Origin of the sequence: Curtobacterium sp. MCPF17_046, from assembly GCF_003224295.1 — a bacterium.
Taxonomy (GTDB): domain Bacteria; phylum Actinomycetota; class Actinomycetes; order Actinomycetales; family Microbacteriaceae; genus Curtobacterium.
Genome location: NZ_QKLB01000022.1, coordinates 1 through 44,092 on the forward strand (window position 1 = coordinate 1; position 44,092 = coordinate 44,092).

The 44,092-nt window shown below is 68.1% G+C and carries 39 protein-coding genes and 2 tRNA genes; 22 read left to right on the forward strand and 19 right to left on the reverse strand.

Annotation, left to right across the window (positions count from 1 at the left end):
- Window positions 1-454: 454 nt before the first annotated feature.
- The 10 genes from DEJ32_RS14935 to dnaA all read right to left on the reverse strand — a co-directional run bounded on the left by DEJ32_RS14935 (window position 455) and on the right by dnaA (window position 12,048).
- Window positions 455-527: transfer RNA gene (locus DEJ32_RS14935), tRNA-Ala, on the reverse strand.
- 53 nt (window positions 528-580) lie between these two features.
- Window positions 581-657: transfer RNA gene (locus DEJ32_RS14940), tRNA-Ile, on the reverse strand.
- A 73-nt stretch (window positions 658-730) separates the two neighbouring features.
- The gene (locus DEJ32_RS14945) at window positions 731-1,138 is read right to left on the reverse strand and encodes a DUF3566 domain-containing protein (protein WP_110825768.1); all 408 of its coding nucleotides are present in this window, start codon (window positions 1,136-1,138) and stop codon (window positions 731-733) included.
- Entirely contained in the window at window positions 1,131-3,815 is a 2,685-nt protein-coding gene (gene gyrA / locus DEJ32_RS14950) for a DNA gyrase subunit A (RefSeq protein ID WP_181420705.1), read from the reverse strand. Before gyrA ends, DEJ32_RS14945 begins: the two co-directional genes overlap by 8 nt.
- A gap of 112 nt (window positions 3,816-3,927) precedes the next feature.
- A complete protein-coding gene (gene gyrB, locus DEJ32_RS14955; protein WP_110825769.1) occupies window positions 3,928-5,943 on the reverse strand; it encodes a DNA topoisomerase (ATP-hydrolyzing) subunit B in 2,016 nt (671 codons plus the stop codon).
- Between the two features lie 133 nt (window positions 5,944-6,076).
- Window positions 6,077-6,577, reverse strand: coding sequence for a DUF721 domain-containing protein (locus DEJ32_RS14960; RefSeq protein ID WP_110825770.1), 501 nt, complete (start codon window positions 6,575-6,577; stop codon window positions 6,077-6,079).
- Window positions 6,577-7,923: a DNA replication/repair protein RecF gene (gene recF / locus DEJ32_RS14965; protein WP_110901862.1), complete on the reverse strand. Its 1,347-nt coding sequence runs from the start codon at window positions 7,921-7,923 to the stop codon at window positions 6,577-6,579. The genes DEJ32_RS14960 and recF overlap by 1 nt, the downstream gene beginning before the upstream one ends.
- A gap of 37 nt (window positions 7,924-7,960) precedes the next feature.
- Window positions 7,961-8,848: a phosphogluconate dehydrogenase (NAD(+)-dependent, decarboxylating) gene (gene gnd, locus DEJ32_RS14970; RefSeq protein ID WP_110901863.1), complete on the reverse strand. Its 888-nt coding sequence runs from the start codon at window positions 8,846-8,848 to the stop codon at window positions 7,961-7,963.
- A 70-nt stretch (window positions 8,849-8,918) separates the two neighbouring features.
- Complete coding sequence (gene dnaN, locus DEJ32_RS14975; RefSeq protein ID WP_110825773.1) at window positions 8,919-10,079, reverse strand: DNA polymerase III subunit beta; 1,161 nt, start codon at window positions 10,077-10,079, stop codon at window positions 8,919-8,921.
- Between the two features lie 514 nt (window positions 10,080-10,593).
- Window positions 10,594-12,048 carry a chromosomal replication initiator protein DnaA gene (gene dnaA, locus DEJ32_RS14980; protein WP_110889427.1) on the reverse strand — a complete coding sequence of 485 codons (1,455 nt, stop codon included), beginning with the start codon at window positions 12,046-12,048 and terminating at the stop codon, window positions 10,594-10,596.
- Window positions 12,049-12,538: 490 nt separating this feature from the next.
- Here dnaA and rpmH point away from each other — a divergent pair, with 490 nt between their 5' ends.
- The 8 genes from rpmH to DEJ32_RS15020 all read left to right on the forward strand — a co-directional run bounded on the left by rpmH (window position 12,539) and on the right by DEJ32_RS15020 (window position 17,553).
- Window positions 12,539-12,676, forward strand: coding sequence for a 50S ribosomal protein L34 (gene rpmH / locus DEJ32_RS14985; protein ID WP_043595303.1), 138 nt, complete (start codon window positions 12,539-12,541; stop codon window positions 12,674-12,676).
- Between the two features lie 17 nt (window positions 12,677-12,693).
- The gene (gene rnpA, locus DEJ32_RS14990; RefSeq protein ID WP_110889426.1) at window positions 12,694-13,044 is read left to right on the forward strand and encodes a ribonuclease P protein component; all 351 of its coding nucleotides are present in this window, start codon (window positions 12,694-12,696) and stop codon (window positions 13,042-13,044) included.
- Entirely contained in the window at window positions 13,041-13,406 is a 366-nt protein-coding gene (yidD, locus tag DEJ32_RS14995; RefSeq protein WP_110825776.1) for a membrane protein insertion efficiency factor YidD, read from the forward strand. The genes rnpA and yidD overlap by 4 nt, the downstream gene beginning before the upstream one ends.
- Window positions 13,407-13,413: 7 nt before the next feature.
- The gene (gene yidC / locus DEJ32_RS15000) at window positions 13,414-14,388 is read left to right on the forward strand and encodes a membrane protein insertase YidC (protein WP_110825777.1); all 975 of its coding nucleotides are present in this window, start codon (window positions 13,414-13,416) and stop codon (window positions 14,386-14,388) included.
- A 47-nt stretch (window positions 14,389-14,435) separates the two neighbouring features.
- Window positions 14,436-14,918, forward strand: a complete 483-nt coding sequence (locus tag DEJ32_RS15005; protein WP_110825818.1) for a R3H domain-containing nucleic acid-binding protein — start codon at window positions 14,436-14,438, stop codon at window positions 14,916-14,918.
- On the forward strand, window positions 14,915-15,568 hold the full coding sequence (rsmG, locus tag DEJ32_RS15010; RefSeq protein ID WP_110901864.1) for a 16S rRNA (guanine(527)-N(7))-methyltransferase RsmG: 654 nt from the start codon (window positions 14,915-14,917) through the stop codon (window positions 15,566-15,568). Before DEJ32_RS15005 ends, rsmG begins: the two co-directional genes overlap by 4 nt.
- A 66-nt stretch (window positions 15,569-15,634) precedes the next feature.
- On the forward strand, window positions 15,635-16,567 hold the full coding sequence (locus DEJ32_RS15015) for a ParA family protein (RefSeq protein ID WP_110901865.1): 933 nt from the start codon (window positions 15,635-15,637) through the stop codon (window positions 16,565-16,567).
- Window positions 16,567-17,553 carry a ParB/RepB/Spo0J family partition protein gene (locus DEJ32_RS15020; protein WP_110901866.1) on the forward strand — a complete coding sequence of 329 codons (987 nt, stop codon included), beginning with the start codon at window positions 16,567-16,569 and terminating at the stop codon, window positions 17,551-17,553. Before DEJ32_RS15015 ends, DEJ32_RS15020 begins: the two co-directional genes overlap by 1 nt.
- A gap of 2,033 nt (window positions 17,554-19,586) precedes the next feature.
- Here the strand turns inward: DEJ32_RS15020 and DEJ32_RS15025 are convergent.
- From DEJ32_RS15025 to DEJ32_RS16430, 5 genes are all read right to left on the reverse strand, one after another.
- Window positions 19,587-20,549, reverse strand: a complete 963-nt coding sequence (locus tag DEJ32_RS15025) for a D-alanine--D-alanine ligase (protein WP_110889422.1) — start codon at window positions 20,547-20,549, stop codon at window positions 19,587-19,589.
- A 43-nt stretch (window positions 20,550-20,592) separates the two neighbouring features.
- Window positions 20,593-21,894: a PLP-dependent aminotransferase family protein gene (locus DEJ32_RS15030; RefSeq protein ID WP_110901867.1), complete on the reverse strand. Its 1,302-nt coding sequence runs from the start codon at window positions 21,892-21,894 to the stop codon at window positions 20,593-20,595.
- Between the two features lie 248 nt (window positions 21,895-22,142).
- Window positions 22,143-22,469, reverse strand: a complete 327-nt coding sequence (gene trxA, locus DEJ32_RS15035) for a thioredoxin (protein WP_110825783.1) — start codon at window positions 22,467-22,469, stop codon at window positions 22,143-22,145.
- A gap of 82 nt (window positions 22,470-22,551) precedes the next feature.
- Window positions 22,552-23,547, reverse strand: coding sequence for a thioredoxin-disulfide reductase (trxB, locus tag DEJ32_RS15040; protein ID WP_110901868.1), 996 nt, complete (start codon window positions 23,545-23,547; stop codon window positions 22,552-22,554).
- A gap of 106 nt (window positions 23,548-23,653) precedes the next feature.
- Window positions 23,654-27,859 (reverse strand): DUF6049 family protein, encoded by a 4,206-nt coding sequence (locus DEJ32_RS16430; RefSeq protein ID WP_220033041.1) that lies wholly within the window; start codon window positions 27,857-27,859, stop codon window positions 23,654-23,656.
- Window positions 27,860-27,970: 111 nt separating this feature from the next.
- On the opposite strand from DEJ32_RS16430, the gene DEJ32_RS15050 reads away from it, so the two are divergent.
- From DEJ32_RS15050 to DEJ32_RS15080, 7 genes are all read left to right on the forward strand, one after another.
- Window positions 27,971-29,407, forward strand: a complete 1,437-nt coding sequence (locus DEJ32_RS15050; protein ID WP_110901882.1) for a CCA tRNA nucleotidyltransferase — start codon at window positions 27,971-27,973, stop codon at window positions 29,405-29,407.
- A 160-nt stretch (window positions 29,408-29,567) separates the two neighbouring features.
- Window positions 29,568-29,957 carry a 30S ribosomal protein S6 gene (rpsF, locus tag DEJ32_RS15055; RefSeq protein ID WP_110825785.1) on the forward strand — a complete coding sequence of 130 codons (390 nt, stop codon included), beginning with the start codon at window positions 29,568-29,570 and terminating at the stop codon, window positions 29,955-29,957.
- 3 nt (window positions 29,958-29,960) lie between these two features.
- Complete coding sequence (locus DEJ32_RS15060) at window positions 29,961-30,527, forward strand: single-stranded DNA-binding protein (RefSeq protein WP_110825786.1); 567 nt, start codon at window positions 29,961-29,963, stop codon at window positions 30,525-30,527.
- A 55-nt stretch (window positions 30,528-30,582) separates the two neighbouring features.
- Window positions 30,583-30,840 carry a 30S ribosomal protein S18 gene (gene rpsR, locus DEJ32_RS15065; RefSeq protein WP_056121021.1) on the forward strand — a complete coding sequence of 86 codons (258 nt, stop codon included), beginning with the start codon at window positions 30,583-30,585 and terminating at the stop codon, window positions 30,838-30,840.
- Between the two features lie 14 nt (window positions 30,841-30,854).
- The gene (gene rplI / locus DEJ32_RS15070; RefSeq protein ID WP_110825787.1) at window positions 30,855-31,307 is read left to right on the forward strand and encodes a 50S ribosomal protein L9; all 453 of its coding nucleotides are present in this window, start codon (window positions 30,855-30,857) and stop codon (window positions 31,305-31,307) included.
- Window positions 31,308-31,918: 611 nt separating this feature from the next.
- Window positions 31,919-33,283, forward strand: coding sequence for a replicative DNA helicase (gene dnaB / locus DEJ32_RS15075; protein ID WP_110825788.1), 1,365 nt, complete (start codon window positions 31,919-31,921; stop codon window positions 33,281-33,283).
- 120 nt (window positions 33,284-33,403) lie between these two features.
- On the forward strand, window positions 33,404-33,817 hold the full coding sequence (locus DEJ32_RS15080) for a GNAT family N-acetyltransferase (protein WP_110901869.1): 414 nt from the start codon (window positions 33,404-33,406) through the stop codon (window positions 33,815-33,817).
- Window positions 33,818-33,979: 162 nt separating this feature from the next.
- Here the strand turns inward: DEJ32_RS15080 and DEJ32_RS15085 are convergent, their stop codons facing one another.
- Window positions 33,980-34,456 (reverse strand): hypothetical protein, encoded by a 477-nt coding sequence (locus tag DEJ32_RS15085; protein ID WP_146234188.1) that lies wholly within the window; start codon window positions 34,454-34,456, stop codon window positions 33,980-33,982.
- A gap of 158 nt (window positions 34,457-34,614) precedes the next feature.
- Between DEJ32_RS15085 and DEJ32_RS15090 the strand changes: the two genes are divergently transcribed.
- Window positions 34,615-34,959 carry a MerR family transcriptional regulator gene (locus DEJ32_RS15090; RefSeq protein WP_258368165.1) on the forward strand — a complete coding sequence of 115 codons (345 nt, stop codon included), beginning with the start codon at window positions 34,615-34,617 and terminating at the stop codon, window positions 34,957-34,959.
- Window positions 34,960-35,028: 69 nt separating this feature from the next.
- Here DEJ32_RS15090 and DEJ32_RS15095 read toward each other — a convergent pair whose 3' ends face one another.
- Together DEJ32_RS15095 and DEJ32_RS15100 are read right to left on the reverse strand one after the other, a co-directional pair.
- Window positions 35,029-35,688, reverse strand: coding sequence for an SDR family oxidoreductase (locus DEJ32_RS15095; protein WP_110901872.1), 660 nt, complete (start codon window positions 35,686-35,688; stop codon window positions 35,029-35,031).
- 63 nt (window positions 35,689-35,751) lie between these two features.
- Window positions 35,752-36,792, reverse strand: coding sequence for an NAD(P)-dependent alcohol dehydrogenase (locus DEJ32_RS15100; RefSeq protein ID WP_110901873.1), 1,041 nt, complete (start codon window positions 36,790-36,792; stop codon window positions 35,752-35,754).
- A 100-nt stretch (window positions 36,793-36,892) separates the two neighbouring features.
- Here DEJ32_RS15100 and DEJ32_RS15105 point away from each other — a divergent pair, with 100 nt between their 5' ends.
- From DEJ32_RS15105 to DEJ32_RS15125, 5 genes are all read left to right on the forward strand, one after another.
- Window positions 36,893-37,783, forward strand: coding sequence for a helix-turn-helix transcriptional regulator (locus DEJ32_RS15105; RefSeq protein ID WP_110901874.1), 891 nt, complete (start codon window positions 36,893-36,895; stop codon window positions 37,781-37,783).
- A 79-nt stretch (window positions 37,784-37,862) separates the two neighbouring features.
- A complete protein-coding gene (locus tag DEJ32_RS15110; RefSeq protein ID WP_110901875.1) occupies window positions 37,863-38,795 on the forward strand; it encodes a zinc-binding dehydrogenase in 933 nt (310 codons plus the stop codon).
- Window positions 38,796-38,826: 31 nt separating this feature from the next.
- Window positions 38,827-40,170, forward strand: coding sequence for an NtaA/DmoA family FMN-dependent monooxygenase (locus DEJ32_RS15115; protein ID WP_146234189.1), 1,344 nt, complete (start codon window positions 38,827-38,829; stop codon window positions 40,168-40,170).
- 332 nt (window positions 40,171-40,502) lie between these two features.
- A complete protein-coding gene (locus DEJ32_RS15120) occupies window positions 40,503-40,904 on the forward strand; it encodes a GNAT family N-acetyltransferase (RefSeq protein ID WP_110901877.1) in 402 nt (133 codons plus the stop codon).
- A gap of 745 nt (window positions 40,905-41,649) precedes the next feature.
- Window positions 41,650-42,234, forward strand: coding sequence for a hypothetical protein (locus tag DEJ32_RS15125; protein WP_146234190.1), 585 nt, complete (start codon window positions 41,650-41,652; stop codon window positions 42,232-42,234).
- A 199-nt stretch (window positions 42,235-42,433) separates the two neighbouring features.
- Here DEJ32_RS15125 and DEJ32_RS15130 read toward each other — a convergent pair whose 3' ends face one another.
- Window positions 42,434-43,144, reverse strand: coding sequence for an SDR family oxidoreductase (locus DEJ32_RS15130; protein WP_110901879.1), 711 nt, complete (start codon window positions 43,142-43,144; stop codon window positions 42,434-42,436).
- Between the two features lie 54 nt (window positions 43,145-43,198).
- Between DEJ32_RS15130 and DEJ32_RS15135 the strand changes: the two genes are divergently transcribed.
- Window positions 43,199-43,594, forward strand: coding sequence for a MerR family transcriptional regulator (locus DEJ32_RS15135; protein WP_110901880.1), 396 nt, complete (start codon window positions 43,199-43,201; stop codon window positions 43,592-43,594).
- The last annotated feature ends 498 nt before the right edge of the window (window positions 43,595-44,092 follow it).

Sequence of the window (44,092 nt, forward strand, 5' to 3'; positions counted from 1 at the left end):
GAGATGTCTCGTGGGCTCGGAGATGTGTATAAGAGACAGCAGGAGGCCCGGGCGCCCCGCCCCCGCCCCGAGCCGACCCCGAGGTCGCACGACTCGCCGCCGCCCCAACGTCGAGGTTCCACAATTCGCGCACCTCGACTGCCGAGAGCAGCGCATTGCGGAACCTCGACGGACAGCGGGCGGCACGTCGTGCGACCCCGGTGCGACCGCCGAGGTGACCCCGCGCGGACCATGCCCGAGCGAGCACGGCCCCATCAGAGCACCCTGACCCGCGTCATGTCGGAGCTCGAGGTCGCACAACACGCCGTGACCCGATCGCTGAGGTTCCACAATTCGCGCATCCCGAGCGCCGAGAGCAGCACATTGCGGAACCTCGACGGACAGCGCGCGGCGCGTCGTGCGACCGACCGCGCCGGAGCGAGGAACGAGCGGAGCAGAGCTCACGCAGAGGGAGTGGAGCCTAGGAGATTCGAACTCCTGACATCTGCCTTGCAAAGGCAGCGCTCTACCAACTGAGCTAAGGCCCCGGAGCGACCGGACCGGTCGCGACGCCGAGACTTCCGACGCGGGAGTTGAGTTGTGGTGGGGCTACAAGGACTTGAACCTTGGACCTCTTCGTTATCAGCGAAGCGCTCTAACCGCCTGAGCTATAGCCCCTCAGACCGGATGAAAGCCTACCCCACGATCACGCTGGAGCGAAATCGAGGCGTTGGGCGCCACCCGGACCGGGTCAGTTGTTGGTGAAGCCCACGAGCACGCCGCCCGTGATCCGCACGCTGAGGTTGTACAGGACGCTGACGATCGCGCCCAGCACGGTCCCGACCACGACGTTGAGGATGCCGACGACGACCGAGAAGCCGAGGACCTGGCCCAGCGAGAACTGGTCCATGATCGAGTAGCTGTTCTGCCCCGTGACGTCCTTCAGCAGGCTGTCGATCTGCTCGAACACCCCGGTCTGGTTCAGGATGATCCACACCAGCGCCGTGGCCACGACGATCACGATCGAGCCGGCCAGGGCGATGAGGAAGGAGAGCTTCACCATCGACCAGAAGTCGACGTAGACCAGACGGAGTCGCACCTGACGAGTGCCGACGGGCCGCTTCGCCTTCCGCTGGAGCTTCTCGGCGACACTACTCATTGCTTGACTCGTCCTCTCCGGCCTCGGCAGGCTCGGCGTCGGTGGGCAGTGCGTCCGCGGAGACTTCCTCCACGAGCTCTGCGTCGGCGGCGTCGGCGACCGCGTCGTCCGGGCTGACGGTCTCGACCGGGCCGGCGGGCTCGATCTCGGCGTCCTCCTGGTCGTCCAGGTTCCGCTCACTGTTCCGGGCCACGGCGATGATCCGGTCGTTCTCCGCGAACCTCGCGAAGACGACCCCCATCGTGTCGCGTCCCTTGGCGGGGACCTCGGCCACGGCAGACCTTACCACCTTGCCCGATTGCAGCACGACGAGCACCTCGTCGTCCGCACCGACGATGAGCGCACCGACCAGGTCGCCGCGATCGGCGGCCAGACGGGCGACCTTGATGCCGAGTCCGCCGCGTCCCTGGATGCGGTACTGGTCGACGGACGTGCGCTTGGCGTAGCCGCCCTCGGTCATCACCCAGACGAAACCGTCGTCCGAGACGACCGAGGCCGAGAGCAGTGTGTCGTCACCGCGGAAGGACATGCCCTTCACGCCGGACGTCGACCGACCCATCGGCCGGAGTGTGTCGTTCGTGGCGGTGAAGCGGAGCGACATGCCGTGCCGGGACACGAGCAGCAGGTCGTCGTGCTCGTCGACGAGCAGCGCCGAGCGGAGCTTGTCGCCCTCGCGCAGGTTGATCGCGATGATGCCGCCGGTGCGGTTCGTGTCGTACTCGGTGAGCGCGGTCTTCTTCACGAGACCCTGCTCGGTGGCGAGGACGAGGTACTGCGCCGCCTCGTAGTCGCGGATGTCGAGCACCTGCTGGATCTGCTCGTCCGGCTGCATGGCGAGGAGGTTCGCCGAGTGCTGGCCCTTGGCGTCCCGCCCGGCCTCCTGCAGCTCGTACGCCTTCGCCCGGTAGACGCGACCCTGGTCGGTGAGGAACAGCAACCAGTGGTGGGTCGTCGTGACGAAGAAGTGCTCGACGACGTCGTCCGCGCGGAGCTGGGCGCCGCGGACACCACGGCCACCGCGGTGCTGCGAGCGGTACTGGTCGCTCCGCGTGCGCTTGACGTACCCGCCGCGGGTGATGGTGACGACGACCTCTTCCTCGGGGATCAGGTCTTCCATGCTCATGTCGCCGTCGAAGCCGAGCATGATCTCGGTCCGACGGTCGTCACCGAAGCGGTCGACGATCTCGGTGAGTTCGTCGATGATGATCGAGCGCTGGCGCTCCGGGCGGGCGAGGATGTCCTCGAAGTCGGCGATCTTGAGCTCGAGCGCCTCGGCCTCCTCGTGGATCTTCTGACGCTCGAGTGCGGCCAGACGACGCAGCTGGAGTTCGAGGATCGCGCGGGCCTGGATCTCGTCGACGGACAGCAGCTCCATCAGGCCGTTGCGGGCCTCCTCGACGTCGGGCGACCGACGGATGAGGGCGATGACCTCGTCGAGGGCATCGAGCGCCGCGAGGTACCCGCGCAGGATGTGCGCTCGCTTCTCGGCCTCGCGCAGGCGGAACCGGGTCCGCCGGACGATGACCTCGATCTGGTGGTCGACCCAGGCGGAGATGAACCCGTCGAGCGCCAGGGTGCGGGGCACGCCGTCGACGATCGCGAGCATGTTCGCGCCGAAGTTCTCCTGCAGCTGCGTGTGCTTGTACAGGTTGTTGAGCACGACCTTGGCGACCGCGTCACGCTTCAGCACGATGACCAGGCGCTGCCCGGTGCGGCCGGAGGTCTCGTCACGGATGTCGGCGACACCGGCGAGACGGCCGTCCTTGACGAGCTCGGCGATCTTGATCGCAAGGTTGTCGGGGTTGACCTGGTACGGCAGCTCGGTGACGACGAGGCAGGTGCGGCCCTGGATCTCCTCGACGTTGACGACCGCCCGCATCGTGATCGATCCGCGACCGGTCCGGTAGGCGTCGACGATGCCCCGGGTGCCGAGGATCTGCGCGCCGGTCGGGAAGTCGGGACCCTTGATGCGCTGCATGAGCGCCTCGAGGAGTTCCTCGCGCGAGGCGTCCGGGTGCTCGAGCGCCCACACCGCGCCGGCGGCGACCTCGCGCAGGTTGTGCGGCGGGATGTTCGTGGCCATACCGACCGCGATGCCGACCGAGCCGTTGACGAGCAGGTTCGGGAAGCGCGACGGCAGGATAGACGGCTCCTGCGTGCGACCGTCGTAGTTGTCCTGGAAGTCGACGGTCTCTTCCTCGATGTCCCGCACCATCTCGAGCGCGAGCGGGGCCATCTTGGTCTCGGTGTACCGCGGGGCCGCGGCGCCGTCGTTGCCCGGGGACCCGAAGTTGCCCTGACCGAGCGCGAGCGGGTACCGGAGCGACCATGGCTGCACCAGTCGGACGAGTGCGTCGTAGATGGCGCTGTCACCGTGCGGGTGGAACTGGCCCATCACGTCGCCGACCACGCGTGAGCACTTCGAGAAGGCCCGGTCCGGTCGGTAGCCGCCGTCGTACATCGCGTAGATCACGCGGCGGTGCACGGGCTTCAGGCCGTCGCGGACCTCCGGCAGGGCGCGTCCGACGATGACGGACATCGCGTAGTCGAGGTACGAGCGCTGCATCTCGAGCTGCAGGTCGACCTGCGAGATGCGGTCACCGGAGACGACGATGTCCCCGCTCGAGCCGTGCACGATCTCGGGCTCGTCGGCGCCGTTCTCGTTGTCGTCAGCCATGTGCTTGCGTTGCCTTCCTTGACAGCCTGGAGGCTCGTCGTCCGTTGGTCACGCCGGGCGCGACCACGAGGTGTCGGGACGGGTCGACGCGGCGTCCGCCGCGCCTCCCGGCCTAGATGTCCAAGAAGCGGACGTCCTTCGCGTTCTGCTGGATGAACTGGCGACGGGACTCGACGTCCTCGCCCATCAGCGTCGCGAAGACACTGTCCACCGCGGCGGCGTCCTCGAGCGTGACCTGCAGGAGCGTGCGGGTGTCCGGGTTCATCGTGGTGTCCCAGAGCTCCTTGTAGTCCATCTCGCCGAGGCCCTTGTAGCGCTGGATCCCGTTGTCCTTCGGGATGCGCTTGCCGGCGGCGATGCCGGACTGCAGCATCGCGTCGCGCTCCCGGTCGCTGAACACGTACTGGTCCGCGGCGTTCGACCACTTCAGGCGGTACAGCGGCGGCTGCGCGAGGTACACGTAGCCGCGCTCGATGAGCGGACGCATGTAGCGGAAGAGGAGCGTGAGCAGCAGCGTGGTGATGTGCTGGCCGTCGACGTCGGCATCGGCCATCAGCACGATCTTGTGGTACCGGGCCTTGTCGGGGTCGAAGTCCTCGCCGATGCCGGCACCGAACGCCGTGATCATCGACTGGATCTCCTGGTTGGCGAGGGCTCGGTCCAGGCGGGCCTTCTCGACGTTGAGGATCTTGCCGCGCAGCGGCAGGATCGCCTGCGTCATCGGGTTCCGACCCTGCACGGCGGAACCGCCGGCGGAGTCACCCTCGACCATGAAGATCTCCGACAGCGTCGGGTCCTTCGACTGGCAGTCCTTGAGCTTGCCCGGCATGCCGCCGGACTCCAAGAGGCCCTTGCGGCGGGTGGTCTCGCGGGCCTTGCGGGCGGCGAGACGCGCCTGCGAGGCCTGGATCGCCTTGCGGACCACGTCGCGCGCCTGCGACGGGTTGCTCTCGAACCAGTGCACGAGTTCCGTGCCGACCACGCGCTGGACGAAGGACTTCGCCTCGGTGTTGCCGAGCTTGGTCTTCGTCTGGCCCTCGAACTGCGGTTCGCCGAGCTTCACGGAGATGACGGCGGTCAGGCCCTCGCGGATGTCGTCACCCGTCAGGTTGTCGTCCTTCTCCTTGATGATCTTCGTCTCGCGCGCGTAGCGGTTCACGAGGGTCGTCAGCGCAGCGCGGAAGCCCTCCTCGTGCGTGCCGCCCTCGTGCGTGTTGATCGTGTTCGCGAAGGTGTGGACGCTCTCCTGGTACGAGGTGTTCCACTGCATCGCGACCTCGAGCGCGATCTTGCGCTCCGGGTCCTCGGCCTCGAACCCGATGACGTCGGGGTGCACGAGGTCGGCCTTCTTCTGCGCGTTGAGGTACTCGACGTAGTCGGCGAGACCGCGCTCGTAGCGGAAGGAGTCCTTGCGCGCCTCTTCGCCCTCGGCCGGCGTCCGCTCGTCCACGAGGGTGATGCGCAGGCCCTTGTTGAGGAAGGCCATCTGCTGGAACCGGGTACGGAGGGTCTCGTAGTCGAACTCCACCGACTCGAAGATCTCGGCGTTCGGCCAGAACGTGATGGTCGTGCCCGTCACGTCCGAGGCCTCGTCCTGCGAGAGCGGCGCGACCGGCACCCCGTCCGTGTAGCTCTGCCGCCAGACGTGGCCCTGCCGACGGACCTCGACGTCGAGTTCGCTGGACAGGGCGTTGACGACGGAGGACCCGACACCGTGCAGACCACCGGAGACGGCGTACCCGCCACCGCCGAACTTGCCGCCGGCGTGTAGGACGGTCAGGACGAGCTGGACGGTCGAGATGCCCTCGTTGGGGTGGATGTCGACCGGGATGCCACGGCCGTTGTCGACCACGCGGACGCCACCGTCTTCGCGGATGGTGACGTCGATCGTGTCGCAGTACCCGGCCAGGGCTTCGTCGACGGAGTTGTCGACGATCTCCTGCACCAGGTGGTGGAGACCACGCGGACCGGTCGACCCGATGTACATGCCCGGGCGCTTCCGGACGGCCTCGAGCCCCTCGAGCACCTGGATCTGGTCTGCGCCGTACGATGGTTCGCTCTGCGGGGCCTGCGGCTGGGCCTCGTCGTTCTGCGGGTCTCGCTGGTCGTCGTCAGATTCAGATGTCATGTCGGGAGTGCTCCTGCCTGCGCGCGGAACACCCGCACACTGCACGTCCCAGTCTACCGCAGGCAGGGCTCCGTCCGGGGGCCGTACGCCTCGCAGAGCGACGAATCTCAGACGGATGGATGATTTCGTCTGGTCAGCCGTAGGTATCGCGGGGGCCGCGCCCCTGGACCGACCTGAGGCCGCGTTTCCATGTGGGGGCGTCCGGGCCGGAAACCCGGATCGACTCGACGCCCGCCGCGGGGTACCGCTGGGCGATGGTCGTCGTGACGGTCCCGCGCATGAGTCGGAGTTGCGTCGCCCACGCCGTCGAGTCGCACCGGATGACGAGTGCACCGTCCTCGATCGTCACCGGCGTGGAGTGCTTCGCGAGCTCGTCACCGACGACGCTCGGCCAGTCGACGAACAGTTCCGAGCGGGCCAGTGGCTCCGTCCATCCGAGCTCGGCGGTCAGCGCACCCATCACGTCGCCGAGGCCGGTGGGCTCCCGTCCCTTCCCATACGGCACCGAGTCCGGGTCCTGTCCGGCGGCCCGGCGCCGACGCGCGTCGACCCCCCGCTTCGACGGGTCGCCGAACACGGCCTTGAAGTGCTGGTACACCCGCGAGGGCTCGGCCGGTCTCCAGGGCTTCGGCATCAGGGTGCCGTCCGGTCCACGGTGTCGGCCGACCGGGCGGGGTCGGCCGGAGCGGGATCGGCCGGAGCGGCGTCGGCCGGAGCGGCGTCGGCCGGAGCGGCGTCGGTCGGGGTGGGATCGGCCGGAGCGACGTCGGTCGCCTCCGGCACCTCCGGACGGGAGGCCCGACCCGCGTCGTCCGCGTCCCGCACGATCGCGCCCGCTTCGATCCGCACGGTGTGCGCCGCGAGCTGACCGGGCACGTCGCCGTGCACGGCGGCCGTGATGAGCACCTGCTCGTAGTCGGCGACCGCCCCGGCCAGGCGCTCCCGCCGTGACTCGTCGAGCTCCGCGAACACGTCGTCGAGGATGATGATCGGGTCGCCGAGGGATGACTCGGCACGCAGGATCGTCGCCGACGCCAGCTGCACCGCGAGCGCGAACGACCAGGACTCCCCGTGACTGGCGTACCCGCGGGCCGGTAACCCGTTCAGCTCGAAGAGCACGTCGTCCCGATGAGGTCCGGTGAGCGTCAGGCCGCGGTCCAGTTCGTCCCGCCGACGGCGCTCGAGCGCCACGCGGAACGCCTCTGCCGCCGACGCGGTCGTGACCGGTTCCTCGGGCGTCCCGAGGACCGGGTCGGTGGCCGCCGCGTCCTCCGGATCAGCACCCCGCACGCTGAGGACGCCGGCGATCGACGCCTGGTGCCGCTCGCCCGCGACCGTCGCGTACGACTCGGTGACGAACGGGGCGAGCCGGCGGGTGAGGTGGTCGCGGGCGGCGATGATCTCGGCGCCGAACGCCACGAGCCGGTCGTCCCAGACGTCGAGCGTCGAGAGCGCCCCGGCCTTCGCCCCGGTCGCGCGGGCCGACTTCAGCAGGGTGTTCCGCTGGCGGAGCGTGCGGTCGTAGTCGGCGAGCACGCCCTGCATGCGCGGGGCGATCTGGACGAGGAGCTCGTCGATCATCCGCCGGCGCCCCGATGGCTCGCCGCGCACGAGTGCCAGGTCCTCGGGGGCGAAGAGCACGCTGGTGCAGTAGCGCGGGAGCTCGCGGGGCTTGATCGCGGACCGGTTCACCTGCGCCCGGTTCGACCCCGTCCGGTTGATCTGCACCTCGGCGAGGATGCTGCGGTCCTCGTGCGCGAGCCGTGCCCGGACGACCGCCGAGTCACATCCCTGTCGCACGAGCGCCGCGTCGGTGGGGACGCGGTGCGACCCGAGGGTCGAGAGGTACCCGATCGACTCGACCAGGTTCGTCTTGCCCTGGCCGTTCCGACCGACGAACAGGTTCGGCCCGCGTGCGAAGTCGACGTCCGCCTCCCGGTAGTTCCGGAAGTCGGAGAGTTGCAGATGGTCGACGTGCACGCGGGCCGAAACGAGTCGAGGGGGTTACCCCGACCGGCTACGCCTTCTTGACGGCGTGGCCGCCGAACTGGTTGCGGAGTGCCGCGACGGCCTTCATCGTCGGGGACGCGCTGCCCTGACGCGAGACGAAGCGCGCGAAGATGGACGCCGAGATCGCCGGCATCGGCACCGCGTGCTCGATGGCCTCTTCCAGGGTCCACCGGCCCTCGCCGGAGTCCTCCACGTAGCCCTCGATGGCGTCGAGCTTCGGGTCCTCGTTCAGCGCGAGGACCATCAGGTCGAGCAGCCAGGAGCGGACGACGGTGCCGCGCTGCCATCCGGCGAACACGGCGGGGACGTCCTTGATGATGTCCTTCGCCTCGAGGAGCTCGTAGCCCTCGCCGTACGCCTGCATGATCGCGTACTCGATGCCGTTGTGGACCATCTTCGCGTAGTGGCCCGCGCCGATGCCGCCGGCGTGCGAGAAGCCCTCTTCGCGCGGGCCCTCGGGGCGCAGTGCGTCGAAGACGGGCATCGCGAACTCGACGTCCTCGGCAGCACCGCCGACCATGAGGCCGTAGCCGTTGTCCTTGCCCCAGACACCGCCGGAGACGCCGACGTCCATGTAGCGGATGCCCTTGGCAGCCAGCTGCTCGGCGTGGACGGTGTCGTCGAGCCACTTCGAGTTGCCACCGTCGATGACGAGGTCGCCTTCGCTGAGCACGCCGGCCAGGTCGGTGATCACGTCGTCGGTGATCTTGCCGTGCGGGACCATGACCCACACGAGACGCTTGCTGTCGGTGAGGGCTTCTGCCAGGGCGCCGAGGTCGGCGACGTCCGAGACGGCGGGGTTGGCGTCGTACCCGACGACGTCGATCCCTGCGTTGCGCAGACGCGCACGCATGTTGTTGCCCATCTTCCCGAGGCCGACAAGACCGATCTGCATGATTTCCTCTTCTTCGTCGATGTCGCGCTGATGCTGGTGTCCACGCGTCAGCGCTGGATGGCTGTTGCGGCTAGCGCAGCAGCAGGTTGGGCTGCAACAGGTACCGGTACCCGTCCGTGGCAGCTTCCTCTCGCGAGGACTGCCCGGTGATCAGGACCGGTCCGGGCTTGTTCGGGTTCTCCGTCTTCGTGAAGGAGATCCGGACGAACTCGGAGTGCACCGCATTCAACCCGTCCAGGAGGAAGGCCGGTTTCAGGGAGACCACCGTTTCCTCACCGGTCAGCAACGCATCGATCGACTCTGACGCCTGCGCTTGTTCGGAACCGATCGCCTCGAGCGTGAGCCCGTCGACCGAGAAGGAGAAGCGGAGCGCGGCTTCGCGCTCCAGCACGAGGGAGACCCGTCGGACGGCCTCGACCAGTTCCGCGGTGTTGATCACCGCGTGGTCCTGGACCGTGTCGGGGAACAGTCGGCGGACCGGCGGGTAGTTGCCCTTGATGAGCAGCGACGTCACGGTCTTGTCGTCGGCCTGGAAGGCGATGAGCTCACGGTCGGAGCCACCGCTGATCGACACCGAGACGGTGGTGGCCGAGCCGAAGGTGCGGCCGACCTCCTGCAGGGTGCGGGCCGGGACGAGTGCGTGCAGCGTCGGCGCCGGCTCGGCGTCTCCGCCGGGACGGCCCGAGTCCCACTGGATGGTCCGGACGGCGACGCGGTAGCGGTCGGTCGCGATGAGCGAGACGTCGCTCTCGCCGACCTCGAGCTGGACGCCGGTGATGACCGGGGTCACGTCGTCGCGGCTGGCGGCGACGGCCACCTGCGACACGGCTTCGGAGAACGAGTCGCCGGGGATGACACCGGTCTGCGGACCGATCTCCGGCAGCGTCGGGTACTCCTCCACCGGCATGGACAGCAGCGTGAAGTGCGCGGATCCGCAGGTGACGGTGATGCGGGAGTCCTCCGTGGAGAACGTGACCGGGGCGTTCGGCAGCCGGCTCGCGATGTCGTTCAGCAGCCGGCCGGAGACGAGCACCGTGCCGGGGTCGTCGATCTGAGCGGCGATCGACGTCTGTGCCGAGACCTCGTAGTCGAACGACGAGAGCGTCAGACGATCACCGTCGGCGTGGATGAGCACACCGGACAGGATCGGGAGGGTCGTGCGCTGTGGGAGGAGCTTCACCGCGAAGGAGACGGCTTCGGAGAAGACGTCCCGGTTGACCTCGAACTTCACAGCGTGGACCCCTGTCGATCGGTTGACTGTCCGGCCGCCCCATTGTGGCACAGCGGCGGCAGACCGCCGATCCGTGTCATCCGCCGTCCCCAGGGGTTGGCCCAGGGAGAGGGAGAGAGAAGAGAGGAGTAATGGTCTTAACGCCTGTGCACACTGTGGACAACTCTGGGGATGCCGCTCGGCGACAGGGAACTACAACCGTGTCACTTGTTGGCGGCGTGTGGGCGGCCTATGGATGAGGGGAAGTCATCTATCCACTTCCATCCCCAGTTTCCACAGACACCCCACCAGCTGTGAACAACGGAGCGGCGTGTCCTCCACAGTTATCCACAGGCTTTCCACACTGTGGGGAATCCGCCGCATGGAACCGTCTCAGATGGTGGACGCACGCAGAAGGAGGCCGATCCCGGGTCTGGGACGGGCCTCTCCCCACCGGCACGGCCTGCCCGCCGCTTCGCGTCGGTCAGGGACCGGCGGCGTGGGCCCTGGACGGGGGGTGGCAGCGGGATGCTCGCTACCGGTAGCGGCGGTCCTGCTTGATCCGACTGGTCAGTTCCGTGACCTGGTTGTAGATCGAGCGCCGCTCCTTCATGAGCTCGGCGATCTTCTTGTTCGCGTACATGACCGTCGTGTGGTCGCGGTTGCCGAACAGCTGGCCGATCTTCGGCAGCGACAGGCTCGTCAGCTCACGGCACAGGTACATCGCGATCTGTCGTGCGGTGGCGATCGCCTGCGACCGGGACGAGCCGTAGAGGTCGTCGACCGAGAGCTTGAAGTACTCCGCGGTGTGGTTGATGATGTCCGTCGGCGCGATGACGTTGTCCTCGTCCAGGGTGATCAGGTCCTTGAGGACCGTCTGCACCAGCGCCATGTCGACGGCCGTCCGGTTGAGGCTCGCGAACGCGGTCACCCGGATCAGGGTCCCCTCGAGCTCCCGGATGTTGCTCGAGACCTTCGACGCGATGAACTCCATGATGTCGTCCGGCACCTGCAGGTGGTCGGACTGCGCCTTCTTGCGGAGGATCGCGATGCGGGTCTCGAGGTCCGGCGCCTGCACGTCGGTGATGAGACCCCACTCGAAGCGACTGCGCATCCGGTCCTCGAAGCCGGTGAGGTGCTTCGGGGCGACGTCCGACGTGATCACGACCTGCTTGTTGTGGTCGTGCAGCGTGTTGAACGTGTGGAAGAAGGCCTCCTGCGTGGAGTCCTTCCCCTGCAGGAACTGGATGTCGTCGATGAGCAGGATGTCGATGTCGCGGTACCGCTGCTGGAACTGGTTCGAGCGGTTGTTCGCGATCGAGTTGATGAAGTCGTTGGTGAACTCCTCGCTCGACACGTACCGGACGCGGATGCCCGGGTACAGGCTCTCCGCGTAGTGGCCGATCGCGTGGAGCAGGTGGGTCTTGCCGAGACCCGAGTCGCCGTAGATGAAGAGCGGGTTGTACGCCTTCGCCGGCGCTTCCGCGACCGCGACCGCGGCTGCGTGGGCGAACCGGTTCGAGGCACCGATCACGAAGTTGTCGAAGTTGTACTTCGGGTTGAGCCGGGACTCGGGGCGCCCGCTGGTGCCCGGGGAGTCGACCTGGCTCGGGACGAACGGCGCCTCGATGTACTGCCGAGGAGCGGCGCTCTGCTGCACCTGCTCCTGGACCGGTTCGGCGTAGGACGGCACCGCGACGGCGTCGACCCGGGGCTCGGAGGCCATGTCGGGGTTCACCGTGATCGCGAAGTTCGCCACCGAGTCGTCTCCGATCCGGGAGACCGCTTCGGTGATGGGGACCCGGATGCGCTGCTCGAGCATCCCGCGGGTGAGGTCGTTCGGCACTTCCAGGTAGAGCGTGCCGGCCAGCACGCCCTTGGGCTCGACGAGGTTGAGGAAGCCGTGGAGCTGCGGGGTGATCCGGTCGTCGTCGGACAGGATGCCGAGCACTGACGACCAGAGGTCCTCGACGGGGTCGGCCGGCGTCATGTCGCGCTCGTCTCCTGGTCTCGTTGCTCGGTTGCGGCTTCGGGTGTGGTCTCTCGCCCGTCGGGACGGGCGGTGGCGGCGACCGACCGACGACACGCGGGTGCGGGCGGAACCGCTCCCGCGTTCCGCGGACGGCTGGTGCGGTGGTGCGGGCGCTGGTCCGACGACGAGCTTCCCACAGGGTTGTCCACAGTGTCCTCCCCGGCTGGTCCACCGGAGACGAGTGAGGTACTCCCCCGCAGTACCGGGCATCCGGCCGTGCAGTGCCACAACTGTACGGGACCGCACCGTGTCCCACCGAACGGGAGTTGTCCCCAGTGTGGAGAACCCGGAGGCGTCACCGTGGGAGCGCGGACGGGGACGGGGACGTTTGACCTCCCAGCCGTCGTCACGTACCGTTGTCCAGTTGACTGCGGCCGTTCGGTCGCGCCATCCGCGTCAACCAATGCATACGTGACGGCTCGCCGCGAGCAGCCGTGTGGAGATCATCATGAGCAAGCGCACCTTCCAGCCGAACAACCGCCGCCGCGCCAAGAAGCACGGCTTCCGCGCCCGCATGCGCACCCGTGCCGGCCGCGCCATCCTCGCCGCACGCCGCGGCAAGGGGCGCACCGAGCTCTCCGCCTGATCCGCGGGGTCCTCGCCGTGTTGGCCCGAGCCAACCGCATCGTCCGAGGCGACGACTACCGATCGACCGTGCGTCGTGGCCGCAGGAGCGCCACGGCGCACGTCGTCGTGTCGGTGGTCCGTCGCCTCGATGACGACGGCGGTCCCACCAGGTTCGGGTTCATCGTGGCGAAGACCGTCGGGAACGCGGTCACGCGCAACCTCGTGCGTCGCCGGCTGAAGGCGATCGCACACGGTCTGCTGCCGAGCGCTCCGCTCGGGTACGACGTCGTGGTGCGCGCACTGCCAGCCGCCGCGCAGGCCGGATGGCCTACCCTGCTCGGAGACATCACGCGTGCCTTCGCGCGGGGTGTGGAGAAGGCAGCATGAACCGGTTCCTCTGGGTCGTCGCGTTGCTCCCGCGCAACGCGTGCGTCGTCGTGCTCCGGGCCTACCGAGCGGTGATCTCGCCGCTCTACGGCAACGTGTGCCGGTACCACCCCTCGTGCTCCCGGTACGCACTCGAGGCGATCCAGCAGTACGGGGTCGTCCGCGGTTCGGCCATGGGAGCGTGGCGGATCGCACGGTGCAACCCCTGGGCCGCCGGTGGGATCGACGACGTCCGGGAACGTCGCCGCCCCTTCAACGTCAGTCGGTTCGGGTTCGTGCTCGCACCGAGCCCGCAGCAACAGCAGGACCCGGTCGGCATGATCCGCCCGGTGCTGCTCCCCCAGCGCACTCGAAAGGCGTGACCTCCTCATGGAGATCCTGAACACTCTCCTCTGGCCGCTCAAGTGGGTGGTGTCCGCGATTCTCGTCGGGTTCCACTGGCTCTTCGAGACCATGGGGATGGACCCGTCCGCGGGCATCACGTGGGTCCTGTCGATCATCTTCCTGACCTTCGTGGTCCGGGCCGCGCTCATCCCGATCTTCGTGCGGCAGATCAAGTCGCAGCGACGGATGCTCGAGGTCGCGCCGCAGCTGAAGAAGATCCAGGACAAGTACAAGGGCAAGAAGGACCAGTTCTCGCGCGAGGCGATGTCCCGCGAGACGATGGCGCTGTACAAGGAGACGGGGACGAACCCGCTGAGCTCCTGCCTGCCGCTGCTCATCCAGATGCCGATCTTCTTCTCGCTGTACTCCGTGCTGCACGAGGCGCAGATCAACAAGGCCGGCATCGGTCTGCTCACGAACGAGCTGGCGGCGGACTTCGGCAACGCTGCACTCTTCGGTGCACCGCTGCACGAGACCTTCACGAACGCGTCGGGCTGGGAAGTCCGGATCATCGCGGGCGCCATGATCGTCGTGATGACGGCATCGCAGTTCATCACGCAGCTGCAGCTCGTCGCCAAGAACATGTCGCCGGAGACCAAGGAGTCTCCGATGTACCGCCAGCAGAAGATGATGCTGTACATCCTGCCGCTGGTCTTCGTCATCTCCGGCCTGTCGTTCCCGCTGGGCGTCATGTTCTACTGGCTCGCCTCGAACATCTGGACGATGGCCCAGCAGTACTTCGTGATCCGCAGCATGCCGACGCCGGGGTCGGAGGCGGCCCTGGCGCGCGAGGCGCGTCTCGCCAAGAAGGCCCAGCGCCGCGGCACCCCGGCCACTGCCGGCGTCCTGACCGAGGCCGGTACGGGCGCCTCGGTGGCCGAGGTCGAGGCACGTGTCACCACCCAGCGCCAGCAGCCGGTCGGCAAGTCGCGCGCGAAGAAGAACGGGAAGAGCAAGTGACCGAGCAGGACACCACGGCCGTCGTCGACGCGACCGAGGACGAGCAGGTGCTCGGCCAGTCGAGCGAGCAGGGCGGCGACGACGAGAGCCGCGACGAGGCGGACATCGCCGCCGACTACATCGAAGAGCTGCTCGACATCTGCGACCTCGACGGGGACATCGAGATCGAGGAGCGCGCTGGACGTGTCTACCTGACGGTCTCGGACGACGGTGAGGCGCTGCGCGTCCTCGCGAAGCCCGACACCGTGTCCGCCCTGCAGGAACTCACGCGGATCGCTGTCCAGGCCGAGACCGGCGAGTTCAGTCGTCTGATCCTCGACATCGGGGGCTCCCGCGACGCTCGGGCGACCGAGCTCCAGCGGCTGGTCGACACCGCGATCGAGCGCATCGAAGCGGGATCGACGACTGCGGCGCTGCCGCCGATGTCGTCGTACGAGCGGAAGCTCGTCCACGACCTGGTCTCCGAGAAGGGCTTCCACTCGGAGTCCGAGGGCGAGGGTCGGGACCGTCACACGGTCATCACCCGATGACGGAAGCGGGCTCCGCTGACGCTCCGGTCCTCGAGACCGAGCCGGCGGTCGCAGCGACGCTGTTCGGAGACCGCCTCGAGGTCGCCCGGTCCTTCACGAACGAGCTGGCGCGTCGTGGCGAGGAACTCGGGCTCATCGGTCCCCTTGAGCTCCCGCGACTGTGGACGCGACACATCCTCAATTCTGCGCTCCTGGCTCCGCTCCTGCAGAAGGGCGGAACGGTCGGCGATGTGGGATCGGGTGCGGGCCTGCCCGGCCTCGTGCTGGCGATCGCACGACCGGATGTCTCCATGACGCTGATCGAGCCGATGGAGCGCCGCGTGGAGTGGTTGCGAGGCGAGGCGGAACGGCTCGGTCTCGAGAACGTGGCGGTCGTCCGAGCCCGGGCCGAGGACGTCGCAGACGAGTTGGTGCTCGACCAGGTCACGGCCCGAGCCGTCAGTGCGCTGTCGAAGCTGATCCCCCTGACCGTGCCCCTGGTCCGGTCCGGTGGGCAGCTCATCCTCATGAAGGGTGCGCGCGTCGACGACGAGGTCGCCGCAGCCCGGAAGGTCATCCTCCGCAAGCGCCTCGAAGACGTCGAGGTGCTCGAGCTCGGAGTCGGAGTGGTCGAAGAGACCACCCGCGTCTTCCGGGCTACAGTTGACTGACGCTCCCGGTCCGGTCTGACCGGGGATCCGCGCCCTGCGCCGGACGAGGCGTTCGGGTCGCGGCCCATGTTCCACGTGAAACACCGACCGGGGAAGAGGCACTCGTTGAGTTCATCGACCGACTACGACGCTTCGACGCCCCTGGCGCGTGAGATCGCTGACCTGAACCGACGGCGCCGGGCGATCGCGACGCAGCAGTTCCCGCTTCCGGACAAGACCCGCGTGTTCACGGTGTCGAACCAAAAAGGTGGGGTCGGGAAGACCACGACGACGGTCAACCTCGCTGCGGCCCTCGCGCACGGCGGAGCTCGGGTGCTCGTGATCGACCTCGACCCACAGGGCAACGCGTCGACCGCACTCGGGATCGACCACCAGGCCGAGGTCGCGAGCATCTACGACGTGATCGTCGACGAGGCACCGATGGCGGACACGGTCCAGCGGTCCCCCGAGTCCGAAACCCTCTGGTGCGTGCCGGCCACCATCCACCTTGCCGGCGCCGAGATCGAACTCGTTTCCTTGGTAGCTCGAGAACAGCGTCTGCGGACCGCTCTCGACCAGTACCTCGCTTCCGTCGACGAGCCGTACCACTACGTGTTCATCGACTGCCCGCCGTCGCTCGGGCTGCTGACGATCAACGCCTTCGTGGCAGCGAAGGAGGTGTTGATCCCGATCCAGTGCGAGTACTACGCGCTCGAGGGGCTCAGCCAGCTCCTTCGCAACATCGAGCTCATCGAGCGTCACCTCAACCCGAACCTCGCGGTGTCGACGATCCTGCTCACCATGTACGACGGTCGGACGAACCTGGCCAACCAGGTGGCCAACGACGTCCGGACGCACTTCGGCGATCAGGTCCTGCAGGCGATGATCCCCCGTTCGGTCCGCGTCAGCGAGGCACCGAGCTACGGACAGAGTGTCGTGTCCTACGACGTCAACTCCAGCGGGTCACTTTCCTACCTGGAGGCTGCTGCCGAGATCGCAGAACGAGGAGCGAAGCACTGATGGCACCCAAGCGAACCGGACTCGGGCGCGGCATCGGCGCCCTGATCCCCACCGCCAACGAGCAAGAGCGTCCCGTCGACGTGTTCTTTCCGACCGGAGGCACCTCCGCCGCCGATGCGAATGCCGCCTCGGGACAGTCGGCAACGGCGGAGGAGCTCCTCGCGGTTCCCGGAGCTCGTCTCGCCAACCTCAACCCGTTGGACATCGTCCCGAACGCGCAGCAGCCCCGCAAGGAGTTCCGTGAAGAGGAACTCCAGGAGCTGATCCACTCCATCCGGGAGATCGGACTCCTGCAGCCGATCGTCGTCCGCCCGATCACCGGTGCAGCTGGCACCGAGCCGCAGTACGAGCTGATCATGGGTGAGCGCCGTCTTCGTGCGACGAAGGAGCTCGGGCTCGCCACGATCCCGGCGATCGTCAAGGACACCCCCGACGACGCGATGCTCCGCGATGCGTTGCTCGAGAACCTCCACCGCGCTCAGCTCAATCCGCTCGAGGAGGCTTCGGCCTACCAGCAGCTGCTCGCCGACTTCGGCATCACGCAGGAGCAGCTCGGGCAGCGGATCGGGCGCTCCCGCCCCCAGATCACGAACACGATTCGTCTGCTGCGCTTGCCCTCCCCCGTACAGCGGCGCGTGGCCGCCGGTGTACTTTCGGCCGGGCACGCACGCGCGATCCTCGCAGCGCCGGACGCGGAGGCGATGGAGTACCTCGCCGAGAAGATCGTGAACGAGGACCTTTCCGTGCGGGCAGCGGAAGCCATTGCTCAGCAGATGTCGACGAAGGCGCCGGCGAAGACGCCGTCGCAGCCGTCGAAGCGGCAGGTGCACTTCAACGACATGGCTGAGCGACTGGGCGACCGGTTGAACACCCGCGTGAAGATCGCGGTCGGTGCCCGGAAGGGATCCGTGACGATCGACTTCGCGACCGCCGACGACCTCAACCGCATCCTCGGCGAGCTCGGGATCGAGGACCTCGCTGGCTGACGGCCGCCGCCAGTCGCTTCTCCGTCGGATCCCAGGAGCACGCCTCCCCTGAGCGCTGTGTGGCGCCCTGAGCGGCGAGGAGCGCTACTGCTGGTCCGGAAGGACGTGTTCGTCCTTCTCGGGCCGCAGAAGGGGCGTCAGACGCCGTCAGGAGCGTCTTGCGCTCATCCGGCCTCTGCACACGGGGGAATGGCGCCGCTAGGATCGCGCCAGGCCGTCGCAACGTCCAACTGGCGGTTGGCTCGCCGGGCAGGTGAGCGGCCGACGATCGGCGGTCGATACCGGTGCGTAGTGTGACCCCGCCGCCAATCTGCTCGGCCAGCTCTCGCTCCAGGACGACAACCCTGCCCCCGACGGTCGGAAGCCGAGACCTGGTCCTGCGGCTGATGGTTCACGCGCCCGGGATATCGGTCGTCGCTGGTCGGTGATCCTCTTCGGTACTCGGCGGCCACGGAGGAGCGACTGCGCTCGTCACGGGTGGTCAGACCGCGCGTCTCTTCTTCCGGCGTCCTACTGTCGTGCCCGGAGCGTGAGGCGCTCCGCCAATGACCAGGCGACGCCTTTGCCCCGCGGCTACTCGGCGGAGCGGCGACGAGAGCGCCCATGAGGCGAGCCCGATCGACACGGCGGAGACGTTGCTCCTCGATGTTGCGGCGACCTGCATCGAACCGAGGTCGCGGGGGTTGCATGCATGCTTGCGGTGCTCGCCGCACGCCTCAGGAGACGGTGGACGTGGAGGTTCCACGTGGAACATGTGAGCCAAGGCTGCTTCGTGTGGCGCTGCGGTCGCCCGGAGCGAGTCAGGACACGGTGCCAGGCGCCTCGCCGTCGAGCGGGTCAATGCTCGGCACCACACGCGGTCGTGGGACGTGCGGAACGCCAGGCGGCACTCTCCGTCCGATCGCAGGACGATTCCTGCGCGCCGTGCGAGAAGGACGTTCGTATCCGGAGCGACGGAGCGCCCGAACCCGCGAGAAGCCGGACGGGGCACCACGGTGTGTCTGTGCGCCACGACGGCAGGCCGGGCGCCGCGGGCATCACCACCGGTAGTCGCAACCGATTGCGAGGTTCCAGGTGAAACGTCGGCCTCCACAACGCTGCTCGATCGGACACTACCGGCTCCATCGAGGAGTGATGCACCACGGCTAGGCCCAGGAAGAGCGAGTCGGCCATATCGCCACCGTGACGCAGCCTGAAGGGCTTGGTCCGCGCCGTGAGACCGCATTCCGTTCTGCTCCCTCGGCTGCGACCTCGGAGTGCAGTATGCCCAACTCAACCCGCTTTGGTGGGGCCGCGATGCGAGCGGCGATGAAGGGCGCCTCTTCCGAAGTCCTGCTCACACCGCCTCAGCGGACGAGCCGTACTTCGGCTCCCCGCGAGATGGTCGCACGCCGGCGGGTGGACAACGGCAGTCGGACTGTTCCCGCGGTGCCGCCTGCCGACGGCAGGGTGCTCATCGACCGACAGAAGGTGATGGTGGTGAGCGGGCACCGTGGCTGCCGCTCAAACCACAGTGTCGGGCCCACGGGGACGGGCTCAGACAATGCTCCCCGCCATGTCACGGGTTGGAAGGTCAACTTCCGCCCTCCCGGAGCTTCCACGCAGCGCCCGCCGCTGCGTAGCCCGAATTCCGTGGCCCTCCGCGGCAGCCGCAGGTCCAGGCGGGCTGACATGGACCGAGTTCGGTCGCCCGACGCGCATGCGCGAAGGGAATCGAGCCGCGGGTACGTCTGTGATCAGCACGCAGTAGCCCCGCCGGTGCCGAGGAGAAACAAGGCGTGCTCCACCACTGCGGTACCGGTGACGTGAACGGGCAGGTGGGCCGTTCGCACTCAGCCATCCACTGCCGGGCCGACTGGTCTCGGCAGCCAGGCGGATCACAGGCGGTAGCTGGGCCTGGCGACGCACCCGACCACCCCGAGGCACCGGTTCTCCGAGTCAGGACGGCTGTCGCGTCTCGACCACCGCGAACACGATCGGTCGATGTTCCACGTGGAACGTCCAAACGTCCGAACGTCGGGGGCCTTCCCCGCTCAGGCCGAGTGGTCCCGGATGGCTTGCTCCGCGAGTTCGGCGTACGTCCAGCCGAGGTCGAATCCAGACGCCGACAGCGCCTGCGGTACGAGGGACGTCTCAGTGAGCCCCGGGAGCACGTTCGCTTCGAGGAACCACGGCGTCCCGGCTCCGTCGACGATGATGTCGACGCGGGACACGTGCCGCAGACCCAGAGCGCGGTGGGCGAGGACGGCCGCTGCCGATGCGGCGCTCGAGTGTTCCTCCGACAGGCGGGCGGGCGTGTAGAACGTGGTCTCCCCCGCGTTGTAACGAGCCTCGTACCCGTAGATCCCGTTGCGGGGCACGATCTCCACCGGTGCCAGCGCGAGCGGTCCGTCGCCCGTGTCGATGATGCCCACGGCGATCTCGGTCCCGCGGATGAGCTGCTCGACCACGGCGTCCTCGCAGTACGTGTAGGCAGCGACCATGGCACGAGGCAGATCGTCGACGTCCTCGACGAGGGTGACGCCCTGGGCACTCCCGCCACGGGCGGGCTTCACGGCGAGCGGTACGGGGTGCTCCGCGGCGATGGCCTGCAGCACACCCACGGCACCGAGTTCCCGGAACACGTCGTGCGACAGCGTGACGGAGCGGGGCGTCCGGACGCCGGCCCGAGAGACGAGCGCCGATGCGGTCGGCTTGTCCCATGCCAGGCGAGCCGACGTGGAGCGTGAGCCGACGTACGGGATGTCCAGGGCCTCCAGGATGCCGCGCAGCGCGCCGTCCTCACCGGACGCTCCGTGCAGCGCGGGCCACACGACGTCCGGGCGGTCCGCGCTCAGCGCCGGCAGCAACGACGCGTCGGCGTCACGGAGGTCGACCTGCCATCCGTACCCGGCGAGCGAGTCCGCGACGCGTCGTCCGGACCGCAGAGAGATGTCGCGTTCGTGCGAGATCCCTCCGGCGACGACGACGACGTGACGGCGGGCGAACTCAGCCATGTGTGTTCCTCTGCGAAGGGGTACGGTGGAGCGAAATGCCTGATCAGGACAGGTTCGGCGGCGGCGAGCTGACCGTGGAGTGGCTGACGGACGAGGCGGTCCGCGCCGTCGGGCCGAACGTCTCGATGAGCTCGAGCTCGTCGTTCACCACGGAGGCCAGGCGCTTGACGCCGACGCGGATCTGGTCAGAAGTGGGGTAGCAGAACGACAGGCGGATGTTGCCGGCTCCGCGACCGTCGGCGAAGAAGGCCGTGCCCGGCGTGTAGGCAACGAGCTCCTTGACGGCGCGCGGGAGCATGCCCTTCGAGTCGAGCGAGTCCGGCAGGGTCAGCCACACGAAGAAGCCGCCGTTCGGCACCGTCCAGTGCAGATCGGGCAGGAACTCCCCCAGCGCGGACAGCATCGCGTCGCGGCGCTCGGCGTACAGGCCGCGGAAGGTGTCGATCTGCCCCTTCCAGTCCGCTGCGTCGAGGTACGCGTTGACGACGTACTGACCGAAGGAGTTCGGGGCGAGGACGGCCGACTCGTTCGCGAGCACGAGCTTCTCGCGGATGGCGTGTGGCGCCAGGGCCCACCCGACGCGGAACCCGGGCGCGAGCGTCTTCGAGAACGAGCCGAGGTAGACCACGCCCTCGTCGTCGATCGACCGGATGGCCTGTGGGGCGGGCTCGTCGAACCAGAGCAGCCCGTACGGGTTGTCCTCGAGCACGAGGAGGTTGTTCGAGCGGCAGATGTCGAGGACCTCGATGCGGCGCTCGCGGCTCATCGTGACCCCGGCGGGGTTGTGGAAGTTCGGGATCGTGTACAGGAACTTCATCCGCTTGCCAGCGGCCCGGAGACGGCCGATCGTCTCGCGGAGGGCCTCCGGGACCAGTCCGTGCTCGTCCGTCGCCACGTGCACCGTCTCCGCCTGGTACGACCGGAACACACCGATGGCACCGACGTAGGACGGCGACTCCGCCAGGACGACGTCACCCGGGTCGATGAACAGCCGCGTCACGAGGTCCAGGGCGTGCTGGGACCCCGTGGTGACCACGACGTCCTCCGGGCTGGCACGGATGCCCTCCAGGCTCATCACGTCGACGATGTGCTCACGGAGGGGTCGGTGTCCCTGCCCACCGCCGTACTGCAGCGCCATGGCGGCGTCCTCCTGCATGACGCGGTCGATGGAGCCCGTGACGAGCTCCCGCGGCAGTGCGGAGACGTACGGCATGCCGCCGGCGAGCGAGACCACCTCGGGCCTCGACGCGACGGCGAACAGAGCTCGGACCTCGGAGGCGCTCAGCCCGGCGGTGCGCTGGGCGTAGGAGTCGTACCAGGGGTCGAGACTGTTGCCGTTCGTCATCGAGTTTCCTCCACTCGGTCGTTCTCGCCACAGTACGACATGCAACCGGGCATCCGTCGGTCCGCGACGAGGCCGATCGTCGATCGGTGGCCCGCTCCGGCCCGGAGGCCCGCCCCGCGTCCGCCCCGCCCGGCGCGCGGACATCGGCCCGGGACAGGCGAACGCCCCGCCCTCCGATGGAATGGAGGACGGGGCGTCCGGGTCTGTGGTGCGGGTCCCGCTCTACCGGTTCCCGCTGTGCCGGTTCCTCAGGCGAGGAAGTCGGCGAGGTCGGCCTCGAGGGCCGGCTTCGGCTTGGCGCCGATGACGGTCTTGACGACCTCGCCGCCCTTGAAGACCTTCATCGCCGGGATCGACGTGATCTGGTAGTTCATGGCCGACTGCGGGTTGTCGTCGACGTTGAGCTTGACGATCTCGATCTTGTCGGCGTGCTCCGCGGCGATCTGGTCGAGGATCGGCGACACCGCACGACACGGGCCACACCACTCGGCCCAGAAGTCGACGAGGATCGTCTTGTCGGACTTGAGGACTTCGGCCTCGAACGTGGCGTCGGTGACGGCCTTGGCGTTGCTCATGTTTGCTCCTTCGACGGAAGTCGGTTCGGTGAGGGGAACGTGGTCGACGGACCGGGCATTCCCCCGGTCGGCCACGACGGGGTCAGACCCGCGCGGTGACGTCGATGATCGCCTCGGTCGGGGTGACGCCCTCGGCCTGGTCGGTGATGCTGTGGTCGAGGTCGGCGAGGTACTTCTCGGCGTCGAGTGCCGCTACGGCACCGGAACCGGCGGCCGTGATCGCCTGGCGGTACGTCGGGTCGAGCACGTCGCCGGCGATGAAGACGCCCGGGACGCCGACCGCGCGGGACGAGCGGCCCTCGACGGCGAGCGTGCCCTCCGGGGCGATCTCGAGCTGGCCGTGCACGAGGTGGGTGCGGGGGTCGTTGCCGATCGCGATGAACAGGCCGTCCAGCGCCATCGAGGACTCCTCGCCGGTGACGGTGTCCCTGAGCGTGACGCCCTCGACCGCCGAGTCACCCGTGATGCCGGTGACCGTCTTGTTCCAGGCGAACTCGATCTTCGGGTCGTTCATGGCCCGGTCCTGCATGATCTTGGACGCGCGCAGGGTGTCCCCGCGGTGGATGATCGTCACCTTGTCGGCGAAGCGGGTGAGGAAGGTCGCCTCCTCCATCGCGGAGTCCCCGCCGCCGACGACGGCGATGTTCTTCTGACGGAAGAAGAAGCCGTCGCAGGTGGCGCACCACGAGACGCCGTGACCGGAGAGGCGCTCCTCGTCCGGGAGGCCCAGGTGCCGGTACGCGGACCCGGTCGCGTAGACGACCGCGAGGGCCTCGTACGTCTCGCCGGAGCCGACGGTGACCTTCTTGACCTGACCGGTGAGGTCGACGGAGACGGCGTCGTCGTACAGGACCTCGGCACCGAACTTCTCGGCCTGCTCCTGCATCTTGATCATGAGGTCGGGGCCCTGGACACCCTCGGGGAAGCCCGGGAAGTTCTCGACCTCGGTCGTCTTGGTCAGCTCGCCGCCGGTCTCGACGCTCGAGGCGACGATGAGCGGCTTCAGCTCAGCGCGCGCGGCGTAGATGCCGGCCGTGAACCCGGCGGGACCGGAACCGATGATGATGAGCTCGCGCATGACTGCCCTTCCGTTGCGTGCCACCGAGACAACCCATGCTAGCCGCGGGCCATTCCCGGGCAGCCGTGAGCGTCAGGCCCGCGGACGTCCCCCGTCGGGGCCCTGCTCAGCGGCCGAGTCGTGCCCGGACGAGGTCGACGGCGCTGCGCACCTCGGCGTTGCGGATGGCCGCCAGGACGCCGAAGTACACGGCCACCATGACGACCCCGCCCAGGACGACGGTGATGGCCGCGCTCGTGAAGTCCGCCATGGCGAAGCCGTCCTGGCGGAAGGCCCCGAAGAAGTGGACGACGACGAGGCCGACGGCGCCGGCCACGAGTGCGGCGACGACGAACTGCAGGTGCGACCGGGCGACCACCGGGCCCTCGATGCCGTCGAGCCGCCGACGGACGAGCACGAGCGCCACGATCGTCTGGGCCGACCCGGCGACGGTCGTGCACGCGGCGACGGCGAGACCGATGACCTGCCCGGGCAGCGCGGTCACGGCCAGGGCCCCGATGACGAACAGGCCCGACTGCACGAGCTGCATGAGGAACGGGGTCCGGTGGTCGTGCATGGCCCAGAACACCCGCTGGATGATGAAGAGCATGCTGAACAGCACCAGGCCGGGCATGTAGGCGAGGAGCACACCGCCGATGGACACCGCGCCCTCGAAGGTGTTCGAGAACATCCGTCCGAACGGCACCGCCACCACCATGAGCGCGACGGCCGAGAACACCGTGAACAGGCCGACGATCCGCAGGGACAGCGACAGGTTGCGGCGGACGGCGGCCAGGTCGCCGCGTTCGGCGTCGTGGCTCATGCGTGTGAAGTACGCGGTGGCGATCGACACGGCGATGATCGAGTGCGGGAGCATGAACAGCAGCCAGGCGTTCTGCAGCACGGCGTTGCCGGCGTTGCCGGAGCCGAGCGATGCCACGCGGGACTGCACGATCCCGGCCAGCTGGGTGACGAGGATCATCGCGAACAGCCATCCGGCCGCCGTCCCGGTGGCCTTGAGGCCGACGCCCCGCCAGCGGAAGTCGGGTCGGAAGGTCAGGCCGGCGCGCTTCCAGAAGAACGGCAGGAAGGCCGCCTGCGCGAGGACGCCAAGGGAGGCGCTGCCCGCGAGCACCGCGATCTTCAGCGGCGTCCAGTCGTCCGTCCCCGCGTTCATCGTGCGGTTGCCGAACAGCGCGATGAACACGACGAGGCCGGCGATCGCGATGACGTTGTTGATGAGCGGCGCCCAGGTGAACGGACCGAACACCTGCTTGGCGTTGAGGACCTCGCCGAGCAGCGAGTACATCGCGTAGAAGAGGATCTGCGGCAGGCACCAGAACGCGAAGGCGACCGCCAGGTCCGTCGCCGCCGGGGAGAAGCCCTTGCCGTCGTCCGCCTGGGCGGCGTAGACGCGGACCAGGACCGGGGCGAGCAGGGTCGCGATGATCGTGATCACGACGAAGACCGAGCCGCCGAGCGTCACGATCTTGTTGACGTAGGCGCGCCCGCCGTCGCCGTTCTGGCTCATCGAGCGGACGATCTGCGGGATGAGCACCGCGGAGAGCAGGCCGCCCGCGATGAGCGCGTAGATGTTGTTCGGGAGCTGGTTCGACACCGCGAACGCGTCCGCCGCACGGGAGTTCGCCTGCCCGATCGCGTACGCGAGCACGAACGTCTTCGCGAAGCCGAGCAGTCGCGACACCATCGTCCCGACCGCGAGCAGGGCACTCGCCCGTCCGAGGTCGCGTCCGCCCTCCGCTGCGGTGTCGACGTTCCCGGTCGTGGTCGGCGGGGTGGTGCTGATGGTCGGCTCCTCGGACACACGGCGGTCGGTGGGCTGGCGACGGTCGTCGCGGGTGCTGTCGTCGTCGTGGTGGTCTGCCGGGAGGCTCGACTGCACCCCGGCTCGCATGATTGCGTCCTCGAGCCGGTCGCCGTCGGCCGCCACCGTGTCGGTGCCGGAGCTGGCCGCGGCGATCGCGGTGGCGGCCCCGGGAACGGTGGCGGCCCCGGGGACGGGGGTCGGGCCTCCAGGCGGGGTTTCGACGGCGGGCTCCCCCGGCGCCGGCGGCTGGACCTCGAGCGGACGGTTCGGGTCCTCGGGCTCGGGCTCGGGCTCCCCGTTGCGACGACGGAGTCGGCGCCGCACGTTGCGGATGATGCCGAAGCCGAAGACTGCGATGACCGCGATGGCGGCGACGGCCGTGATGACCGTCTCCCACTGCGCCTGCACGTTGATCTCGACCGTCGCGGGCGTCGAGATCCGGGCCCCGGTCGCGCTCGTCAGGGACATCGACAGGGCGACCTTGCCGTTCGCGACCGACTGCACGGGGAAGGTGGTGCGGGTCGAGGAGCGGGGCTGGATGGTGACCTCGACCGCGTTCTGCTCGATGCGCAGGAACGAGTTCGACGGCGAGACGGTCAGGAAGACGGTGACGGCGTGGTCGGACCGGTTCCGCACCGAGATCGGCAACGAGGACCGGTCACCGAGCAGGGTGATGTCGCTCGAGTTGACGATGTTGACGCTGTTGACGGTCTCGTCGTTGTCGGCGACGAGCGTGTCGATCGCCGTCGAGAGGCCCTCGGGGTCGGCACGCCACGCGTTCGAGGCCGCCGCGAGGGTCGCGAGCCGGGCGGGGGCGGTGACGGACGCGGGGTCCTGCACGGCGCTGGCGAAGTCGGTGAGGTCCTGCTCCGACCCGACCAGGCGGCGGAGCGTCTCGAGCCGGTCGTCGTCGACGCCGGCGCTCTGCAGCGTGAGCGAGCCGGGGGTGGCGTCGACCACGGTGGAGAAGTCCGTCGGCGAGACCCAGACGGTGCTCTCGAGGGTGTCGAGGGCCTGGTCGAGGCGGCTGGAGTCGGTCGGCCAGGACCGGTCGAGCGTGAGGAGGAGCGGCCCGGTCGCGGTGCCCTGGACGGCCACGGTCGCCAGGGTGGCGGTGAGTTCCGACATCGCGTCCGTGTAGGCGCGGCCGTTCGTGGCACCGGCGGCGTCCCGGAGGAGCGCCGACATCGCCTGGTCGGCCACGAGCCCCTGCGTCGGACCGATGGACTCCGACGCGGCGACGGTGGCACCGGCACCGGCGGAGGTGTTGCCGCTCGAGACGATGGTGGAGCGGTACCCGGCCTCGCTGAGGGCCGGCAGGTCGTCGGTGGCGACGGTGCCTTCGGCGGGCCAGGCGACGGTGTCGAGCGTCCACGGGAAGTCGACGAGCGACTCCGACGTGGGGATGGTCGTCGGGGCGTCCGGCTCCGTGGTGCTGCCGTCGTCCGTCGGGTCGCCGGGGCTCGCGGGACCGGTCGCCGCGTCGGTGGCACCGACACCGTCCTGGTCCGGTGCGTCGGTGCTCGAGGTCCCGGGGGTGGCCCCGTCCGCGGGCGTGGCCGTCGGGCTCGGGGTCGCGCCCGGGAAGCGGTCGTCCTCGACGGCGGCGGCGATCGCCTGGTCGAAGGAGATCGGCGCGGCGATGCCCGGCGACCCGGCCTGGTTGAGTCCGGTGACGTCGGCGTCCGCGTAGGTGAGCGGGAACTTCTCGTTCCGCAGGCCCTCCAGGCGCTCCAGCCAGGCCGTCGCGGTGCTCGGGGCGTCGTCCCCGAGGAGCCGGATCGACGCGATGATCCGCGGGTCGACGGCGAGGGCGACGCTGTGGTCCTCCGCTGCGTCGAGTTGCTGGGTCAGCGTGCCGTCGACCGCGGTGGCCGAGGCGAGGGCACCGGCGGTGAGGACGCCGTCCTCGGTCGCGGGCACCGTCACGGGCATCGCGACGGCGACGTCGACGGGCGCGCGGTCGAGCGCGGGGTTCCAGGTGAAGGCGGACCGCCCGACCGCGAACGTCGAGCCGGCTGCGTACGAGGCCGCGATGCGTCGTGCACCGAACGGGTTGAGCGTGCCGAGTCGGACGTCGGCGAACGGGACGCTGATGTCACTGACCGTGACGGAGCGGTGTGCCGGGACGACCGGGACGTCCACCTCGCCCATGGGCTCACCGGGGTAACCGTCAGGTGTGGTGTCGCCCAACCAGTCGGTCAGGATGTCCCGGGTCCCGACCACGGGTCGGATGATGTCGAGGTCGGCGCTCCCCGCGGGCAGCGCGACGTCCGTGTCGTTCGTCACGGTGAGGGACAGCGAGAGGTCGTCACCGAGCTCGAGGACCCCTCGCCCGGACGGGGTCAGCGCGACGGAGGTGGTGCCGGACTGTGCGGCGCTCGGATCGGCGGGCTTCGTGGTGGTGGCGGCGTCGGCGACGTCCACTGCGGCGGGCGCGATGACCAGACCGGTGGCGACCAGGGCGGACGCGGCGGCGGCGAGCACGGTACGGAGTATCTGCATGTGAGAGGGCCCTGGTCGTGAGCGGGCCACGACGAGTGTATGAGGCACGACCATGACGACAGGCGGGCGCGCAGGTGCTCGCCGTCATCATCTGGGATGATCGACGGCGTCATGCAGTCCGTAGCCCAGGCCGTCGAACGTCTCGACGCACTCGCCGCCACCGACACCGTCGACGTCCTCGCACGGGCGTTCGCCGCCGCCGGTCACGAGCTCGCCCTCGTCGGCGGGCCCGTCCGCGACGCCTTCCTCGGCCGCCCCGTGACCGACCTCGACTTCACCACCGACGCACGTCCGGACGAGATCCTGGCGATCGTCGGACCCCTCGCGAAGACGACGTGGGACGTCGGGCGCCAGTTCGGCACCATCGCCGCACTGGTCCGGGGCGAGCAGGTCGAGATCACGACCTACCGCAGCGACGTCTACGACGGCGAGACCCGCAAGCCCGAGGTCACCTTCGGCGACACCATCGAGGACGACCTGCTCCGCCGCGACTTCACCGTCAACGCGATGGCGCTCCGACTCCCCCAGCGGGAACTCGTCGACGTGCACGGCGGTGTCGAGGACCTGCTCGCCGGACGTCTGGCGACCCCGCAGGCTGCCCCGATCTCCTTCCGCGACGACCCGCTCCGGATGATGCGGGCGGCACGGTTCACGGCGCAGCTCGGGTTCACGGCGTCCGACGACGTCCGGGCCGCGATGTCCGACCTCGCCGACTCGATCGACATCGTCTCCGCCGAGCGCGTGCGGGACGAGCTCGTGAAGCTGCTCAACACGTCCGACCCGGTCGAGGGGCTCCGGCTCCTCGTCGACACCGGGATCGCCGAGCGGATCCTGCCCGAGCTGCCGGCGATGAAGCTCGAGATCGACGAGCACCACCACCACAAGGACGTGTACGAGCACTCGCTCACGGTCCTGACCCAGGCGATCGGGTACGAGGCGGAGCGTCACCCCGGCGACGCCCCCGACACCGTGCTCCGGCTCGCCGCGCTCCTGCACGACATCGGCAAGCCCGCGACCCGCAAGCTCGAGCCCGGCGGCGCGGTGAGCTTCCACCACCACGACCTGGTCGGGTCCAAGCTCGCGAAGAAGCGACTGCGGGCGCTGCGGTTCGACAACGACACGATCGCCTCGGTCGCGCGCCTGATCGAGCTACACCTCCGGTTCTTCGGGTACACCGAGGGGGCCTGGACCGACGCCGCCGTCCGCCGCTACGTCCGCGACGCCGGCGACCAGCTCGAGCGGTTGCACGAGCTCACCCGCTCCGACGTCACCACCCGGAACCGTCGGAAGGCGGACCGGCTCGGCTTCGCCTACGACGACCTGGAGGCCCGGATCGCCGTCCTCGCGGAGCAGGAGGAACTCGACTCCATGCGTCCGGACCTGACGGGCGACGACATCATGCGCATCCTCGACATCCCGCCGGGGCGGGCCGTCGGCGAGGCGTACCGCTTCCTGCTCGAGGCGCGGATGGACGAGGGGCCGCTCGGTCCCGAGGACGCCGAGGCGCGCCTCCGCGCCTGGTGGGCGTCCCGCGACGCGTCCGCCTGACCGGCGCCGGTCGCTCTGCACAGCCGGTGGCGCGCCTCCAGGCCGTCCGCTACGATGGGCAGGTTGTCTCGCGCGCATGCAGCGTGCCGAGACACATGCATCAACCCTCCTGCCCCGGGAACTGCCCGGGGCCGCTGAGACCAGAGGAGGTGGGTTCCGCATGCACCAGTACGAACTGATGGCGATCCTCGACCCCGAGATCGATGAGCGCACCGTCGCTCCCAGCCTGGACAAGTTCCTCGCGGTCATCCGCAACGACGGTGGCACCGTCGACAACGTGGACGTCTGGGGCCGTCGCCGGCTCGCGTACGAGATCGCGAAGAAGAACGAGGGCATCTACGCCGTCGTGAACTTCACGTCGTCCGCCGACTCCGCCAAGGAGCTGGACCGCCAGCTCGGTCTCTCCGAGGCCGTCCTGCGCACCAAGGTCCTCCGCGCCGAAGAGGGCATGGCCCAGGTCGCCGCTCAGAAGGAGCGCGACGAGGCCCGTGCCGCCCGCAAGGCCGCCAACGCGTCGGCTTCGGCCGCCACGACCGCGAGCGCCGAGTAGCCCGTGGCCGGCGAAACCGTCATCACGGTGGTGGGCAACCTCACCGCGGACCCGGAGCTGCGCTACACGCAGAACGGGCTCGCCGTGGCGAACTTCACCATCGCGTCGACCCCTCGCACGTTCGACCGTCAGGCGAACGAGTGGAAGGACGGCGACGCGCTGTTCCTCCGTGCGAGTGTGTGGCGCGAGTTCGCCGAGCACGTGGCGGGGTCGCTGACGAAGGGCTCGCGCGTCATCGCGCAGGGCCGTCTCCGTCAGCGTTCCTACCAGGACCGTGAGGGTCAGCAGCGGACGAGCATCGAGCTCGAGGTCGACGAGATCGGCCCCTCGCTCCGGTACGCGACCGCCCAGATCACCCGTGCACCGGGTGGCAGCGGCGGTGGCGGCGGGCGCGGCCAGGTCGGCGGCGGGGGCAACTCCGGCGGTGGCTTCGGCGGCAACTCCGGTGGCGGCGGTCAGTCCGACGCACCGTGGTCCCCGCAGGGTGGTCAGCAGGGCGGCGGCAACGCACAGTCGAACGACGTGTGGAGCACCCCCGGCGGCACCTACGACGACGAGACCCCGTTCTGATCCGCGACCACACGGTCTGACGGACACACAACTTCTCTCTCTGTAAGGAAGAACAATGGCTGGAAAGAGCACCGGCGACCGCCGGAAGCCTCGCGGCAAGGGCGGCAAGAACGCCGCTCCCGCGAAGGCGATCAAGGTCGGCGTCATCGACTACAAGGACGTCGCGACCCTGCGCAAGTTCATCTCGGAGCGTGGAAAGATCCGCGCCCGTCGCATCACCGGCGTCTCCGTCCAGGAGCAGCGCCTCATCGCCCGTGCCGTGAAGAACGCCCGTGAGATGGCGCTCCTCCCCTACGCCGGCTCCGGCCGCTGATCGGAGGTCGACACATGTCGAAGCTCATCCTCACCCACGAGGTCTCCGGCCTCGGTTCCGCCGGTGACGTCGTCGACGTCAAGAACGGCTACGCCCGCAACTACCTGATCCCGCAGGGCTTCGCCGTGTCGTGGTCGAAGGGCGGCGAGAAGCAGATCGAGTCGATCCGTGCAGCTCGCACCGCGCGCGAGCTCGCCACCATCGAAGAGGCACAGGACCTCAAGATGAAGCTCGAGAACGCCACCATCCAGCTGTCGGTCAAGGCCGGCAAGGACGGTCGTCTGTTCGGCTCCGTCCGCCCGGCAGACGTCGCTGACGCCGTCCAGGCACAGGGCGTCGGCTCGCTCGACAAGCGCAAGGTCGAGGTCCCCGCGACCATCAAGACCGTCGGTGACCACGAGGCCACCGTGCGTCTGCGCGAGGACATCGTCGCGACCATCTCGCTGAAGGTCGTCGCCGCGAAGTAGCAGCACACAGCACCGCCGGAGGGCGGGTCTCCCACCACGGGAGGCCCGCCCTCCGTCGTTCCCGCACCGGGTGCACGACCGCGCCCTGCACGGTTGCCCTCCCGGCGTGTCGGAAGGGGTCGGGACCGCTCCGGAGGCCCTGGTCGGCTGAGCGGTTCCGGTGCAAGGAACACCGATGGCCGGTTACCGCCGGCCCCCGCCCTGCGCCTGGGAGCCACCCGAGTGGAACCGGATCACGAGGCCGTTTGTCAAGTCGGTTCTGCACAGTGGAAGGCTCGTAGGTGAACCTTCGACTCGCAGTTGAAGTCGAGTTCTCCACACACGGTGTGGAACGAAAAAGCCCCGATCAGCAGTCGAAAGTGTGTTCTCCCGCGGAGTTCTCCACAGCGGAGTGCACAACCATCCACACAGGTCTCCGGCGTGTTCCGCAATCGTTCCACAGAGTTGTCCACAGGGCCTGTTGCTGGGGATAACTCTGTACCCGTAGCGTGAGCCAGCGACTCGGGGATGTCGGTCGCCCGGGGTAGAACTGCTCGGTGTGGAACGGTTCGGCGGGTCGTCCGCCAGCACCGCCGTGAACACCGCACCGCCATGAACACTGAGGAGCACCTGTGTCGATCGCGCATCTGGAGCCGGCCCCCCGGGAGTACGCCGAGCGGAACGCCGACCGGACTCCCCCGCACGACATGCTCGCGGAGCAGTCGACGATCGGCGGGATGATGCTGTCGAAGGACGCCGTCGCCGACGTCATCGAGACCGCCCGCGGTGTCGACTTCTACATCCCCAAGCACGAGGTCATCTTCGACGCGATCCTGTCGCTGTACTCCCACGGTGAACCGACCGACGTCATCGCCGTCACCGACGAGCTGACGAAGACGGGCCTGCTGTCCCGCGGCGGTGGCGCCGAGTACCTGCACAGTCTGACCAGCATGGTCCCGACCGCGGCGAACGCTGGGTACTACGCGGCGATCGTGGCCGAGAAGGCCGTCCTCCGCCGTCTGGTCGAGGCCGGTACCCGCATCGTGCAGATGGGCTACGCGAGCGAGGGTGAGGTCACCGACCTCGTCAACAGCGCGCAGGCCGAGGTCTACAACGTCGCCGGCGGCGTGCAGACCGAGGACTACGTCCCCCTGACCGAGGCCATCGGCACCGCCATCGACGAGATCGAGGCCGCGAAGGGTCGTGACGGGCAGATGACCGGCGTCCCGACGGGGTTCGCCCAGATGGACGCCCTGACGAACGGCTTCCACCCCGGACAGCTCATCATCGTGGCCGCCCGACCCGCACTCGGGAAGTCGACCCTGGCGCTCGACCTGTGCCGCGCCGCCGCGCTGAAGCACAACCAGACCGCCGCGTTCTTCTCGCTCGAGATGGGCCGCGCCGAGATCGCCATGCGTCTGCTCTCCGCCGAGTCGAGCGTTCCGCTGCAGAACATGCGCAAGGGCACCGTCGACACCCGCGACTGGACCACCATCGCGCAGACCCGCGGGCGCATCAACGACGCTCCGTTCTTCATCGATGACTCCCCCAACATGACCCTCGTCGAGATCCGTGCCAAGTGCCGGCGCCTGAAGCAGCAGCACAACCTGAAGCTCGTCGTCATCGACTACCTGCAGCTCATGACCTCCGGCAAGAAGGTCGAGAGCCGTCAGCAGGAGGTGTCCGAGTTCTCGCGGGCGCTCAAGCTCATGGCGAAGGAGTTGCAGGTCCCCGTCATCGCACTGTCGCAGCTGAACCGTGGACCCGAGCAGCGTGCCGACAAGAAGCCGATGATCTCCGACCTGCGTGAATCCGGGTCGATCGAGCAGGACGCCGACATGGTCATCCTGTTGCATCGTGAGTCGGCGTACGAGAAGGACAACCCGCGGCAGGGTGAAGCCGACCTGATCGTGGCGAAGCACCGCAACGGGCCGACGGACACGATCACGGTGGCGTTCCACGGGATGTTCTCGCGGTTCGTGGACATGCCGCAGTAGGGGAGTGTGAGACGGCGATACCCCGGTCAAGCAGCACAGGGAAGTCGTCGTGGTTGTCGCCGCCAGTCGCGTACCGGTGGACGAGCGGCTTGCAGGACGGTCTCGCAGTACCGTTTCGGGATGGACTACTCCTTCTCCGCGCCGACCGCGATGGAGTTCAAGACGCTCTATGACGAGACTGGTTGGGGGGACTGGGCTCTGGACCGATTCGAGCGCGCTCTGTCCGGGAGCTGGATCGTCTGCACCGTCAGGGATGACGCCGGCCGCCTGGTTGGCATGGGCAGGCTCATCAGCGACGGGGCGCTTCACGCCTTCGTGACGGAGATGATCGTCACCGAAGAGGCTCGAGGTGGAGGTATCGGCGGCCAAGTCCTCGCGCGCCTTGTCGACGAGGCACGTCGCCGCGGAGTGGACGACGTACAGCTCTTCGCGGCCCGAGGTCGGGCTGAGTTCTACGAACGCCACGGCTTTGAGCGCCGGTCTGAGAGCGGGCCCGGCATGGACGTAGCAAGCGATCACCAGCCGATCGGCTAACGAGGCAGCGCTCAGCGGGTGAGGCGAGGGTGAGGCCGTTGGTGTCCGCTCGGTCAGGTGAGCCGGCTTGAGCTGCGGTTCCGCGGATGTAAAGCGGGAGGGGCCACTGGTTGACTGCCCCTCCCGCTCGCTACGACTAGCGCTCGGCAGAGCCGTGCGGCGTCAGAGGAGCGTGACGTTGTCAGCACCCCAGTACGCCATCTGATGCGCGATCTTGCCGTTCTCGTCGAACGACATGACCTCGATGATGTCGATGGTGAGGTCGCGCCCATCGGCGTTGGCCCAAAGCCGGAACGAAAACGCGGCTTGGTTGCCGAGGGAGAACGTGATCGGCGCGGTCAGCTGAGCCTTCTGCGGAACGAAAGGCACATCCTGCAGCTGCGCCATGGCATCGAAGAGCTCGGTGCCGGTTCCACCGATCGTCATCGGTGCTGTGCCCACCGGGTCTTCCCCGACGCGGGGCACGGCGAGGTACGTGTCGGCGTACTCCGTGTCCTGCGCGCCGCCGTCGACGAATGCGACGTAGCCCTCGATCGCTGCACGCATGTGCTCCTCAGACGGGGCGCCGGAGGGCCGCTGGAGCTGCTCACCTCCATCGAGGTGTCGAAGCAGTCTGCTGAAGCTGAATTCGGTAGCCATGGGCTCTCCTTTGCGAGTGCACGCGCCCGTTCCGGACGCTCGCTGACATCGTGCAACGTTCACACTCTGTGAAGGTCAAGTCAGGGTGACGGGCTCCCTGCGTCGTCTAACGTTGTCGGCATGAGAACCTTCGAGGGTGTGGCTTGAGGATCGGGGAGTTGGCGCAGCAGACCAAGATCCCGGCGCGGATGTTGCGGTACTACGAGGAGCAGGGGTTGCTCACCCCAGAGCGTCTCGACAACGGGTACCGCGACTACGACCAAAGCCTCGTGGGGCGCGCAGAGAAAATCCGCTGCTTTGTGGACGCGGGTGTTCCGCTCCGCGCCATCGACTCCATCCTTTCGAGTGTCGGCGACGCGCGCGGTTCGCTGCATCCCGAGATGACTGAGGAGTTCGTTGAGATGCTCGTTCGTGAACGTGACCGCATGCGCGAGCGGGTTGCAACCCTCGAACGGAACATCGCTTCTTTGACCGAGCTCATCGAGAGCACAGGTTGGGACTGACGCGATGAGGGGCTGATCGTGCTCCGTGCAGTAGCGGACATGGCAGCTTCAGCTCCGCCGGCGGCAGCTTCAGCTGATGATGAGTTCGGTCGATTCCTGGTTCTGGTTCAGCGTGTAGAACCGGCGTGCGATCTCGGTCGCGGGGAGATGTCCAAAGCCTTCCGGGGGGCTGGTGCCGATCCAGACACCGATGGCGACGTGAGCGACGGTCACGCCGGTACCGGCCAGACCGTGCCCGAGGTTCACGGACCAGTTGCGGAGCGCTGCGGCACCGATGCTGACGTCTCCGTACTCGGGCCATGGCGTGACGCTGGTGATGCCCGTGGTGAAGAGGAGCGTGCCAGCTCCGGCGGCGAGCATCGCGGGTAGGACCGCGTCGGTGGCGGTCATGGCGCCGTAGAGGTGGTGGTCGATTTGTGCGGCTACGTCGGTGGGGGTGACGTTGCGGATGTCGACGGCGCCGGAGGCGGCGGGCGAGTACTCGAGGACGTCGATGCTGCCGAAGTGGGCGGTCACATCGGCGAGAGCCTCGCTCAGTCCGTCCTTGTCGGTGACGTCTGCGGGGAAGGCCGCGGCGGTAACGCCGTCACGGCGCAGAGCGTCTTCGAGGCGGGCGAGCTTGGTCGGGTTGCGGGCGATGAGGGCGACGTCGTACCCGTGCGAGCCGAACTCGCGGGCGATGGGGAGGCCGAGGCCCGGGCCGGCTCCGACGATGGCGATGGTGGGCATTCGTGGTCCTGTTCGGTGGGTGGATGCCAGGGGTGGTGCGATGCAGGACCACCCCTGGTGGTGTCAGATGGTGGCGGCGTCGATGACGAAGCGGTAGCGGACGTCGGACTTGAGGACGCGGTCGTAGGCGGTGTTCACCTCGGACGCGTTGATCAGCTCGATCTCGGAGGCGATGCCGTGCTCGGCGCAGAAGTCCAGCATCTCCTGGGTCTCGGCGATGCTGCCGATCGCGGTCGCGGTGAGGGAGCGACGGTTGCCCATGAGCGCGAACACCGACACGGGCATCGGCTCCGCGGGTGCTCCGAGGTTGACCATGGTCCCGTCGAAGGCGAGCAACGACAGGTAGGACCACATGTCGACCGGGGCGCTGATGGTGTTGAGGATCAGGTCGAAGGTGCCGGCGAGGTTCGCGAAGGTGCTCTCGTCGCTGGTCGCGTAGTAGTGGTCGGCGCCGAGGCGGATGCCGTCGTCCTTCTTGCTGAGGGTCTGCGACAGCACGGTGACTTCGGCACCCATGGCGTGGGCGATCTTGACGGCCAGGTGTCCGAGGCCTCCCATGCCGACGATGGCGACCTTCTTGCCCGGGCCGGCGTTCCAGTGCGCCAGCGGCGCGTACGTGGTCACGCCAGCGCACAGCAGCGGGGCTGCTGCGTCGAAGGGGATGTTCTCGGGGACGCGGACGACGAAGTCCTCGACGACGACGATCTCGGTGGCGTAGCCTCCCTGGGTGGTGCTCCCGTCACGGTCGACGCTGCCATAGGTGTAGGTGGCGCCGTTGAGGCAGTAGTTCTGCTGCCCGGCGAGGCAGTTTGCACACTCCCGGCAGGAGTTGACCGTGCAGCCCACGCCGACTCGGTCACCGACCTTGTGCAGCGTGACATCGGAGCCGATCTCAGCGACGGTGCCAACGATCTCGTGGCCCGGGACGAGGGGGTAGTTGATGGGTCCCCATGCCCCGCGGACGGTGTTGATGTCGGAGTGGCAGATGCCCGAGTAGGCGATGTCGATCCGGACATCGTTTGGACCGACCGAGCGGCGCTGGATCGTTGTGGCGGAGAGCGGATCGGTTGCGGAGGTGGCGGCGAAGGCGCGTGCAGTAGTCATTCGTCTAGGAAACGGTGTCAGTGCCCAAGGCGGCAGTCCGGAACGAAGGGGTCACTCGCACTGACTCTCAGCCGTGGAGGGCCGAGCTTAGAGTCGGAGCATGGACCACAGGACCGAGATGCGGGAGTTTCTTGCTTCTCGCCGCGCACGGGTCCGGCCTGAAGACGCCGGCCTTCCCGGTGGCGGAGGCCGACGTGTGCCAGGCCTTCGCCGCGAGGAACTTGCCGCTCTGGCCGGGGTGAGTGTCAGTTGGTACACGCGCCTCGAACGTGGTGACACCGTCGGCGCCTCCGACGCCGTCCTCGAAGCGATCGCCCGCACCTTGCAACTCGACGACCTCGAACGGCAACACCTCATCCGTCTCGCGCGCGGGAGCCAAACCGTCACCACCAAGGCCTCTGCTCGAAAACCCGCGCCGCGGACCATTCGGCCGACCCTGCAACTGATCCTCGACCAGATGACTGACATGCCGGCGATCGTGCAGAACGGTCGGGCAGACGTCGTTGCGATGAACTCGCTTGGACGAGCCTTCTACTCAGGACTCGTCGCCAGCCCGTCGGCGTCGATGAATCACGCCCGCTACATCCACCTCGATCCGGGATCGAAGGTGTTCTACCGGGAGTGGGACGAGATCGCCAGCAACAGTGCCGCGATGCTCCACGTCGCCGCTGCCAAGGATCCTCTTGACCAGGACCTGTCGAACCTCATCGGGGAGCTCGCGACACGATCCGCGGACTTCCGTGTTCGGTGGGCTGCCCGCAACGTCCATGAACACCAGTCGGGCATCAAGCACGTCAACCACGATCTCGTGGGCGAGATCGAGCTGTCGTACGAGACGCTGGCGCTTCCGGGGCATCCGGGGTTGATGTTGTACGTCAACGCCGCGGCCGCAGGAAGCCCCGCGGCCGATGCGCTGCGCCTGCTCGCCGCCTGGTCCGCGCCCCAACTCGCGTCCGACACGCGCCGCGACCGCGACCACCACCAGGACTGACCCCTCAACAGGATCGAGGCTCGGGAGTGCATTGTCCCGGCTGACGAATCCCACCACCCAGCACCAACAACGGAGAAGCATGAAGGCTTGGCAGTTCACCGACACCCACGCACCACTCTCGAAGGTCGAGCTCCCGGTCCCAGAACCCGGTGCGGGGGAAGTCGTTCTCGCAGTGAAAGCTGCCGGAATCTGCCACTCGGACGTCGGACTCTTCGACGACGAGAAGTGGCTGAATCTGATGACCGTCCCGGTCACCCCGGGCCACGAAGTCGCCGGCGAGATCGTCTTGGTCGGTGAGGCCGTCACCGAGTACGCCGTGGGAGACCGCGTGGCGCTGTGGTCGCTCGGGGACTCGCTGGGCTACCGACGCGACGGCGGGTTCGGAGAGTACGTCCGCGCATCAGTCAGCAACCTGGTCCGCATCCCGGACAACGTCCCCCACGAGGCAGCGTTCTTCGCCGAACCGGGTATGACCGCCCACGCGGCTGTCGTCACCGTCGGCAAGGTCACCTCAGGTCAAAAGGTTGGAATCATCGGCTTCGGGGGACTCGGACAGATCGGAACGAGGGTCGCCGCTCTCACCGGTGCGCGAGTGTTCGTCGCGGAGATCAACCAGGACGTCTGGGCTCGGGCAACCGAAGCCGGTGCCGAGCGCGTCGTCACCGACATCCGCGAGCTCGCCGATGAAAACCTCGATGTGATCGTCGACTTCGCAGGCTTCGGCAGCACGACGGCTGGTGCCATCTCGGCCATCGGCCAGGGCGGACGTGTCGTGCAGGTCGGTATGGGGCGTCTCGAGGCCACAATCAACACCTACGACCTCATCCTGAAGGGCGTCACCCTCGTCGGGTGCATCGGGGGCGGTAAGGACTCCATGGAAGCGGTTCTCGGCTGGATTTCCTCCGGCGACATCCAGCCAGCAATCGAGAAGACCGTCTTCGACGACATCCCGGACGCAATCGAGCGACTCAAGCAAGGGCGCGTCAACGGCCGACTCGTCGCCATCTACTGAAGTCCCAGGCGGAGTTGGTGAAGAAGTGTCCATGACGGGCAGGACAATGCTCCTCGGCGCGATGCTCGGCACTCCCTACGGCAACCACCCGGGAGCATGGCGCATGCCATGGGCGAAGCCGGACGAGTACACCGATGTGCACGCGCACGTACGAACTGCCCAGACCGCTGAACGAGGCGGACTCGACTACCTGTTCTACCCCGATCGGACCTTCATCTGGGGGGACTTGGAATCCGGTCCGCCCATCGTGTCCATCGACCCGGTCATGCTGCTCGCCGCCGTGTCTGCGCAGACGACGAAGATCGGGCTGGTTCCGTCGGTATCCACCTCCTTCAACGAGCCGTACGGAATCGCCCGTCAGCTCCGAGCACTTGACGTCATGAGTCACGGCCGCGCCGGGTGGAACCTCATCCCGAGCTACGAGCCAGAAGCCTTCGCCAACTTCGGGCTGCCTGTGCCGTCCCGGGAAGACAAGTACGGACGACTTCACGAAGTCGTGCAGATCACCCAAGCGTTGTGGGCCAGTTGGGGACGTGAGGCAGGCGCCCCGGACAAGGTCACGGGGCGTTTCGCCGACACCTCCCACATCCGGCCGATCGGCCTGCAGGGGCGCCAGGTTGGTTCACGAGGCCCGTTGCAGATCCCACCGTCGGAGCAGGGGCAACCGGTCGTGTTCATGCCTTTCGCCAGCGGTGCCGGCGTCCAGGCTGCGGGGATGTACGCCAACGGCATCATCGGCATGCCTTCTTCGATCGAGGAAAGCCGGTCACAACGGGACATGATGCGCTCCGTGACCGAAGCGGCTGGCCGCGACGCGGACGAGGTGAAGTACCTCTCCTTCGCCACCTTCGGTCTCGGACCAACCGAGAACGAGGCCGTGAAGCGGCGCATGGCATTGGAGGACGCTGCTGGCATCGACAAGCGCCTGGCGCATCTATCAATGATGCTCGGCTTTCGCCTCGACGCCCGCGACCGTGACAAGCCCCTCACGGTGACGCAGGTCCAGGGTATGCAGCGCCGCTCCGGGTCACGGCAAGAGGTCCTGGCGCACCGGCTCGCCTCCGAAGGGCGATCCCTGCGAGAAATCCTGGGCCATGGAGTCCTCGACCAAAACCCTGGCGTGGTCGGCACCGGGGAGCAGGTTGCGGACATGTTTCAAGAGTGGGTGGAAGCCGGGGCCACCGATGGCTTCTCCATCGTTGTTGATGACCTCCACGACGGCCTTGACGACTTCGTCGACCAGGTCGTTCCGATCCTTCGGCGCCGCGGCCTCCGCCCCGCTGACTACGGAGGGTCCACACTGCGCGAGCACCTCGGCCTCGCCGAGCAGATCGGCCGCGACCCCCGCCTTACAGACCGCGCGGCTGAGGACTAACCGCGATAGTCCACTAACGCGGAGTGGCCGACCGTGCGTCTCACATGGGTGGTCCGCTGATCGTCTCTGTGCCGGTGCTGAAGCGGACAGGTGCTTTGTCAGAAACGATCGTTTCTGAAGCGTCCGGTCATGGACTATCGAGACGGCCTTAGCGCCGTCGAAACGGCGACAAGATGTTTGGTCGAATCGAGTGACACGCGCGCCGTCGCCGAGACTCGTAAGCGGAGTCGGCGACAAGTAGTGAGTCCGCCGACAGGAGTTGTCGTGTCGTCCGCCAGTCGCGTACCGGTGGACGAGCGGCTTGCAGGACGGTCTCGCAGTACCGTTTCGGGATGGACTACTCCTTCTCCGCGCCGACCGCGATGGAGTTCAAGACGCTCTATGACGAGACTGGTTGGGGGGACTGGGCTCTGGACCGATTCGAGCGCGCTCTGTCCGGGAGCTGGATCGTCTGCACCGTCAGGGATGACGCCGGCCGCCTGGTTGGCATGGGCAGGCTCATCAGCGACGGGGCGCTTCACGCCTTCGTGACGGAGATGATCGTCACCGAAGAGGCTCGAGGTGGAGGTATCGGCGGCCAAGTCCTCGCGCGCCTTGTCGACGAGGCACGTCGCCGCGGAGTGGACGACGTACAGCTCTTCGCGGCCCGAGGTCGGGCTGAGTTCTACGAACGCCACGGCTTCGAGCGCCGGGCCGAGAGCGGACCCGGCATGGACGTAGCGAGCGTTCGCTAGCCCATCCTCTACCGGCCAGCTGTCATGAGCACCACGCGTCCCGTCGTCGCAGCGTTGTTCGGCAGCGACGATGATGAGGCCCTGGTCGTGCTCGGGGCAGTGCGTAGTGCTGAGTTGCGCGACCGGTCGATGGCCTCGGCTCGCCCTTCGATAGGGACGGACCCGAGGCGCGGGTAGTCGCCCGTGAAAGGCGGAAGGTCAGATCATGATGGTCGTCTTGGTCAATGTCACCGTCACTCTCAACGAATACGAAACCAAGCGGATCGAGAAGTTCGCAGCGAACGTGATCGTCACGAGCAACCGTCCGACGGACGAAGTCACGAGCGACACCCGTGACCGCATCGACAACGCGGTGGGGCTCCGGGACCGGCTCTTGGTTGCGCGTACCGCTGCGGAGAAGGCGGCTGGAAGTGAGCAGGGCGCCGCTGCGGAGCACCCGCGGCGGGCTTGTCGGCGTGGGATAGCGCTGACCGTCGCGACCGCCACGCGGAGCAGATGGCCACGCCGGCGTCGACCCCGTCGCCGTGCAGGCGCAGTACGGTGCCGACGTCTCCAACGCCAAGCATCCGCGGTCTGCCATCACGACCACGCGTGGTGTCGCGAAGGCCCGCAAGAGCGTGACCCGGGCGATGGGTACTCATCGTGAGCGTGGGTAGAGCGGCCGGTACCCGCTGGTATCGCGCGTATGTCAGGATCGCGGCGTGGCCGCGCCGACGGCCGGACGGGGGACCCGATGACCGACGCGATGACAGCCAACGAAGGCCGGCCGACAGCGGAGGGCCGGTGGTGGATGGGGGCCCGGGGCGTCCTCTCCGCCGCGACGATCGGCGCTCTCGTGCTGCTCGCCGGCCTCGTCGTCGCAGAGCAGCCAGGCCGTCCCGACCTGCGGACGGTCGCTGCCGATGGTGGTTGTGGCGGATGGTCCGAGGACAGGCCGGGGTTCGATGAGTCGGTGCTGACCGTCGCGTTCCTCGTCGAGAACCCGTCGGCCGAGCCGGTGACGATCCGAGGGACCCGCATGACGTGGGACGCCGGACTCAAGTCGGTGCGCGTGCAACTCGCGCGACCGATCGTCGGCGTCGACGAGGGCGCGATGTTCGGCTACTTCTCCGACGACATCGACGCGGACCACGTGCTGCCGACCCGGGGCGCGGTCATCCCGGCGAATGGGTCGATCCGGGTCGCCGCCGAGATGCACCTCTGGCCGGGGGCGGACTCGGGGCACCTGACCGGGCTGCGGTTCCTGACGGACGGGCCGCTCGGCACACTGCGGACCGAGACACTGCCGGTCGGGGTGGGGATGATGGCACCGGACGTGAAGAGCTGCTGACGAGGAGGTCTCCGGCGCTCATTCGTCATGACGCGAGCAGCAGGTGGCTTGGCGCAGATGACAGCGCTCGGATCCGGGCGTGCGATCCATCTCCCACACATTTCAGGGATGGTCGCTGCTCTTGTTCGGTCGCCGCCTTCGGTCGCGAGCACCTCTCCGACGCGCCCTCGCACGCACGCCAGGTGTCCTCGGGCTGCTTCTATGATGCGAGCATCTGAGCCACGACCGCGTACAGCTCCTCGGGATGCCGGGCGAGCATCTGCTTGATCAACGCAGCCTGCTCGTCCACCACGACCTCGTAGTCGCCGCGCTCGACCCCGTCCAGGGTTGCGCGCGCAACGTCCGCCGGGTCGGTCTTGGCCATCGAAACACCCGCCGCCATGTCCGTGTCGGCTACTCCGAGGTGCACGGACGTCACCGTTGTCCCTTGTCCGGCCAGCTCATGACGCAACGCGTTGCCCATGTTCCACAGGGCAGCTTTCGACACCGCGTAGGCGGAGGCCCCTGGCATCGCCAGCCAGGAGGCGCCCGAGGCGATGTTCACGATGCTCCCACCGCCGTTCGCGGCCAGGACAGGTGCGAAGGAGCGGATGACGTTGAGGGTGCCCCAGACGTTCGTGTCCATGTCGGCGTGCGCTGCGTCCAGATCGCCCAACAGGGTCGCTGTGGTCGCGATACCGGCGTTGTTGATCAACAGATCAACGTCGGTCGCTACAGCGGCGGCCGCGGCGACGGACGCCGGGGAGGTGATGTCGAGGGCGAGGCGCTCCACACCCTCGAGGTCGATCAGTTCAGGACGTCGGGCGGTCGCGTACACGTTCGCCCCGCGTGCGACCAACTGGGCGGCGAGATGACGACCGATACCGCGGTTCGCGCCGGTGACGAGGGCAGTGGCTCCAGAGAGGTTCATGCCGCTACGCTAGAACCTGACATCAACGTGAGAATCAAGCCCAGGAGCCGAAGAATGCGGATCGGTGCACTTGCAGAACGCGCTGGCGTCAGCGTTCGGTCGCTTCGGTACTACGAGGAACAGGGACTCCTCGAGTCGGAGCGGACCACGGGCGGGCACCGGGAGTACCACGATTCCGACGTGACGCGTGTGCGCTTCATGCAGATGCTCTACGCAGCGGGCATGCCGAGTCGCCGAATCGTCGAACTCTTGCCGTTCCTCGACAACGGCGTGGCGACACCGACGATGCTCGACCACTTCGACGAGGAGAGCGATCGCATCCAACGCCAGATCGAGGACCTCACCGCCACCCACGATCGCCTCACACGGCTCCGCGACATCGCGGCGGAATCAGTCGCGGGGCGGCCACCAGAAGAGTGTCGCTCCTCAGCGAACGCAGCCGCCGCTTGACCGGGTCGTTCCCCCTGCCCGTGAGCACCACGCCCTGCGTGGCGCCGCGGTGTTCGCACCTGCAGGGTGGGGAGCCATCACAGTCGACAGCCGTTGTTCGAATGTCGGAGACCCCGCTCGAGCTCAGTGCTCGAGCGGGGCCGTGGTCAGGGATGTGCTGACGTCAGTTCTGTCCGCCGCCACGGGTTCCCTGCCGGGCGTCGGTCATGGCGAAGCTCCCTGCCCGGTCATCGTCGTCATCGACATTCGCAACGCCCTCCGCTGAACTATCCGCTACCGAGCGTGAAGCTCTGGGAAGTCGAGGGCTGGCGAATCGTTTGCCCTCGCCGCGTCGAACGGCTCCTCGGGATGTCGAGATCCTCGAGTAGTCGTTGGGCGTTTTGTCACACCGATCGAGTTCATGGGTCAGTGTGTGGACGGTTCCTGTTCGACCTCGCGGCGGTCGTTGTCGGACCAGAGGGTGTGGAACGTGCCGTCCTTGTCGATGCGCTGGTAGGT

Bases quoted from the DNA above. Each gene is read 5' to 3' on its own strand.
- DEJ32_RS14945 (WP_110825768.1), bottom strand. From the start codon at position 1,138: ATGAGTAGTGTCGCCGAGAAGCTCCAGCGGAAGGCGAAGCGGCCCGTC.
- gyrA (WP_181420705.1), bottom strand. From the start codon at position 3,815: ATGGCTGACGACAACGAGAACGGCGCCGACGAGCCCGAGATCGTGCAC.
- gyrB (WP_110825769.1), bottom strand. From the start codon at position 5,943: ATGACATCTGAATCTGACGACGACCAGCGAGACCCGCAGAACGACGAG.
- DEJ32_RS14960 (WP_110825770.1), bottom strand. From the start codon at position 6,577: ATGCCGAAGCCCTGGAGACCGGCCGAGCCCTCGCGGGTGTACCAGCAC.
- gnd (WP_110901863.1), bottom strand. From the start codon at position 8,848: ATGCAGATCGGTCTTGTCGGCCTCGGGAAGATGGGCAACAACATGCGT.
- dnaA (WP_110889427.1), bottom strand. From the start codon at position 12,048: ATGACGCCGGCCGACCCCGTCGAGGACCTCTGGTCGTCAGTGCTCGGC.
- rpmH (WP_043595303.1), top strand. From the start codon at position 12,539: ATGAGCAAGCGCACCTTCCAGCCGAACAACCGCCGCCGCGCCAAGAAG.
- yidD (WP_110825776.1), top strand. From the start codon at position 13,041: ATGAACCGGTTCCTCTGGGTCGTCGCGTTGCTCCCGCGCAACGCGTGC.
- yidC (WP_110825777.1), top strand. From the start codon at position 13,414: ATGGAGATCCTGAACACTCTCCTCTGGCCGCTCAAGTGGGTGGTGTCC.
- rsmG (WP_110901864.1), top strand. From the start codon at position 14,915: ATGACGGAAGCGGGCTCCGCTGACGCTCCGGTCCTCGAGACCGAGCCG.
- DEJ32_RS15015 (WP_110901865.1), top strand. From the start codon at position 15,635: ATGTTCCACGTGAAACACCGACCGGGGAAGAGGCACTCGTTGAGTTCA.
- DEJ32_RS15020 (WP_110901866.1), top strand. From the start codon at position 16,567: ATGGCACCCAAGCGAACCGGACTCGGGCGCGGCATCGGCGCCCTGATC.
- DEJ32_RS15025 (WP_110889422.1), bottom strand. From the start codon at position 20,549: ATGGCTGAGTTCGCCCGCCGTCACGTCGTCGTCGTCGCCGGAGGGATC.
- DEJ32_RS15030 (WP_110901867.1), bottom strand. From the start codon at position 21,894: ATGACGAACGGCAACAGTCTCGACCCCTGGTACGACTCCTACGCCCAG.
- trxA (WP_110825783.1), bottom strand. From the start codon at position 22,469: ATGAGCAACGCCAAGGCCGTCACCGACGCCACGTTCGAGGCCGAAGTC.
- trxB (WP_110901868.1), bottom strand. From the start codon at position 23,547: ATGCGCGAGCTCATCATCATCGGTTCCGGTCCCGCCGGGTTCACGGCC.
- DEJ32_RS16430 (WP_220033041.1), bottom strand. From the start codon at position 27,859: ATGCAGATACTCCGTACCGTGCTCGCCGCCGCCGCGTCCGCCCTGGTC.
- DEJ32_RS15050 (WP_110901882.1), top strand. From the start codon at position 27,971: ATGCAGTCCGTAGCCCAGGCCGTCGAACGTCTCGACGCACTCGCCGCC.
- rpsF (WP_110825785.1), top strand. From the start codon at position 29,568: ATGCACCAGTACGAACTGATGGCGATCCTCGACCCCGAGATCGATGAG.
- rpsR (WP_056121021.1), top strand. From the start codon at position 30,583: ATGGCTGGAAAGAGCACCGGCGACCGCCGGAAGCCTCGCGGCAAGGGC.
- rplI (WP_110825787.1), top strand. From the start codon at position 30,855: ATGTCGAAGCTCATCCTCACCCACGAGGTCTCCGGCCTCGGTTCCGCC.
- DEJ32_RS15080 (WP_110901869.1), top strand. From the start codon at position 33,404: ATGGACTACTCCTTCTCCGCGCCGACCGCGATGGAGTTCAAGACGCTC.
- DEJ32_RS15085 (WP_146234188.1), bottom strand. From the start codon at position 34,456: ATGGCTACCGAATTCAGCTTCAGCAGACTGCTTCGACACCTCGATGGA.
- DEJ32_RS15095 (WP_110901872.1), bottom strand. From the start codon at position 35,688: ATGCCCACCATCGCCATCGTCGGAGCCGGCCCGGGCCTCGGCCTCCCC.
- DEJ32_RS15100 (WP_110901873.1), bottom strand. From the start codon at position 36,792: ATGACTACTGCACGCGCCTTCGCCGCCACCTCCGCAACCGATCCGCTC.
- DEJ32_RS15105 (WP_110901874.1), top strand. From the start codon at position 36,893: ATGGACCACAGGACCGAGATGCGGGAGTTTCTTGCTTCTCGCCGCGCA.
- DEJ32_RS15110 (WP_110901875.1), top strand. From the start codon at position 37,863: ATGAAGGCTTGGCAGTTCACCGACACCCACGCACCACTCTCGAAGGTC.
- DEJ32_RS15115 (WP_146234189.1), top strand. From the start codon at position 38,827: ATGACGGGCAGGACAATGCTCCTCGGCGCGATGCTCGGCACTCCCTAC.
- DEJ32_RS15120 (WP_110901877.1), top strand. From the start codon at position 40,503: ATGGACTACTCCTTCTCCGCGCCGACCGCGATGGAGTTCAAGACGCTC.
- DEJ32_RS15125 (WP_146234190.1), top strand. From the start codon at position 41,650: ATGACAGCCAACGAAGGCCGGCCGACAGCGGAGGGCCGGTGGTGGATG.
- DEJ32_RS15130 (WP_110901879.1), bottom strand. From the start codon at position 43,144: ATGAACCTCTCTGGAGCCACTGCCCTCGTCACCGGCGCGAACCGCGGT.
- DEJ32_RS15135 (WP_110901880.1), top strand. From the start codon at position 43,199: ATGCGGATCGGTGCACTTGCAGAACGCGCTGGCGTCAGCGTTCGGTCG.